The sequence below is a fragment of the Mucilaginibacter sp. HD30 genome, from assembly GCF_054061755.1.
Genome location: NZ_JBSSEO010000001.1, coordinates 1,550,828 through 1,608,498, shown reverse-complemented (window position 1 = coordinate 1,608,498; position 57,671 = coordinate 1,550,828). Strand labels below are relative to the sequence as shown.

Here is a 57,671-nt window from a genome sequence, read left to right as displayed (position 1 = left end):
TGCTGAGCACGGTAGGAGGATAGAAGGCGTTTTTGCCGTCAGGTACTTTACCGCCTAAAAGACACTTAGCGCCTTTAGCGATTGATTGTTCCACCTGCTGGTGCAACTCATCGCGCAAATCAACCCGCGCCTGCGGACCGACATCTGTTGCCCCATCCAACGGGTCGCCCATAACTTTGGCCGTCATCTTTTCTACAAACAGGCGGGTAAACTCTTTTTCAACAGATTTAACTACCACAAAGCGTTTGGCAGCAATACAGCTTTGCCCGCCGTTAATTAAGCGACTGTTAACGCAGATCTCGGCAGCCTTGTCTAGGTCAGCATCTGCTAATATAATATAGGCGTCGCTGCCACCGAGTTCTAAAACGGTTTTCTTTATCAAAGATCCGGCCTTCTCTGCTACTTTTTTACCTGCGTTGGTACTACCGGTGAGGGTTACAGCTTTTATTAATGGATTTTCTATAATGGCGCCAACGGCTTTGCTATCTACCAATAGCGTTCTAAATACGTTATCAGGGAAGTCCGCTTCCTTTATCAGATCCTCAATTGCCAATGCGCAACCCATAACGTTTGATGCATGTTTAAGCACCCCGCAATTACCAGCCGCCAGGGCAGGAGCCAGGAACCTGAAGACCTGCCAGAACGGGAAGTTCCAGGGCATTACCGCCAGCACAACCCCAATAGGGTTAAAGGTTACATAGCTTTTTGAGGCGTCGGTGTTTATTGCTTGATCTTTTAGAAAGTTGGCTGCGTTTTGCGCATAGTATTCGCAAGCGGCGGCACACTTTTCTATTTCGGCCACGCCTTGTTTTAAAGGCTTCCCCATTTCTGCAGCCATCAATTGAGCCAGTTGGCTTTTGCGGTTGAGTAACTTCTCAGACAGCGCCATTAGCAGCTTGGTTCTTTCATCGGCAGCGCTACCTTTCCAGGTTAACCACGCAGTGTGCGTTTTATGTATAATATCATTTGCCTGCTTGTTAGTGTGCGGCTTATAGGTAGCAATAGTTTTGCAATTGGAGGGATTGACAGACAGTAACATAAGCAGATAATTTGTCGGTAAATTTTGTTATTTATTTTCAACGCAGCAGAATGATTTTATCTGCCGTTTTAAAAGATGTTACGATAATATCCAAAATCGCGCCGAAAATGCTTTTTTAATGTGCTTTTATAGGTGATTTCGAGCAGTTTTAATCAAATTAAGTTTTAGTAAATTAACTAATTTGTTGCAAATTTTATAGGTAATCAGTGTTTAAACTACCATTATAAAATAGCTGTAAAATCATTGTTAAAAAATTACTAAAAGTTATGCTAACTATTGCAAAAAGTGATTGAAGATATAAATTTGTTATACCCCTAAAAACAAAAGAGATGAAACTAATCAAGCAATTGTCAATTGAACAAAAGATGCAAGTGGTAATCCTCACAATCATTTGCTTCGCCGCCCTTATTAACTATATAAGGATGTAACCCCAACAAAATCAACCATGTATCGGATGGGCCGGTACATGGTTTTATATCTTAAGCCCTTACCTGCCCGTTACCTTTTATTAACCATTTATAACTTGTAAGCTCTTGTAAAGCCATAGGGCCGCGTGCGTGTAATTTTTGCGTGCTTATGCCTATTTCGGCACCTAAACCAAACTGAGCGCCGTCTGTAAATGCAGTAGAAGTATTAACATAAACGGCAGCAGCATCAACGCGATTTAAAAACACCTCCATATTCCTCTCATCCTCAGTGATAATAGCTTCGCTATGTTTTGAACTGTATGTTGCAATATGGTTTAAAGCTTGCTGCAAATCATCAACCGTTTTTATCGACATTTTCATCGACAGAAATTCTGTCCCAAAGTGTTCTTCACCCGCCGGATGAAGCAGATCGGAAGGGTAGGTGCCTTTTAATGCAGCGAAAGCGCGGTCATCAGCAAAAATGGTGACACCAGTCTCGCCAAGTGGTTTGGCTAATTTTGGCAGATCATCCAATCGCGAGGCATGGATTATGGCACAATCTAAAGCATTACAAACGCTAACCCTTCGTGTTTTTGCGTTGAATATAATTGCAGTTCCCTTTTCAAGGTCGCCCGACTCATCAAAGTAGGTGTGAACAATGCCTGCGCCGGTTTCTATCACCGGTACTTTGCTGTTTTGGCGAACACTGTTTATCAACCCCTGGCTACCACGAGGTATTATGACATCAACAAAACCAACAGCTTGCATGAGCGCTTCGGCGGCTTCGCGTTCTTTGGGTAGCAATACAGCAACATTTACGTCAATATTATGCGCCGCCAATACTTTATGTATTACGTCAATAATAGCCTGGTTGGAGTAGGCTGCGTCACTACCGCCTTTTAATATACAGATGTTTCCTGTTTTAAAACACAAGGCAAATACATCAAAAGTTACATTAGGCCGTGCCTCATATATAACGCCCACTACACCAAGCGGTACGCTTATTTTTGATATGTTTAAGCCGTTTGGTAAAGTTTTATCAGATAAAATATGGCCAAGTGGATTTTCTAACTGAGCTACGTTAACGATATCTTTAGCTATATCACTTATGCGTGCTTCGGTAAGCTTAAGCCTGTCGTAATTTGGATTTGCCGGATCCATGCGATCCAGATCTTTTTTATTCTCCTCAAGTAAACGTGCAGTTTGTGTAACGGTTTCCGCTGCCAGCGCTTCAAGTACGCTATTAATTTGCGCGGTAGTAACGTCAAGATTGCGCGCAGCTAGTGCAGCGCTCTCCAAATATGAAGTATAGCTCATTGTAATTATGATTGAAGGTAAAGATAATCATAATGTACCAATGGCTTTTGGTTTTTAAGGCCCATGCTTTCCTTCGCCTTATCTGCGCCGTACTCAGCAATACCTAAGCCAATCAGTTCATTATTGTCATCTATCAATTTGATTATCTCTCCCTTTTTAAAGTCTAATACGATATCTGTAATGCCCACCGGTAATAAACTGGTGGCTTTATTAGATGTAAGTGCCTCCCGCGCGCCGGCGTTAACTTGCACTATGCCGGTTGCTGCTTTTTCAGAATGCGCTATCCATTTCTTTTTTTCTGAAGCATTTTTGGTGGGCAAAAAATGCGTCTGAATAGCGGTGTTTTCTAATACATCCAGCAAAATATTATCTTTTGTACCATTGGCTATATGCACGGAAATACCCAGTCTCGACGTTTTTTGCGCCATCGTGGATTTAGTGATCATACCGCCCCTGCCAAACTGAGATTTACCTGAGGTAATAAATGAAGAGAAGTCAATATCCGTTTCTTTTACTTCACTAATAACTGATGAGCCCTCCAAACTCGGATCGCCATCATAAATACCATCAACGTTTGTTAATAATATCAATGCTTGCGCATTTAACATAGATGCTATAAGCCCGGCCAACTCATCATTGTCCGTAAACATCAATTCCGTTACCGATACCACATCATTCTCGTTAACTATAGGTACAACATTATGCTGCAAAAGTATTTCAAGACAGTTCCTCATATTAAGGTAATGCTGCCTGCCCTTAAAATCCTCGGTTGTTACCAATACTTGCGAACAGAGCAAATTATGCTGTTCAAACAAATGAGCGTAAATATTGATCAGTTTAACCTGGCCAATTGAAGCCAAAAGCTGCCTAACAGCAATGGCATCGTATTTATCGGATACTGATATCAGGCTTCTGCCAGCCGCTACGGCGCCAGAAGACACCAAAATGACCTCAATGCCCTGTTGTTTTATAGCAGCTATCTGGTCAACCAACTTACCTATCCGTACCTGATCGGGCAGGCCATTGCTTTGCGTAAGCACGTTTGAACCAATTTTTATTACAATACGACGATAGCTAAAACTCATGATTTATGTTAAAAAACTGGCATAAATATCAAAAAAAATACCGGTTTTAAAGGGTTTTTGGTATAAAATGTTTTAAAAAATTACAAACCGTACATCTTAAGCTGATTACAAACATTAATTGATGCTTTTTTGGTAAAAAACATGTTAAAATGAAAATTTTTGACTTAAAATATATTTTTTTACACTTTTTTTATATGTTTTTTAACCATCGGCAACACCACATAAGTTTGGTGCTGCTGATTTCACCACAGTTATAAAACATGCTCATATTTGAAATGTTGCTTGAATATATTATCATTTTAAACAATATTCGTTTATTTGTTATCAGCCGTCAAATGAATTATATAGATATTATTTTACTGTTGGTTATTGCGTTAAGCGTGTGGTTTGATATAAGACGCGGTTTCATTATATCCTCATTATTTTTGCTCTCGTGGGTATGCAGCCTCACAGCTGGTTTTCTTCTGTATAAAAAGTTCGGTGATATAATATCGAAGTTTTTACCTGTGGTTGAATTCTGGATGTACCCGCTGAGTTTTATTCTGATACTGGTAACGGCACGTTATATATTTGATAGCATAACTACCCTCATTTTAGATAACGTTCCTGATCGGGTAGACAATCATATAATTAATAAAACAGCCGGCGTTATCCCTGGCCTTATTAACGGCCTTATATGGTCTGCACTTTTAGCTACCTTTCTAATATTAACACCCCTTACAAAAGTTTCTCGAGATACACGCGACGCCCGTTTTACAAATGGACTTACATCAAAGGTAAGCTGGCTGGAGAAAAAACTCTCGCCTATATTCGGCGAGGCATTTAACAAAACTGTCCGCAAAACTACGGTTGACGGTGAGCATGATATGGTTACCCTGCCGTTTAAAGTGGCAGACGCAGCAGTTCGCCATGACCTGGAAGCCGAGATGTTGATATTGGTTAATAAGGAGCGAGCAATAAAGGGGTTAAAGCCCGTTAAAGTGGATGAGGAATTAGCAAGAGTGGCACGTAAGCATTCTATGGATATGTTTGTGAGAGGATATTTTTCGCACTATACCCCTGAAGGCAAAGATCCATTTGACAGGATGAGAAAAGATAAGCTTGTTTTTTTAACCGCGGGAGAAAATCTTGCGTTGTCTCAAACGCTGGATATGGCGCACGACGGCCTGATGAAATCGCCCGGGCATCGTGCCAATATACTTAACCCTACATTTGGGCGGCTCGGCATCGGTATATTAGATGGAGGCATATACGGCCTTATGATCACCCAAAATTTCAGGAACTAACGTTAGGGCGCAAGTTGGACTACGGGGCCGATAATTATTAGCGCGGGGTAAGTTAGCTGTTTACTATCTGCTAAAACTGCCAGGTCCTTTACTTTACCTTTTGCAGATTTTTGTTGCGGTAACGATGCGTGTTGTATAATTGCCGCCGGCGTATCGCCTTTTCCTGCCTCAATATATGCTGCTGATATTACCGGGATCTGCTTCATTCCCATATAAATAACAACGGTGGTATTGCTTTGCATAGCCAGTTTCAGATCTGAAGAAAGCGTACCGTCTTTTTTTGTACCTGTAATTGCCCATATTCCCTCGCTTACAGCACGGTGGGTTAGGGGGATATCGCCTAAACCCGAAGCCTGCATGCTGGTTACACCGGGTATATAATGCGTTTTAATACCATGCTCACGGGCATACAATATTTCTTCAAACCCTCTTCCAAAAATAAAAGGATCGCCACCCTTAAGGCGAACTACTCTGCCGCGACTAAAGGCAAAATGCTTTATCATGGCATTAATATCTTCCTGGGGTGTGTATGCGCCATAAGGTTGCTTACCTACATAAACATGATCGCAGTCTTCGGGGGTTAGGTCAAGTAACTGCCTATTGGCCAGGTTATCATATAAAACCGCTCCGGCTGTTTGTAAAATTTTGTATGCTTTCACCGTAATAAGCTCCGGATCGCCGGGGCCGGCACCAACAACGAACAACTCTGGAGTAATTTCTTTTTGTTCCATTTTATTAAAGGAATGCTATAAACAGGCAGGCAAATATAACCGCTATTTTAATGTTGCCATCTGTACCAAAAAAAATAAACGATAAGCGGACGAATATTAATTGCCCCGGGTAGCACCTTTTTAGATAAATACCGTATAAATGTTATATTTATAAATATTTATACAACGCTCCTGCAAATGAAGCCAGTTTTTATCCCACAATACATAAGCGACTATTTAAAGAATAACAACCATGCTGCAACCACACTACAAGAAATAAGCAATGCCTATAACCGCAATCTGGTTAAAGTAGGCGTTCCTGATGTTTCTATTGTGATACCTGCTTATAATGAGGAGGAGAACATTGTGCCAACCTTAGCATCGTTGTGTAATAACATAACAACTAAAAATGTTGAAATAGTTGTTGTAAACAATAACTCGAAGGATAAAACCGAAGAACTGGTTAAGGCATGTGGAGTAAACTGCATTTTGCAAACCATACAAGGAATAACACCTGCGCGCAACTTTGGGCTACAGCACGCGCAAGGCAAGTATACCTTAAACGCCGATGCAGACACGATCTATCCAAAAAATTGGATAGAGGAAATGACCAAACCTCTTGAAAATGCAGAAGTAGCCTGTACTTACGGCATTTTTTCGTTTATACCGATTGGAACCACCGGAAGAATTACTTACTATTTTTATGAGTGGTTTGCTGAGCTAACGCGTTTTTACAACAAATTCAAAAAGACCGAAGCTGTAAATATGTACGGCTTCAACTCCGGTTTCAGGCGCGAACAGGGTTTGCAGGTTGATGGTTTTAACCATCCGCCCGGAACTAACGAAGACGGGTATCTGGCACTTAAATTAACCGCGAAGGGTTTCGGGAAAATGTATAGGGTAAACAACGCTGTAGTTTGGACAACAGACCGCCGGATACAAATTGATGGCGGCCTTTGGAAAGCCACCGCCAAACGCTTAAAAAGAGTTTTTAATATTAAGTAGTAAACAAATCCGGGTAATCTTGCCGTAACTGCCTAAAAACTTTTTCCAAACCGGCGTCAAGCAGGTTGATCAAGGCGTTAGGATCGCCGGTTTGCGTTTCAAGATCAACCACGTGCGGAACCAGGAAGGTTACCCCCATGTTGCCAAAGGTTGATTTTAACTTATGCGCAATTTGCCCTACCTCCGTCCAGTTATCTTTGCTTGCGGCATCCTTTAATTTGTCAAAGTCCTTGCCCACAAAATCAACAAACATTACTATCATTTTTTCAATAAAGGCCGGATTGCTTTTGCCAATGGCTTCTATCATTGAAATGTTATATAGTTTTTCTTCCGGTTCGATGGATGCAGGGTGCGGCTCTTCAATTGATCTGCTCTCAATTTGCTCTGAAGATTGGCCTGCTAAATTTAAAACCTCGTTTATCTTTTCGTGCAATTTTTCTTCAGCGTATGGCTTGGTGATATAGTCATTCATGCCCGCATCGCGGTATAACTTGGCATCGCCCTGTAAAGTATTAGCAGTAAAAGCTATTATGGGTATTTGTGCTTTTTCGTTATCAGGCAGTTCTCTAATGTGGCGGGTAGCTGTTATTCCGTCCATTTCGGGCATTTGAATATCCATCAATATCAAATCGTAATTATTCTCTTTAACTTTATTTACGGCTTCCTTTCCGTTGACGGCTATATCTACGTTTCCGCCCCATGATTCGAGCATAGTTTTTACTAAAAACTGATTCAACTCAATATCCTCTGCCACCAATATCTTTTTATTGATCTTAGAAAGATTTAAAACCGGAGTTTTCATTTCGCTTACCGCCTGCAACTGTCCGCGTTTAAACGGCAAGCTAAAAGTAAAGGTGCTGCCCTTATGTACTTCGCTGGAAAGCTCGATGTTACCGCCTTGCATCTCAACCAGGTTTTTGCTGATGGATAAGCCAAGCCCCGTGCCTCCAAACTTGGTAATGTTTGACGAGCCTTTAACAAAAGGATCAAAAATCGTGTTAATCCGATTTTCCTGAATCCCTATGCCGGTATCTTCAACAACAAACTCAACAATAACATCTGTTTCTGTATAATGAAGCAAGCTAAGGCTAACATCAATTGATCCTTTATTAGTGAATTTAATTGCATTGCTTAACAAATTGTTTAGTATTTGAGCCAAACGATGCTGATCTCCGATTATTACCAAATTAGAGGGGAGAGTACAATTAAAAGATAGCTCCAGCTTTTTCTGCTCGGTCTTGTATTGAAAGGAATGTACAATTGATTTAACCTTATCAACAACTTTAAATGCATGGTGCTCAAACTCAATTTTGCCCGAACTGATCTTCTCCATGTCAAGTATATCATTTATGATAGTTAACAGATTGTTAACAGAATCTGATATAAGGTGGGCGTAGTGTGTTTGTTGATTGTTTAACGTTGTTTTGGTAAGTAAATTTGTAACACCCAGTATACCGTTCATAGGCGTACGTAACTCATGACTCATGTTGGCCAGGAAAGTATCTTTTACTTTCGCCATTTTCTCTGTATTGCGCTTGGCCAACAATAACTCTTTTTCTGCCAGTATTCTTTCTGTAATATCCTGCGAAAACCCTATAATATATGGCTTGCTATCTTGCTCCTCAACCTTGTAATTTTGATAGAAAAGATATTTTGTTGCTCCGTTTTTATGACTGGCCCTGAATATGCCTTTGCTTACACCCGAAGAATTAACTTTTTGCAGATATTCTGTTTGTATTTTATCCTGATCAAAAACAGGGAGTAGTATTTTAATGTTTTTATTCACTACTTCGTTGCTGCTATAGCCTAAAACAGTTGAAATTGCCGGATTAACAGATAACATTGTGCCATCCAGATCATGCGTATATATCAGGGCAGGAGAAAAATCATATAGATCACGGTATCTTTTCTCGTTTATCTTTAATTGTTCTTCTATTTTTTTTCTGTCGGTTATATCTAAGCCATAACCAATAATAAAATCTACATTGTTTCGCTCATCCAGCACCGGACACATATTTCTCAGCATTATAACGACAGCGCCGTCGGGCGTTGTTATGTGCTCTTCCCAAGTTGTTTGCTGTTTAGTACGCATCACTTCGTTAAAGTTTTGCCGCCTTACAGCAGCTAAACTTTGCGGCCTGTTTCTGTAAGTGCAATATTCCTCATCAGTTTTACCTATAGTCCATTTTCTAAGTTTTGGATCTTTAATGGCACCTGGGTTTATAAATTGGTAAGTTTGATTAGTGTCTAACACGACAACGTCCGATGGAAGCTCATTTAATACCCGCTCAAAAAAATGTTCGTCAAAAGACATCCCCAGAGCCGGCTGGTTATTTTGAACGTCCGTATCGTTTTGGATTAAATTTGTGTCGTCTGATAAAATGTCCCCGGCAAAAAGATACTTCCCGGTTTGTTTAAGATATTCAAGGTTACCTTGTAATACAACACCCGGAGTGCCTATTACATTTATCTTCATGTTAAACCCGCCAAGCTCTGTAATATTGCGCTGATGCGCGTTTTCACCGCCGTGATCTGTAATCTTAAAAACATTATTAAAATACTGACCGGGATTATTGCCTATAATTTCACTCAAAGCCTGGCCAAAACCCTCTATACTAAAATCTTTATTGATTAAAATATAATAAGGGAACAGCCTATTAAGTTGTTCATTATCAAAAGTATATTGCACTACGGCCATTTATAAGAAGCTATATTACGTAAAATACGCAAGGAATGTTTAAAGCAGGTTTAAAAAGTGTTCGAAAAAAAATTAATTTATTAGCTAACTTAACAAAATTAATTGCGTTAAAAGGTAACAAAATACACACCGAAAAATATTGGTAAAAAAATATTCGTATACTTATTTACAATTTACCACAGCTTTGCTTAATATGAACTTTACAAACAGCAGCCAAACAAAAATACTTATTGTAGAAGATGACCTGTATATGCAGGCCATACTAAAGGAATTTTTAAGCGCTACCTACGAGATACAAATTTCGCAAGACGGTATGGAGGCGCTGGCCTTTATGCAAAGTGGAAATGTACCTGATCTGATAATTTCTGACCTAAACACACCAAAACTAAACGGGTTAGAACTTATAACACAAATAAAGGTGAGTGATTTTTTCAAATCAATACCCATAATAATACTATCGGGCGAAGACAGTTCGGAGAAACGTATTAAATGTTTAGATAGCGGTGCTGATGATTTTATTGTAAAGCCGTTTAATCCTGCAGAGCTGGAAGCACGTATAAGAGTAGTTTTAAGACGCATTGTGAACTAAGCAAAGCAGGGCCATGAGCGAAGAGAACACTGAAATAAAGAATAAAAAGCTAATTGCGCTGATAGGTTTTGATGAAACTGCGGCAGCCATATTTAATACCCTGAATTTTGGCGAGTACGAACTTGCGTACTATAAAAACGGCATGGAGATGGCTGTTGTGTGGCAAAGTGAACAATTGCCAATAGCTGCAATTGTTTGCAATAGCGAAATAATGGCGCCATCAGGCCTTGCTTTAGTTGAGGCCCTTAAAAACAAGGGTTTACCGTCGGTGCCGTTTTTTTTAATAGTTCACCATCTAAACAAAAATCTTGTCAAACTTGCCTTATCAACAGGAATAGCCGATGTGTTCAGGTTGCCCTTAAATGGAGAACACATACAGGAAAAGATAAACTTTTTGGTTGATAACTGGGCATCGCTCAAGGTTAACCTGCAAAACAGCGCACCAAAAGTTAAAAAAATTGAGCTCAGCAAAAGGGTTTTCGACCTTGTTTTTGCCGGGGGAGCTTTACTGTGTTTATCACCGTTATTTTTGATTATATATATACTTGTTAAGTTAGAATCAAAAGGACCCGCTTTTTACTACTCGTTGCGGGTAGGTACCGGATACAAGGTATTTAAGTTCTATAAATTCAGATCGATGTATGTAAATGCCGACCAGCGTATAAAAGATCTTAAGCACCTAAATCAATATAATATTGATGCTGGAAACGAGCCAAAAGAAACACAAACAGCTGCACACCAATTTTTATGCGATACCTGCCAGAGCTATGGAAAATGCCAGTATCCCTTACATGCAGATAATGTTAGCTGGTGCGAAAAGGATTTTAGATTTAGCAAACGAAATGCTGCGGGTTCTGCATTCTTCAAAATTAAAAACGACCCTCGCATAACTAAAATTGGCAATTTTATACGTAACACAAGTATTGACGAATTGCCGCAGCTTTGGAACGTTATTATAGGCAACATGAGCATTGTGGGCAACCGCCCACTGCCGCTTTATGAAGCTGAAAAACTCACTACTGATAAATATGTTTTGCGCTTTTCTGCTCCGGCCGGTATCACCGGGCTTTGGCAGGTTGAAAAGCGCGGCAAAGGCGAAATGAGCGAAGACGAAAGGTTAATGTTGGATAATACTTACGCCCAGAATCATAGTTTTAAAAACGATATAAAGCTGATATTGAAAACAATACCGGCGTTATTTCAAAAAGAGAGTGTTTAATTAAATGACAAACAAAAAGCCATGCATTATTTATGCATGGCTTTTTTTATTATGTCAAAAATTAAAAACCTAAACCGAGCGTAAAGGCTTTATAAGTTCCGGTTAAGGTAGCGCCCGCGGTTGCAGCGCCGGTAGTAAGATTGATTGTATATAACTTTGTGGTTCCACCAACGTTTAAAAGGGCGTAGGCTGTTCCGCTTTTGCTGCCTATATCAAACCCATTGGCAGCGGTTACGGTAACACCCAACGGCCCCACATCAACTAAAGTACCCGCGTTAGGCGGATCCTGTTTTACCAATTTATTGGCTTGTGTATCTATATCATACAAAACAGTTGTAGTGGCACCTGCAAAGTTATTGGTATAAGCAGCGGCAGTTATTGAAGGTGAAGTGCCTGACAGCGTAACGTCAACTGCTGCAACTAAGCCGTCATTTGGGTTTATACGCAAATTTTGGCCGGTATTGCTTACAATTCTTACCCTGTCTACAGTCGGATTAAAATCAAATCCAAAATCAGTTCCTGATAATAGGGTAGTAAATGGAGCAACCCCAACTGCCGCTGCTGCGCCGGAAGACGTATTAAGTATATATAATCTACTTGTGCTGCCTAATGCAAAAAGCTGGCCTGTAGACGGGCGGAAATCAATGCCTAACACGGTTTCGCCGGCGGCCATACCTGTAATAGGTTTGGTGATAGGAGCAGGAGTTGATGGATTAAAAATAACCAATTCGTTAGCGCTATTAATGGCATAAGCCACCGGCTCAGTAGGTATGGCCAGGCCAATAATATCTACCGCGAAGTCATTTCTTAACCTGGCAGCCTTGCCGGTAATCAAATCAATAGCATATAAACCGGTTTTACCTGAAACTTTTATGGTAGCAAGCGTAAGGCCGTTGGAGCCGATATCAAAACCACCAATTTGCTCAGCATCAAAACCAATTCCGCTGCCAATTGCAACCAAAGTGCCATTATTGGGCGGATCTTGTTTATACAGTTTGTCAGTAGCAGCGTCTAACACAAATAGTTCAGTGGTAGCTGCGCCAGACCTGTTATTAGTATATGCTGCTGCAGATACGCCGGAACTTATCGGGCCGTTTGTTACACCATCTGTAAATGCAACTGTACCGGTTTCGGGGTGAAGGCGAAGGTTTTGCCCTGTTGTGGTAACCAATCTTATTCGGTCAACAGTAGGGTTAAAGTCAAAACCAGCTGTTGAATTACTTATCGCAGGTGTAAACGCTGTAGTGCCTACTTGCTTAGCAACTCCTGTTTGTGTGTTTAAAACATAAATTCGGCTACCACTGCTGACGCCATATAACTGGCCCGTAGCCGGGCGAAAGTCAATTGCTATGATGGTTTCGCCACTTTGAAGTTCGGTTATTCCCACACTTGTAGCTGCTGATGGATTATCCGCAGTGAAAGTAAGCAGCTTATTATCCGCGCTTAACGCGTAAACAGTTGTGTTAGGTCCGGTACCCAATCCGTCAATAAGATCATCATTGTTTTTTTTACAAGATGAAATTGAAATGGTAAGTGCAAGGCATAGCACAGCCAACTTGTTAAAATTGATTCTAAATGTATTCATAAGATGTTGTTTGTTTAAAAAAATATCGGCTAAAGCCGGTAATTACACTAAAGGTAGAATGGTAAATGTATCGGGAGGAGGGATATTTATGTGAGCGAAGTTGGCAGACTGATACTGATTGGTATAGATAGTATTGTGAATAATAATATTGATACTAAAAGTTGCCTGCATGTCGCATTCATTAATAAGGGCAAACTCTTTCTCTTTTTAGGTATCAGTTTTTTCAGCTTTTTTTTCAGTGTCGTTATCGCATTCAGCAGCTAAAACTTCCTTTTTAATTATTGAAGACGTGGATCGTAATGCGGAAATGGTTTTAAAGGCGATAAAGGCCGTTAGGCCTATCAGTAATAAAAACCGGATATACGTTAAGTGTTTTTTTGAAACCGCCGACACGAAAAATAACAATAGGTAGATGTATTGTTAACTACGCATAATCTTGACATTCGGTTTGTAAAAAAACAGGCTTTACTCCATTGAGGAATAACAAATAATATTGCACATGCTACTAAGGGCTATAATTGGCCGCGCTATAAAGCAAAAAGAGTTAATGATTACTGTTCCTCTTTAAAATAAACCTTGTAATAATTCATAGCCTTACCGTCATCAAAACCCTTTTCTATCAGGTCCTTGTCGCCGTGGATATATATATGGAAGTTTTTATCCAACTTTAAAACGCTTTTATAGACCCGCGCCTGCTTTTTAACTGCATTAGCAGCTATTTCAAAAGTATCGGCAATTGGAGTATCAAACTCTGTTTCGTATTGGCTTTTAAAGTTTTTGAAAGATTCAATGGCCTTTTCGTTACCGATTACTTCGCCGGCAAATTCATCTATATCAAAGGTTTCCTTTTCCTTAAAATACTTCATAGAGCGGTTGAGCAGATCAATTTTATCAGCTTTGGTCATTTCAAAATCCTCATCAATTTTATTAGTGACAAAGTTTTTGTAAATACCCAACGTGTTACTGGTTTGGTTATAACTGTCGTTACGGATCTTTAGCTGTAAAAACTCATCTTTCCAATAAACAGCGGCCTCAGGTCCCCGGCTGTTGTTGTCAATAACTACAATTTTATAGCCGATCTCTTTTGCGGTATTGAATATCAGACAGCCTTTATCCAGTTTATTTATATTAATGGCATTCTCCTCATAATCTAAATTAAAACCGCCTTTATCAGGATAAACTTTAAGATAGGTTTCTTTATTTTCCGATTTAAAAATACCCACAGCATCCAACAACTCACCTTCAATTTGCAGCTGCTTAAAATAAGCTACATACAATTCTCCCGCTTTAATTTTTGGGTGATTGGCTACTTCATAAAGATATTTTGCAATCTGCTCAGATGTTTCGTGGAATTTATTTTCATCCTCAAAAATCTGCGTTGCAAAATGGTGTATCTCGTTAAGCGCCAGTTCGCCACTGCTGTGCATCAGATGATAAACTTCGTTTGTTTTTTCAAAAGGGGTTAAAAAGTATTGCCTTAAAAGGCTTGCTATTAACTCATCCTTTAATACAAGAGGTTGCTCAGACAGCGCATACATTTCGCTTTGTGAGCGGTTACCCACGTGGTGCACAGAAATTTTATCAAGTGCTGCTTCAAAAAAAGTTACCATAAGTACGGCCAAGTTATAATTTTTAGTTGATGGTTAAAGGTTCATAGTAAATTTGCGACCTTTGCCCTGCGTGTTCATAGTTGAGGGTTAATAGGCCATGGCCTAAAACATTTTCGGTCTTCTAATTATCAACTATGATCCATGAACTATCAACTATGAACTATACTACAGATAACATTGTTGCTCTTGCTACCCCCACCGGTGTTGGCGCTATAGGCGTTATACGTCTTTCAGGCTCCGATGCTATAATTATTGCCAATAAGGTATTTAAAGGGAAGGATCTTACACAGCAAGCATCGCATACCATCCATTTTGGCAGCATTGTAGATGGCGATATGGTACTTGACGAAGTTTTAATATCGCTGTTTGTGGGGCCACGCTCTTATACACGCGAAAACGTGGTAGAGATTTCTTGTCATGGTTCTAATTATATCATAGAATCAATAATTAAATTGCTTATAAAAAACGGCGCGCGATCCGCGAAAGCCGGAGAGTTTACATTGCGAGCCTTTTTGAACGGGCAACTTGATCTATCTCAGGCAGAAGCGGTTGCAGATCTTATTGCGTCTAACTCCAAAGCATCGCAACAAGTGGCTTTACAGCAGCTTAGGGGTGGTTTTAGCAGTCAGTTGCAAACTCTGCGCGATCAACTGGTGCAGTTTGCGTCCCTGATAGAACTGGAACTTGACTTTGCCGAAGAGGACGTTGAGTTTGCCAATCGCGATCAGCTAAAAAAACTTATTAATGATATTTTGCGTGTTATTACTGCTTTGATCCAGTCGTTCGAACTGGGCAACGCAATTAAACATGGCATTAACACCGTAATAGCCGGCCGACCGAATGCCGGTAAATCAACCCTGCTTAACGCATTGTTAAATGAGGAACGTGCCATTGTGAGCCACATACCCGGTACCACCCGCGACACCATTGAAGAAGTTTTGAATATCAACGGTATTAACTTCCGTTTGATTGATACTGCCGGTATTCGCGAAGCCACAGATGCTATTGAAAAGATAGGAGTGGAGCGCACAATGGAAAAAATCAGTTCGTCGTCGTTATTGGTTTATGTGTACGATGCCGTACAGATAACATTGGCAGAACTGAATGCGGATTTGGCGAGCCTACAAAAACCGGGCGTAACCATGCTTGTAGTAGCCAACAAGGCTGATCTGCTTACGGAAGAACAACTTCTGGCCTTACCGAACTCTGATAGTGCTATCATTATTTCGGCGAAAGAGAAACGTCAAATTGATGAGTTAAAAAACAAGATATATCATGCTGCTGTAAAAGACCAGTTAGAGGGTAACGATATTTTAGTAACTAATATACGCCACCTGGAAGCCCTGCAAAAAACAGAGGAGGCCCTGAGTAGGGTGTTGGATGGCATGGAAACCGTTACCTCTGATTTTCTGTCAATGGACATAAAACAGGCATTGCATTACCTCGGCGAAATTACAGGCGCGGTTACTACCGACGATCTGCTGGAGAATATTTTTAGTAAGTTTTGTATCGGCAAGTAGGCCAGTCAAATAACACAAAACACTGACATATACCGACAATTAAATAGCTCATTGTTAATAAGTTATGATGTTTTCTCTTGTCCAGATTCTTGGATAATTAGCAATGTATTTCTTATTTTTGTTACTATCTTGTTACTCAAAAAAGAAAAAACTTGAGGCAAGGTTATTAGGGAGAAATTAAGTCGCTTAAATACTCTTATTTACGCTTAATGCGTCTTATTTACGCTTAAATACCCTAAAGAATGGTGAAATAACAACCGATGATTGATTTTAACGTCATCGGTTGTTAACTCCCCGGTTATCTCCCCTTGGTGAGGTAATATTCTGATTATTAATGTTTTAATAGTGGCGAAATTATCGCCGTGGAAATGCTTTGCCAAAATTTTGGCAATGCTGGATTAATGACTTTGACATGAGTTCCAATTTTACAGTAAATAGGATTTGCGAGCATTGCGGAAATGTATTTGAAGCGAAAACAACCGTTACCCGGTTTTGCAGCAAACTCTGCAATAAACGCTTCTGCAAAGCAAGAGAACGGGGCAGGATAATGGCATCGATGGATCACGTCGTTCAAAAGATGCTGGAGGGTAATTCTGCCGAACAGGTCAACGTGGACTTCCTGGATGTAAAAAGTGCTGCAAAGCTGCTTCGCGCATCTGATAAGATGATTTACAGTTTGATCAATCTGGGTAAGCTGAATGCAGTGAACCTTTCTAAACGAAAAACGCTTGTCGCCAGGAAAGACATCGACAAGCTATTCGAGCTACCACAGGTGGTTCAATTGAAGGAGCTCAAACCTCCACCGGTCTCAGAATGCTATAGCATGGGCGAAGCCCAGCGCATCTTCCGTATTTCAGATAAAGCGCTGTACGAGATCATTAAACGTAATAACCTGTTCAAGTTTCAGGAAGGCTCGTATACTTATGTAGCCAAGGCAGATCTTGACAGGATTTTTAATCCCAAAGCATAGCTATGGCAAAAGTACACATCAGAAAAAAAGCGATTACAAAAGGCCGTCATTCTGTTTATCTTGATTTTTCTCCGCCTCTGCGCAATCCTAAGTCCGGAAAACCGCAGCGGTTCGAATTTCTTGATATATTCCTCTACGATAAACCATCTAATGTGTGGGAACGCAATCATAATGCAGAAACCAGTGAATTATTGGAGAACATCAGGGCAAACCGTTTGCTAGATATACAGAACCGCAAGTATGGATTTATTTCCAACCGTAACCGAAGTTCCAGTTTCGTAGATTTCTTTAAGCAGTATATCTGCACAAAAACCAATTCGGACTGTGATAACAACGCCATGTCTTACCGGTATTTTGTCGCTTTTGCCGGCCATGACCTGATTTTTAATGACCTGGATGAATATATGTGCGAAGATTACAAAAACTTTATGCTCAGCGGTCCTGGTATAAGCCGACGCGGCAGGCCAATTTCGCGGAACACTGCTGCAAGCTATTTTGCTAAATTCAGAAATGCAATTAAACGAGCCTATAAACAGGGTTTATTAACCATAGACCTTTATAGTCAGGTCGATCCAATCAAGCTTAAAGAAACACACAGAGAGCAACTCGAACTCGACGAATTCCAGCAATTGGTGGATACACCGGCAAAATCGGATCTGATTAAGCGGGCTGCGATTTTCTCAGGGCTAACAGGGCTGCGTTTTTCGGATGTGCAGACCTTATTTTGGTCAGAAGTACGCGGGACTGCCGGGAAGTACTACCTGCAGTTTACACAGGAGAAAACAGAAGGCGCAGAGATTTTGCCGATCTCGGATCAGGCAGTCGAGGTTATGGGAAAACGGGGCGAACCTAACGAACGGGTATTTGGAGGACTGGTATATTCAAGCATGCGTATTTGTTTTAAGGACTGGTTACAAAGTGCCGGGATAACTAAGAATATTACTTTCCATAGTTTCCGGCATACCTACGCTACGCTCCAACTGGAAATGGGCACAGAATTGCTTACGGTTTCCAAAATGCTTGGCCATAAAAGTTTCAAAACCACGCTGATCTACACAAAAGTAAAAGACAAGATGAAGATCGAAGCAGCCGGCAGAATCAAACTTGATCTAAAGAAAATGAATGGTAAATAAGCAGCATCGGTTTTAATCAAATACATTTTTTGCACGCTTCTTTTAAAAGCTGTTGAATCATCAATTCAATTTCCTCGTAATTACCTTCGCCAAATTTGTGGCACCGGATTTTCCCGTTTGTATCGATAAGGTACAGGGCTGGAAGTATTCATAGTGAAAATAGTTTCAAACCTCAAATTATTGTCGCAGGCCACAGGATAGCTTATCTTCATTTCTTCTATGGCTTTCTCTACATTAGCCGCATTTTTCTCAAAAGGGAATTCGGGCGTATGGATGCCAATAATTACTAAGCCCTGATTTTATATTTCGCTGCTCACTCTCGTACATACGGAAGCGTGCGTCGCCAGTTGATGCAGGTGTAGGTCCTAAAATCCACCAAAACAACTTTGCCCTTCAGATCCGTAAGCCGCAGCGCCTTCGTGTTTGCCCAACCGGTCGCACAATTTATTGAACCGCCCGGTTTTCTCATCAAGCAAGTTTTTTCCGCTTCCGATGGCTGCTAAAAGCGCGACAGATAACGCAGCTGCTGTAAATAAGACCATTACTTTTTTCATTGTTGGTTTGTTAAAATAAGGAGTCAATAGCCATCAACCTCTATAATGGCATTGGCAAACGCTTGCGGTGCTTCCTGTGGCAAATTGTGTCCACTCCTTCCGGGGATAATATAATTAGCGTACTTGGCTGAAAACTTGTTGCGGTAGGATTCCGGTTCGGGGTGTGGAGCGCCATTGCTATCGCCCTCCAGCGTGATGCTGGGCACACTAATTATCGGACTCGTAGCGAGTTTTGCTTCCAGATCATCGTATTTCGATTCCCCTTTGGCCAGACTTAGCCGCCAGCGGTAATTATGTATGACGATCGCTACATGGTCAGGATGATCAAGTGACGTGGCAGAACGCTCAAAAGTATCCTCGTTAAAATACCATTTTGGTGAAGCTATTTGCCAGATCAATCTGGCGAATTCTCTGGTGTATTTTTCATATCCCAACTTACCACGCTCCGTAGTGAAATAAAACTGGTACCACCACAAAAGCTAGGCTTTAGGTTCCAGCGGGGTCATAATCGCCGCGCGGTTGCAAATTAAATAACCGCTTACCGCCACTTTGCCCTTACAGCGCTAGGGCCAAAGTGCCGCTATAATGTTAGCGGTACGTGCCCCCAGTCACAACCACCAATAATTGGCCTTGTCAGTTTTTAGAACATTTCCCTCTTGAGTATACTAACAGGTAATTAATGCAGGCACCAAACCGTTTAAATCAAGTGATGTAAGCGGGCGCGTGATTTCGAGGGCCTATCAGTTTAAGCCCTTGAAATCGCGCGGCGTTGAAATATTTTGGACGGTCCCCCTTTAACCGTTACCAACTGATCGTAACTTTCTGGTTGCCGTGTATGGTATATTCCAAGCCTTCCTTTGTTTCCTTAACAGACTCCATTTGTTGCTGATCTTCCGCGCTCTGTAGCTTGAAATTAAATTTCGGCAAACGCTTTTTCCCGCGATTTAGTACACGCAGGACGCATGTAAGTGACGGGTCGCCTACAACATCAAAACTTATCATGTTCTTTTTCAAATCTTGATTCAATGTCGGGTAGTCGGTAAATACCATAAAGTCCTCGCCGGGTATACGAACGTATTGACGCGGTACTACACCGAAAGCCAGCCCGGCACCGTAAACCTCCTGTCCAACGCTGCCTGATGGTTCCCAGCCGTCGTGAATGTCTTCCAACGCGACCCATAATTTGGGGTCCAGCTCGCCGGTTTTTACCTCTTTCACCAGCATATCTTCGGGCAGCATAGGGGGGTAATAGTACAGCATTCTGTTGATGCCGTGTTTAACAAACTCGGCTAAAAGCAATCTTACAGCAGGCAGCAGTTCAACCCCCTGCGCATAATTAAGCAACTCATGCACGCCCGAAAAAACCTCCTGCTCCTCATATACGGCGGTATATGGCGCATCGTCTAAGGGAAATTGCTGAAAAAAGCTCGGGAAATTTTTGCCGAAGCCGTATTGGCACTCCCATAGCGATACATTTTTAAAAACATTGGCCAAAAACAGATAGCTAAGGTCGCGATACAACTCCTTCTTGGTTTCTTTATAAAGCAGTATCATTGCTTTAGCAGAGAACATGGTGTTGTTGGCTTGATAAAACACATTGAAGCCATGCTGCGGCATAGACTGCGCTGCTTTCTCAGCCTCGCGAAAGTATTTCTTGTCTTTGGTTAGCTCCCACACCTGCAGCATTACGTGGGCGTATAAACCAGCAACATCTTTTTCGCCCCCGGCGCCCTCTTTGGTCTCTGGTTTTACAACTTCTAAAGTATCCATTTTATAAAACACCGGCCAGCAGTAGTTAAAATGATGAGCCACTTTGATGGCATAATCTACAGATTTAAGCAACAGGTCTTTAGCCAGCTTATCGCCAAAGGTGGCCATGCGGGCCAGGTTAAGTAAAGGATGGTGCAGGTACCAGGCATCCATTACCATTGGCGTTTTTTGCTCTTCAGATTCATCGAGCATTTTTTCTGCAGACGGCAGCCAGCGCATAACTGTGCCCAGCTGCTCATTATAAAATGCGGGTAGGCCGTCTATTATTTCCTTTTCCATAACACAGGTTTCGCCACTCCAGCGCATGTAATCCTGTATGGGCAATAAAACCGCAAGCTGCACCATTATTTCCGGCGGAGTTGTGTAGTCGCATAAATAAGCATTCAAATAAGGACGCCCGCTATGATACGACCAGCATCCCTTGCTGGTTTGCAAATCATGCAGTGCCTTAGGCAACACTTCCATATAATCCTGATATTTCGTTTCCGGGCGAGGCAGCAATAAGTACAAGTTGCCCAGCGCCTCTAAAAAGCCTTTTGCAACGTCGAATTGGTCGGCAGGTGTTTGTTCGCTTAGCGCAACAAGGGCATCACAAATGGTGTAAGTTTTGCCCTTTTGCATGGGTTTTTCTAAAGCCGGCGGCAGGCTCAGGCCCATTTCGGGCCACTGCCCCCCTACAACGCCACCGGCTGAAGTTTGTGTATCACTATTATAATCGGCCAGAGCGGTTAGGTTCTGCAAATACAGGAATGATCCGCCTGTGGGTTTTTTAAACGATGCGTAAAGATGCCCTGAACGTGTACCTGTTTGTGATATAAGGATCTCGCCATCAGGCTGACCTTTGCCGGAAACAATAATATCTCTGGGCCAGAATGGAACAAACAGCTCTGTAGATGGCTTAAGAGAGGTTGTATAGCGAAGAATAGGTTGATCTTGTCTCGGCCAGCTTATTTCAACGTTATACTCACCTAATGCCGATGTTAATTGGGCCGAGAACTTACTGTCATCGTCTCCTGTTATCTTAAAATCCTGAAAGCCATCAGGCGAGTAAGCGGTACGAAAAGATATCTGTTTTGTTTTGCCAAAGCCGGCAATAACCCATAACGAGTCGCCAAGCAATTTAACTTCAAAATTAAAGCCGGCCACCATTTGCTTATACGAGGGTTGTTCCTCCACATCCGATAGTTGCTGAATGGCAGCGGTGGCCCATAATGATGTTCCTGTAGACATAGTAATCAATTAATGTTTGTATAACGGATAAGTATTTAACTGGTTTTATAACGCACTACTTTAAGTATTGATTTCAAATACATATAAACAGGTAGTTTTTTCGCGTTACGCAGGGTATTTATACTACGATATGAAAATATCAAGAAGATACTTTTGTATATGACTGCGGATATTCATACAGACATTGCTATTATAGGTGCCGGACCCGCCGGCTTGTTTGCGGTTTTTGAAGCCGGCTTGCTTAAAATGCGCTGTCATGTTATTGATGCCTTACCACAGGTGGGCGGGCAGCTATCAGAGATCTATCCACAAAAACCAATTTATGATATCCCCGGTTACCCTGTTATTAACGCACAGGAACTTACAGACCGGCTAATGGAGCAGATAGCTCCTTTTAAACCCGGTTTTACTTTAGGTGAGCGCGTAGACAAAATAGCCGGAAAGGCAGGCAATTGGCAGTTGCAAACGTCGGAAGCAAACGTTATAAATGCCAAGGTAGTAGTAATTGCCGGTGGCTTAGGTTGCTTTGAACCACGCAAACCCGAAATTGAACAACTAACGGAGTTTGAAGGTAGAGGAGTAAGCTATTTTATAAAAAATCCGGAGGCGTTTCGTGGGCGCAAGGTTGTGCTGTCTGGTGGTGGTGATTCCGCTTTAGACTGGACGGTATTTTTAGCCGAAATAGCCGATGTAACGCTGATTCACCGCGGCAGCAGTTTTCGTGGCGCACCGGATATGGCTGAGAAAGTGATGAAGTTGGCTGCCGCGGGTAAGATCACTTTATTGCTTCAGTCTCGCGTTGTGGCGCTGAATGGCACTGGGCATTTGGAAGAACTAACAATAAGGGATGGAAACGGTGAAACACGTGATGTTTTCGCTGAACACTTTATTCCGCTATTTGGCCTTACGCCAAAACTTGGCCCTATTGCCGACTGGGGATTACAAATGGACGAATCGGCTATCCGGGTAAATACCATTGATTTCGGCACAAATACACCAGGTGTGTATGCCATTGGCGACATTAGCACTTATCCCGGTAAACTTAAGTTGATACTTTGCGCTTTTCACGAGGCCGCGTTGATGGCGCAAAGCGCTTTCAGATATGTTTACCCGAACGAACGTTTAACCTTTAAATACACCACGGTTTACGGGGTGCCAACATTACCATAATGATCAAATTTTGGATAGAAGATAACGCCGGCAACCAACGGCTGCTGGAAACACCAGCAGGTGAAAGCTTATCACTTATGGAGATTCTGGTGGCAGTAGGATTTCCAATTGATGCCACCTGTGGTGGTATTGCGCTTTGCGCTACCTGCCTGGTTCAAGTGCTCACGGAGAGAAACACATTACCTGAACCAAACGAAAATGAATTGCTTATGCTGGATACCTTGCCAATACCCGCAGGTAATTACAGGCTAGCCTGTCAGCTTAGAATAAGCGATAGTTTTAATGGCTGTAAATTTAAGCTGGTATAGCAACACATCAACTATTTCAATATCACAACAACGCTATCTTTTACATTGCCCGGAATTTGAAGCCTTGCGTCACTTATCAGGCTGGCCCGCTTTGCTGCGGTAACGTAGCCCCTCAAGGTAACGCCACCCTGCTCCACCTCTGAAACCACCTGCGGGTACCTGGCAAGTATGCTATCTACCTGCAATTTCACCTGTGTTAAACTATCTAACGTAACCGGCGCAATTTTCACGTCGTAACTTACTGATTTAATAATATGAACGTTCCGTATAGCTTGCTTTACCTGATTAAAAGCCTTTTGCGAAGGACAACGCCCGGTAAAATTGACCACACCATTTTGCACTGTATAATCAAGCCCCGCAAAACTCAGGTCTTTACGCGCCTTACTGGCAATATCCGCGCGTACCTCTTCGTCAGATGGCCGGCACCCCGCCAATACCACTGCTATTACTCCAATTATTATCTTTTTCATCACGTCTGCATTAAGCATTTTCATTCACCTCCTCAACAGCCGTTATCCACTTATCCTTGCCGCAATTAGGGCATTTTCCATAGCCGTGCCCGTTTGGTTTCTGTGGGAAACCACACTGTACGCAGATCTGCTGTTCGGGGTGTTCTGTAAAGCAATCGCGCAGCGGATCATCCCAGGGAGGCAAAACTGACAAACCGGGTACCGGATTTGGATTGCGCACCAGCGTGAATGTTCCGTTGGCTTCCATATAAAACCTGGAGACACTGCCTAAATGCAGCAACCCCTGCGAACGTAATTGCGCTAATACCCGCTCATGAGACAGTCTGGATTTATTTAGTTCTTTCATATTGATCACTCCATCGCTTACCAGTGTGCTTACCTTGCCTTGGGAGTAATTTTCAAACCATTCGCTCTTGCAGCTTTGCGTGGCGATAGTACGCTCGGTAGCGATGAGCACGAACGCTATTATAACGGCCGGCAATACGCCACGATCCGGCGCCATCATCGGGATGCCTACAGCTGCCGCTAACGAAACCAATGCAGCCAGCTCATTGCGTCCCAACTGAGACGACATACGCTTACCCATTGCACGCATAGATGTCATTAAAATGAGGTAAACCATAAAAGCCCTTATAAATAACTCTATAAAAAAGCTAAACGGCACCTCTCCAATAAGAATGCGCATCCAGTCGTTTATGTGTATATCCTGTGGTTGCATAATTAATTCTATTATGAGGTAACTGCTTGTGTCCAGGTTTTATCGCCGCATCTTGTGCACTCCTTTAATTCTGCCTTATGCGATTCAACATTACCGCAATTTTTGCAGGCCATTTCATTGGTATGATGTAGAAGGTTAAGTACGCGACTGTCGCCAGGGGGCATCAACGGTAACCCTGCCGACGGATTGTGCATTTTAACCGTGCTGAACAATCCGCAGGCCTCCAGATAAACGCGCCGCACTTCACCAAGCGAAAAAATGCCGGTGCTGCGCAATTGTGCAAATAACTGCTGGCGCGATATACGACAGCGGCGCATTTCCTCAAGATCCAAAACGCCGTCTTTTACCAGCGTACTGATGGTACCCTGGCTTAGTTCTTCAACACGTGCACTTCTTGTACCCAACCAGCTTATACCACGTTGAAACGCCAGCGTACAAAACAGCACAAACATACTTAGTGTAATGCCGCGGTCGGGTACTTGCATTGCCACAGATACGATGGCACCCAGTGTAAGCATAACGGCCATTTCTAAAATAGTTAGCTGTCCACTCATTCGCTTGCCCAGCCAACGAAGCACAAATAGCAGGAATATGTAGATAATTATAGTCCGGATGAATACTTCCAGCAGGAATATAGGGGGCGTTTGCCCCAGTAATATACGCTGCCAGTCGGCCAGGTGAATTTCGAATTTTTTCATAGCCAATCCATTATGCTTACATTGTTAGTGCCACAAATACAGCGTTGGTCTCTTCCTTTTTTTGCGCGGTGTCAAACGCTTTGTTAATATCGTCTAACGGGAAACTGTGCGTGATCAACTTTTTTGCGTTCAACTTTCCTTTAGCGACAAGATCAAGGCTGATCTGCATCTCAGGATAAATATCCCAGTAAGAGTAGCTGGCGCTCATTATGAGTTTTATCTCGGCCATTTGTATGTGGCTCCAATCAAGCTCAACCTTCTGCTCTTTCTCAAAGCCGCCTACAACCACTACTTTTCCGCCTATGCGTACACACGAAACCGCCTGTGGCAAGGTTATGGGCATGGCGGTTCCGCCTGCGCATTCAAAAACTATATCCGCTCCGCGGCCGCCTGTAAACGTTTTAACACGTTCCACCACATTTTCTTTTTCTTTGTTTACTATCTCATCGGCGCCTAACTCTTTTGCCAATTGTAAGGATGAGTCTACCTTATCAATAATTAAAACATCGGCCCCGCTTATTTTAGCCAGTTGCAATTGCCCCAAACCAATACAGCCAGACCCAATCACCACCACTTTATCATTAAGCTTAATGCCACTTAACTGAATGGCGTGCATACACACAGAAAATGTGTCAAGCAAAGTTGCTTCCTCAAAACTTACATGATCTGGCAACTTGTAAAACTTATAGCAGGGCCCCGCCACATATTCTGCAAATGCCTGCGATAGGGTTTCCATGCGTACCGGGTAAAGGTTTGCGCATAAGTTGTATTGCTGAACATTACACCATTCGCAGGTACCATCGCCCAATACAGTTTCAATCACTACACGGTCCCCCGGTTTAACATTTTTAACGTCCGGCCCAACCTCCATAACCTCGCCGGCCATCTCGTGCCCCATTATCTTGCATTCCAATTCGGGTTCGTGCTTCTGCCAGTGGCGAAGATCCGTTCCGCAGATACCGGCTACCCTAACACGGGCTACCACCCAATTAGGCTTGGCTATTCCGGGTACTTCTACCTTTTCAACCTGAAACTCGCCTTCGCTGGTTTTCAGCGCCGCTTTCATTTCATGCGGATGCTCGTGTTTCTCGTCCATAACAATGCTATATTATCTGTAAATGTGGCCTGATCTTTAACTCTACTACATCGCAGCGGGTAGGCTGGCTGGCTACATACATCACCGCAGACGCAATATCTTCTGCCTGCAGCATCTCCATTTTTTCTACGCTTTCAGCCTTCTCTTCTGTACTTGCCGGCTGCATATCGGTATCCACCGCGCCGGGTTCAATTAATGAAACCTTGATGCCCAACTCATTCAATTCTTTGCGCAGGCTCTCAGAAAATCCCTGTATACCCGATTTGGTGGCCACATACACGGTGCTTCCCTTCTCGCGGGTATTGGCGCTCATAGATCCGATATTAATGATGTGTCCGCTTCCCGTGCTTTTCATTCGTTCCGCAGCAAAACCTGCACATGCTATATACGCGGTAAGATTTGTCTGTATTACTCTATTCCACTCGCTGTAACTCCCCTCTGTTACGCCTCCGGCAGCAAGTGCTGCGTTATTAATAAATAAATCTAATTTGCCTAATTCCCTATCAGCTTCGTCAAATAGTTGCTCTATGCCATCTTCGTTAGACAGATCCGCTAATACTCCCTTAAGTCTCCCGGCATAGTTAGCGTCTGCGCCATTTAAAGTTTCCTCCAAATGTTGCTTGTCTTGCCCTACTAATACTACATTGGCACCCGCAGCTGCCAGCTTATAAACTATTGCGCGTCCTATTCCGGTTGTTCCGCCCGTAACAATAACTGAGCGGCCGCTAAAATTCATTTGATCCATATTATTGTTGTTTGATGAAAAAATTATGCTCAGCCTATGCGGCCGGCTTTTAACTCAACAACAACTTTGGCCCCTCGTTTCAGTTACTTTCAAAACACGTACTAATCGCTCAAAATTGAGTATTTAACCCTTCATATCACAAGGTTGAAGAACTACAATTTAATGCGCGGGTATCAAAACCAGATCCACGCTTTGCGCGCTTACTGCTGGAGCAGTTTGGGGGCAGCAATGGCGAGTTAAAAGCCGCTATGCAGTATTTTACGTAGGCATTTGCCTGTAAGCAGGCCTATCCGGATAAGTATGACCTTTTAATGGATATTGGGATTGAGGAATTCAGCCATTTGGAAATTGTTGGGGCTACTATTCAGATGCTGCTAAGCGGCGTTAGTGGCGACCTTAAAGCATCGGCTGATGAATCAGAGATCATGCAGACAATGGAAGGCAAGGCAGCAAAGGAGAGCTTTATGCACGAAGCCATGATCAATCCTCAGTTTGGTGTTTTAAGCGGCGGCAGCCCGACGCTTACAGACAGTAATGGCAACCCCTGGACAGCAGCATATGTTAACGCGAACGGCGACCTGACGGTTGATATGCGATCAAACATCACAGCTGAGTCCAGGGCGAAGATAGTCTATGAGTATCTGATGTCTTTTACTGATGATCCGTATGTTAAAGAAACGCTACGCTTTTTGATGACGCGGGAAGTTGCTCACTACCAGCAGTTCGAAGCGGCGTTAAACAGTATCCAACCCAACTTCCCGCCGGGCGTATTACCAAAGCGACCCGCGGTATAGCAATGCTTATTTCAATATGTCAAACGGGGCTGAGATACGCGGACCGTGGAATGAGGGCATCAGTACACAATTGGGCGAAGAATGGAAATATGTAGATAAGCCTATTGAAACCGTGAACGAAACCAACGGCTTGCTCGAACTGGAACCCGAGGGAACTGATCGGACGGAAGAACAGGTGCAGAAACTGGACAAGTCCTTAGCAAAAGAGCGCAGCAAAGAACTTAAGCAGGCCACTCCAACTACAGAGATACAATGGTCTACTTACGATAAAAAACGCTGTTCAACAAACAAAATCAATGGGCTTTTTTCGGTCGATTATTTAGTCTAAGGTATTTTCCTAACTTTTCTTTATGTAATTAAGGTAACATTGCTGTAACAGCGGGAAGGTTGCCGGGCAGTGTGAGGTCTTACCTATATATTATATAGATCGTGAAATCACCAGTGATATATTGTCCAAATGAAATACTCATAGATTCCTTCTCCTTATTTCCGAGGTTGGCTTCCATAAATTGATGATGATTTCGTTATGCGGATGATCAGACCTCGGGGATTGATCTCATCTGGTCAAGATCAGTAGCCAGAAGGTACGGTTTACCATCAATCAGGGACTGGGCAACACGTACACTTGCTTTAGCTGCGTAAATGCCCACCGCCTCGTCAATAAAACTAATCACGACATTGTAAGTGCCCGGTGTCTCCGTCTCGCGCGTACGGCCAAAGCCCGTATCAAACCCTGCAAGCGTTTGGATTTCAAGCGCAATATGCTCTATTACATGGCCCATCCAGGTCCCCTCTTTTACTCGCTCAAAAAAGCCCCCAGGCACCCCGGGCGAGCAGCGATGAGCATATAGCGAAGGCAAGAGTGCTTGCAGTCGTTCATAGAAACCGGGAATCTGATTGGTAGGGTATTGCTCCAGCTTTTCCAGATTCAACCGCATTTGTATTAAACGCTGCCGAGTGTCACTCCATCGGTTCGGCCCGCGTATTACCTCTATATTCTCTATGACCATAATTTACGAACGCAGGAATAGGGGCGACGGTTTATGCGATAAATAACATAATGAACGTGGTAAATACGCGTTATGATTAATCAAAGCACTTAAATAGTTATTTTTATATCATGATTGTTCCCAAAGGCAAATTGGTAATTATCGGCGGTGCCGTTGATCTGGGCAGCAAACTGACAGCGCCAGAACAGCACACACATCCGGCTCGTGTCAAATTTTTTGAAAAAGGTATTCTTAAGCGCATAGTTACCGAGTCTCGGGATGCGGTTAACCCATTGGTGGAAGTTATTACAACTGCTTCACAGATACCCCACATTGTTGGGCCGGAGTATATTAAAGCTTTTAAGCAGCTCGACGTAAACCGCGTAAATGTGCTTGACATCAAAACCCGCGAGGAGGCTGCGTTACAGGAAAATCTGGAACGCATTCAAAACGCGGATATAGTAATGTTTAGCGGCGGCGATCAGCTGAAGCTAACATCCATTTTTGGCGGCACAAGCTTTTTACTTATATTGAAGAAGCGCTACCGTGACGGCGATTTGTTGATTGCCGGTACGTCGGCCGGAGCGGCCGCGGCATCAACCTGCATGATCTATAATGGTGAAAGTAATGAAGCGCTGGTAAAAGGGGAGGTGCAGATTACGGGTGGTTTGGGTTTTATTGATTCTGCTATCATTGACACTCATTTTGTACAGCGTGGCCGCATTGGCAGGTTGCTTTATGCGGTAGCCAGCAATCCAGGCATGATGGGCATAGGGCTTGGTGAAGACGCAGGACTTTTAATTACCGACGGCCACATGATGGAAGCCATAGGCTCAGGGCTTATTATGCTGGTTGATGGTAAAAAAATCGTCAAGACAAATATTTATGAAGTTGAAGTGGGTGGGCATGTGTCTATAGAGAATATGAAGGTGCATGTTATTTCCATGGGTGACCGGTATGACCTGTCTGAACACCGCATGTTTATTAAACCCGTGCCAATTGGAAAGCAACAGATCATTTATAATAGTGATACCGATGGATAACTACACTTATAACTCCTACGCTATATATTGTATGTCCATACTTTTTCCATTCAGGTATCACTTGCTAAGCGACTTAAGGTAGTTTTAAAAAGCCTATAATACATTTAACGATAAATAGCCACACCCAGCTCGCCATCGGCATTTATCCAAGCCCGGTGCATGCGTTCGCAATTAAAGGCCATCGCAATTTCGCCGTTTGGGCTCACACCGATCACGCCCATTTCGCCCGGTGTGTTTTCATTTCTTTCCATTAAAACGTAATTACAGGCGTTTTCCAAACTCGCACCGGTAAGTTCCATGTATAACGCAATGGTACTGGCTATGGTACCTGTGATAATGTATTCGCCATCTCCTGTGGCAGATACGGCGCATGTTTGGTTGTTGGCGTAACAGCCGGCGCCAATTATACAGCTGTCACCTACACGGCCCGGCAGTGAATTGGGTGTTCCGCCGGTAGAGGTGGCAGCGGCTATGTTTCCCGATCCATCCAGAGCTACTGCGCCTACCGTTCCGTGGGTTTGCTTCTTCAGCAACGCATCGTCAGCCTCAGAAGAGTTTGCTTTCTTAAACTCATTCAGTTGATGGTCGGTAATAAAGTAATTGTCGTCCTGAATTGCCAAACCGTTGTCGCAGGCCAATTTCAAAGCCCCATAACCGCAAATCAAAACGTGGCTTGTTTTCTCCATTACTTTTCTTGCCACGGATATGGGATTCTTTGCCCCCGTAACCATAGCAATGGCCCCGGCTTTTAAAGTTTTGCCGTCCATCACAGCGGCGTCCATTTCTACCTTTCCCTCGTTGTTTAATGCTGAGCCTCGCCCCGCATTAAAAAGCGGGTTATCTTCCAGGCATCTAACCGCCTGTTCTACTGCGTCTATAGCAGTGCCGCCGGCCTTTAATACCTCGTAGCCGGCTTTTATCGCGGTTTTCAGTCCGTCTTCATAACCAGCGATATTGTTTCGGATAAATTCTGAGTCGGAAGATGCGCCGCCATGTATGGCTATTGCTATTTTTTTCATACAGCTATGTTGTGTTTAAGATGTAGATGGTCTTGGTGCAGGTGTTTTACAAAAGCAAGAGAGCCAGGTACATCATCAGTGTTTACAAATATCCAGGCGTCTTTTTGCGCCCGTCTGATCGCATAATCTATCGCCTCCATTTCGTCGGAGATGACGGTTATCTGCATTTCGGGCTTAACCAACGTTATGCCTTCCTTTAACAAGCTGGTTATCTGATCATTGGTGCGCCCACGCCTGTCTTTATCATGCCTGATGATTAATTCGTCAAATATTTCGGCGGCAAGACTACCCATGTTGCGGATGTCCTCATCCCGACGATCGCCGGTGGCGGCAATAATGGCCGTTTTTATGCCGGCTTTTACTTTGCTGGCGTAGCTTTTAAGTTCTTTATACCCACCTTCGTTGTGTGCATAGTCTATCATCAGTCGGAAATGGTCAAAATCGAACTCATTCATTCTTCCGGGCGTATTTTCAGGGGATGGAATGAACGATAGCAATCCGGCTTTTATCTGCTCTATCGGCATTTCGTAAATGCAGGTTGCAAGGATGGCGGGCAAAACGTTCTTAATCATACAATCCGCTGTTCCGCGGAATGTTAGCGGGACATCAGCTACCGGCACGATGTTCTGCCTGCGTCCGGCTGTGTACAGCACAAACCAGTTATCTTGTATACAGGCGGCCATTCCACCGTCACTGATGTGGTTTTGCAGGTAAGGGTTTTCTGGGTTGATGCTAAACAGTGCTACCTTACTTGTTAATTGCTTCTTCATACTATAAACCAATTCGTCATCAGCGTTAAGAATAGCAAATCCATCTTGGTTTACGCTTTTTGGCACAATAGATTTAACCCTTGCAAGCTGCTCCAAAGTTTCGACACCATCAAGGCCAAGATGATCGGCAGAGACGTTGGTTACAATAGCTACGCCGCATTCATCAAAGCCCAAACCTGAGCGCAGCATGCCTCCGCGGGCGCATTCTAATACAGCAAAATCAACGAGAGGGTCACGCAGCACTACGCGGGCACTTTGGGGGCCACTGCAATCGCCCGATAAGATCATCCGGTTTTTTATATAGATTCCGTCTGTGGTGGTATAGCCGGTGTTATAACCCGCTTGTTGCGCCAAGTGGGCTATTGTGCGTGTTACTGTGGTTTTGCCATTTGTACCCGTTACCGCAACCAACGGTATCCGTGAGGGCCGCCCTTGTGGAAAGAGCATGTTAACAATTGGCCCACCTACATCCCGAGACGTTCCTTTAGATGGCGCCAGGTGCATGCGTAGTCCTGGCCCGGCGTTTACTTCTAAAACGGCACCGTTGGCGTCCGTAATAGGTACTGTAACAGTGTCCGTAATAATATCGATTCCACAGATATCTAACCCCATTAGGCGCGCAATGCGTTCGGCAAGCGCCTTGTTGTCTGGATGCACTAGGTCAGTCACATCTTCAGCGGTACCGCCGGTTGATAAATTAGCGGTGCTTTTCAGGTACACCGTTCTGTCTTTGGTTAAAATATTTTCCGGGGTTAACTGCTGGCTGGCCAGGATGACTAAGGAATCTTCATCAAGTTCAATAGCCGTTAAAACCTGTTCGTGACCTGATCCGCGACGAGGGTCTTTATTGGTCTGCTCAACTAATTGCGCAATGGTTGACTTGCCATCGCCCGTCACCATTGCAGGTGTACGTTTGGCAGCTGCTACTAATTTATAGTTGATTACCAGGAAGCGGAAGTCGTGTCCATGGATGTGTGTTTCGACGATAACATCGTCTGAAATTTGAGCGGCTAACTGAAACGCTTTAACGGCCTCTGCCTGCGTTTGTATGTTTGTTGTGATTCCCCGTCCGTGGTTCCCGTCGGTTGGCTTTATTACCAACGGAAAGCCAAGTTCCTCTATGGCGCTAACGAGCTCTTCCAGGTCACTGATAACAACACCACGCGGTATAGGTACATAATTGTCGCCCAGGATCCTTTTTGTTAGCTCTTTGTCCTGCGCAGCTTCAACGGCGATAGCGCTTGTAGAACTGGCTACCGCCGTGCGGATGAGTCGCTGGTTAACGCCATGGCCCAGCATAACTAAGGAACTATCGTCTAAACGTGTAACCGGTATGTGGCGTATTTTTGCAGCATCAACAATAGACTTTGTGCTTGGTCCCAACCGCTCCCCGCCGTTTAGGCGTTTAAGCTGTATAATGTCCTCCATAATTTGAGGTATAATACCGTTCAGTAAATCGTTGATGATTTTTATGGCTGCCTTACCGGCATATATACCAGCCGTTTCAACCTCGTATATGAAGATAACGCGAGGGCCTTCATCAACTATTACCGTCATATCCGTTGCAGACGGATGCTCCATACCGGCGATCTGCTGTAAAGCTATAGCTAAGTGCCCGGCAAGCGCAGGTAAACCTGTATCCGGCGTAACGGCTGCCAACGGCAAGTTCATCGCTTTTAACCGGTTTGTTAAATCAGTAGTTACTTCCTGCAGGTGGGCAGTATTATCTTGTTTTAATTTTAAAACAATTAGCTGGTGATGGACTGACGACCACAGGTTTGGGCCACGCATCACATTTATTTTTTCTATTTCCATTTTCACGATGCTATAAGTGCGGCGGATTGCGCCGCGGTATTTCATATTTATTTCCTTTTGATAGCAGGCTCACTTTCAGATCATGTATATAAATACATTCCTGCGCGCCAAAGCTCAGTATGTTGGTATCTGTTATGTTGGACCCGTCAATTACAATTACCACGCCGCTGCCTATAACTTCGGCTTCACGTCCATTACGTATTATAATAGCAGTATCTTCCTCGATACCAATACCTATTGAGGTTGGGTTCGTAGCAACAACCTGCGCCATCCGTACAAAGCGCCCCCGATCAACAAAATGCGTATCTATACACACGTCTTTAAGAAATTCCATGCCGGTGGTAATGCGTACTTCGCCAGCAATTTGCTGTACCTCCTGGTTACCCGCAAATATCATCGGAGTAGAAAATGCCATTGCTCCGGCACTCGTGCCGCCTAAAACAAGCCCGTCGTTTATGTACCGTTCCTTTAATTTTAATAACAGTTGTGTGCCGCCATAAATAGATGTTAGCTTAAGTTGGTCGCCACCAGAAAAATAGACCGCATCGGCTTTAGTTAAACGATCATTAAGGCTGCTGCCCAGTGCCGGCGCACGCTGATCATGATGAATGTGTCCTACTTTTTTTACCCCCAAACTTGTAAAGGCTTTGTCGTAGTCTTTGAATGATTCATCACCTTCGGAACTGGCGGTGGTTATCACTTCAATGACCGGATCTTTTTTGCCGGTTAATTGCACAAAGGCTGTCAAAACTTCCTTTGAACGGTGAGCCTCCTGAACTTTCTTTTCGGGTTTTTCGCCCTTATTCTCATGCCCGCCCACAATCACAAGTACACCGTTAGGTACAACGCATTTATCTGTTTTGTCTTTCTCCATCGTAAAACTATAGTTAGTGGGTCGACATCTGTCGTTTATGTCGGCCCAATCTGCATTGTTTACTAAAATGACCTACCTTCCCGTCGCTGCAATGCGTAACGCAGCCAGAAAGGGGCCCAATAACAGCGGCTGGTAAAATGGTTTTTTCATTGCTCATAGCTTATTGTTAGTGCTACGCCGGTTTATTAACGTTAGCAATTTAGTTTAAAGTTATACACCATCAACAGCAGCACGGCGGCGGCTGTTTCAGCGATAACTACTGTATTTTAATGCGGTTTATACCAAACGCTTGTTAATTCTACGTGTTTTGCAAGCTGATAAATCTGTACGATAATATCAAATCAACCTTCATGGAATGGATTGGATATTCGGAAGATCAGAGATGATTTTCAATGACCAAAGCAGAGGTAAACGGTAAACCACTTATTTATATGCTACCAGTAAAAGCGATATGTCGGCTGGCTGCTACAAAAGGGATCCCGGTTTTGCTTGACGGCACCCAGGCGGCCCCGCATATGCCGGTTGATATGCAAGATGTAGGTTGCGTTTTTATGTGTTTTCTGCACATAAAATGAGAGGGACCGCAGGGGTGGGGGTGCTCTATGGTAAACCATCCGGATAATAAGCGGCTATCTCATCAAGATAGCAAAAATCGCTGTTGTGGTAACTAAATAACCTTCAGCTTGAAGTACATAAGATATGATATTACATATGTCCGGATCGTTCTCGATCACAAGGATAGTCTTGGGGCATCATTAGCGCATTATGGTTTGCAAAGATAAAATTTTGAAGAAAAGAATGATCGACCTCTAATCATGCCCTTTTAGATATCACTCGTACAGTTGTGCATCAAATCATTAGATTTTAAATTAAAAACAGGCAGCTTAATTTCTTGTTAATTTAGTATTTTAATTATTTATTAAAACGTGGAGCGAATCGACAACCAATCGTTTTTTCTTAGTAAAGAATTCCAGGCATTTTTCAAGAATTCTCCCCGCTCGCTGGTGCTTAAAGCTGACGCCCCTCGCTTCAGTATTCTTGCGGTAAGTGAAGCCTATCTGAAACAGGTACACAAACGGCGGGAGGAACTTCTAGGAAAAGGTCTTTTTGAAGTTTTTCCCGGAAGCCAGGCTGATCCATCGGAAATGGGTAGTGTTGCACAGGCATTTATGGAAGTCATCTGTACCAAAGCCATCGTTTTGCAACCGGTATTTAAGTACGAGATCTATATCACTGAAATCAATAGTTACGAGACGCATTACTGGCACAATCATCATGAACCTGTATTTGATAATGAAGGAAATGTAGCTTTTATAATCAATACAACGACTAATATCACTGACCGTGTCCGGCTGGAACAAGCAGTCGAAGAAGGCCAAAGGCGTGAACAAGCTTTGAGTAACGACCTTGCCTTAAGTAATCAGGAACTTTCGGCAATTAACGAAGAACTCGCTGCGATCAATGAAGAATTGCAGGTAAGCATTCAGGAGCTGAGCGAAAGCAACAGTGCTTTGCAAACAGCCATCGAGCAGCTTAGCGCTGCAAGAGAAGCAGCCCAATTAGGCCTGTTCGACTGGGATCTGGTCAACCACACTTATGCCTGGGACGCACGTTTCAAACGAATGTTTGGCTTACCCGCGGAACATAATCCCGACCATTATTCTATTATGGTCAGCCGCCTGCACCCTGATGACCGGGAGAGAGTGAAAAAGGCGGTTTTGGAGGCCCGCAATTTTAAACTGACTGGCGGCAAGTATGATGTTGAGTACCGGATCGTGCGCGCAGGTGATGTTCCTATGCGCTGGGCAAGAGCGTTGGGAAAAGCCATTCTCCATAAAGATGGTACCCCGGTAAGGTTTATCGGCACCTTAATGGATATCACCGATCAGGTGTTGATCCGGCAGCAATTGCAGGCCAGTAAAGATCTGCTGGACTTAGCGATAGAATCGGCCGACCTGGGCACCTGGTTCATCAATATAGAAACTCGGGAGATCAATCCATCAGCCCGGCTAAAAGAAATGTTCGGTTTCCTTGCTGATGAAGAAATGCCCTTGTCTGCGGCTATCGGTCAAATTCAAGAGGAATACCGCGGCAAAGTGGTTGAAGCAATCAATAGTGCCATTGAAAACGGCGAAAGTTATGACATGGAATACCCTGTCGTTGGTTTTCATGATCAAAAACTCAGATGGGTAAGAGCTACCGGTAAACGCTATCCTGGCGTAGACAACGAAACGCCGATATTCTCCGGGACCATAGCGGACATCACAGAACAAAAGCAAAATGAGCAGCGCAAGAATGACTTTATCAGTATGGTTAGTCACGAACTGAAGACGCCGCTCACTTCAACGATTAGCTACGTGCAGGTTGCACAAAAGAAAATAACGGCAATCGGTGATCTGGTCACAGCAGGCATGCTAGAACGAGCGGGAATACAACTCCGTAAAATGACCACCCTGATCAATGGATTCTTGAACGTAGCGAGGTTAGAGGCCGGAAAGAGATTCACATCGACAAAAATCAGGTTGACATAGCCCTACTGGTTAAAGAAGTAGAGCATAGTGTTGTAGCAGAAGTGACTTCACACCGAATTATTTTTGAACTGGTAGAGGAAACATGGGTCAGCGTCGACAAAGACAAGATCGAGCAGGTCATCAATAACTTGATCAGTAATGCCATTAAGTATTCGCCGCTTAAAAGTAATATTCAGATAGCCTGTGTCAAAAAAGGTAACTATGCACATTTGAGCGTTAGGGACGAAGGAATAGGTATAAGGCAGCAAGATCGGCAAAAGCTATTTGATCGTTTTTACCGGGTCGAAGGCCAGGAGAATAAGTCGATCTCCGGGTTTGGGATCGGATTGTATATCTGTAAAGAGATTATTGAACGACATGAAGGAAAGATAGGCGTGGAAAGTGAACTGGGGAAAGGCAGTACATTTTGGTTTACTTTGCCGATTATTGAACGAGATAAGTAAGAAGAAAAAACGCGCAGGCGCAGGGAAATCCGTCTCAGGACGTGTGCCATTTGTAGTTGCCGTTTGTATACAGAAGGCTAAAGCTAAAAATCTAAAGTCAAACATTTCAGGGAGTGTATCAGTTATTAAATTTTGCTGTTACTAGAATTTTCTCCGACCGGTCACTAATCAATCTTTTATTTTAAAAACCGTTATGATGGAAGTCACTCATCCGATCATTGTTATAGGCTCTTCGGCGGGTGGCTGGGAGACTTTGCCTTTGGTACTGCAGAATTTGCCGGAAGCAATGCCGGCATCCGTATTTGTTGTACAACATTTTTCAAGTGACACGATTGGCCAGTCCTTTCTGAGTCACCTGTCCAGCTATAGCGTATTACCCTGTTCATTTGCCATAGATGAAGAGCCTATAAAGCCAGGCCGGGTTTATATTGCCCCACCTGACCATCATCTGATCATCAATAAAGATGCAATACATGTGACCAAAGGTCCGAGAGAAAACAGCTTTCGGCCTTCCGTCGATACTTTATTCCGTTCCGCGGCTGCTCATTTTGGATCCGGCGTAATTGGCGTTATTCTGTCAGGCATGAGGGATGACGGTATTCAGGGTCTCAATTCAATTGGACGCAGTGGCGGGATCACCGTAGTGCAGGACCCATCTAACGCACCCTTTCCAGATATGCCGCAAAATGCGTTGGACCGAATGTCCGTAAACTATGTCGTACGTTCAGTCGAGATCGGACTCGTACTTTCTGATCTCATTTATCGTCCCGTTGAACCAAACACCGTAATACCGGAAGACGTATCGAATGAGGCTTACCTTGCTGAAAGAGTACTTACATCTATCGATGATACAGAGGAACGAACGGAATCAGCAACCGGCTATACCTGCCCGTCCTGTGGCGGAGTGTTGTGGGATGTAAAGCATACGGATGAAGTTCATAGCTTCCGTTGCATTTCCGGGCATGCCTTTACGCAGGATACACTTCTTCACCTGAAATCTAATGAGGCGGAGGAAACCATGTGGGCAGCCCTACGCATGATGGAAGAGCAGAAGCGAATGCTCCAACGGTTCTCACCGCTTTCAAGTGAAATCACATCAATTGATCGCCGGTTGGAAGAAAATCAAAAGTACATTGATACTTTGCGAAACATGTTGCTTTCTAATGGAAATAAACAAATGAGTAAATGACCACGCCGTAATCTTTCAGCTGACACTTATCGTTGGGTAATTAGGCTAAACTGAAACAATTGTTTACGAAGTACGAAGACACCGAGGCCCCAATAGTGACCGACCACAAAAAACAAAAAAGCCGCACTACTTCGTAAAGCGGCTTGTAGCCGTAAGTGGCTTAATATCAAGTCGTTTCGTGAGGGATTTGAAACGATTGGCGAGCTTTTGAGGTTTCAGACCTTAAATTATTAGTCGCTCAAATAGAATAACTTATAAACTATCGGCTTGTGCACTGGTTTTCCTTCTATGAATACTCGGCTTTCTCTACTTAACATAATAAAAATGCGACAATTATGGAGTTTGTAATTAATTTATATTCTTGTCTATAAAAACTATTTGTTGATATAGATTTACTGCGTTTAAGTAGTTTTTAGCTTCCCGTTAATAATACCGCCATCGAGATTTTTTTTAACTTCGGAAACGAATAGAGTATGCTCACATCTAATAAAAACATTCCGGTTAAAGATAAGCTCAATACAGGCCAACTGATAAAAGTGAGCCTGATGAAAGAAGTTATTAAGCCCACGCGTTTGCATCGTCATGCAGATTATCACGAATTGATTCTTCTCAGTCAGGGCTCCGGTTTTCACGAGGTTGACGGGCAACATTTTGAAGTTGAAGCACCTGTGGCTTACTATTTGCGACCCGGACAAACCCACTCCTGGAATTTTACCGCGCTGCCTAAAGGATACGTTATTCTTTTCAGGGAAGAAATGCTGTTAAAGCAAGACATTACTTTCCTTTTCAACATTTCCACTCAGATACTTCTACAGCCGGGCGATTATTTATTTGTCATAGCGGAACTTTTGCGAAAGGAATTTGAAAATGCTCACGCTAGCGAAGATTCTTATGCTGCTTACGTTCACCTGCTTATAACAAAATTAAGCGTGCTTGCTAGTACAGAGAAGCCTAACTTCGTTAAACACACGCATGTTTTTCAACAATTTAAACGCCTTGTAGATGCTTTCTTTGCTGAGGGTAAAGCCCTTAGTTTTTATGCCGGGGAATTAAATATAACAATTGCTGTACTCAATCAAACATGCAAAAAAGTTGTTGGTAAAACGCCCACAACAATCATTAATGAGCGAATCTTGCTGGAAGCTAAGCTGCTATTATCGGCTACGAGTAAATCCGTAAATGAGATTGGCGATCATCTTGGTTTTGCCGACTCCCCGCATTTTATTAAGTTTTTCAGGAAAAGTACCAACCTTACACCCGGAGCGTACCGCGAGCTGGCAATAAAGCAACAGTAATGTACAATAATTACAATGCTTTGTACAATACTTGTCCAGGTACAATAGCCTAATTTTGCCTCACCAAAACTAATTCTTAAATGAACTATTTCAGGCTCACGCTTTTCGCTTTTATATTATCTATTCAGTTTTTGTTTGCGCAAACAGGTGTTGTTAAAGGCATAATTACCGATAATGAAACCAAGCAACCCATTGGCTATGCAAGTGTGGCTTTACTAAAAAGTGCCGACTCGTCTTTGATTACAGGGGTAGTGACTACTGATAACGGCACTTTTGAGTTTAACAAAGTTGCGCCGGGCAGCTACATAGTAAGGGCTGCTTTTATTGGCTATAACACTTCGGTAACGCCTGGCTTTCCTGTTAGAAATTCAGAAACTTATAACATCGGCACACTTATCCTTTCGCCCGGGCAGAAGCTGTTGAATGAAGTAAAGGTTAGTGGTCAAACCATTAATTCGTTTAATAAGATAGATAAGCAAACCTATCGTGCCGACCAGTTTGAAAGTGCCCGTGGCGGAACGGCGGTTGATGTATTGAAAAATTTACCCTCTGTTGCTGTTAACGGCGAGGGGCAGATCAGTGTACGTGGTTCAACCGGATTTTTAGTTTTGGTGAATGGCAAACCTGTATTAACTGATGCGCAAACTGTGCTGAGTCAGTTGCCAGCCAACAGCTTACAGAATATAGAATTGATTACGTCTCCGTCTGCTAAATATGATCCGGATGGCAAAGGGGGTATTATTAACATTGTGACTAAAAAAGGCGCGAATGACGGCTTTACCCTCTCAGCAAACGCGCAAGGCGGCTTGCCCAGTACCGATGACCATAATAACAAACAAAAGCCTCAGCGCTTTGGTGGCGATGCAACTATTAATTATCGGGCCGGTAAATGGGATGTTTCTGTAAGCGGCAATTACCTGCGCGCCGATGTGGCAGGTTACCGCGAAGGGGATGTTTTCACCAAAAACTTCGCTAATAATACCATCACCCGCTTTCCATCAAACGGCGAGCGTAGTTTTGATAAATACAACTATACGGGGCGGGCTTCGGTAAATTACGCGGCCGATCAAAACAATTCATTTTCAGCAGCCCTACTTATGGGCTATCGGTTTCAGTCGCGCCGGGCCGACCTTTTTTACAATAACAGCACTGCGGACCTGAATACAGGGGCAATATTAAAAAGCACAACGTATTATAACTCTAACCTGCAGATTAAAGAGGGCACGTTCTCTTTAGCCAACTTAGATTACACGCATACCTTTGCCGATAAATCTACTGTAACGGTGTCGGCACTTTATGAACACGCCAACCTTTATGGGGGTACTTCAAATCTTAATGTTAAATATCCTAATATGGCTGACACCATTCAGTTTGTTTATAACCCCTATAAAAACCCTATTAACGGCTACCGGTTAAAGCTTGATTATGCAATTGCTATAGGGAAAGGCAAACTGGAAACCGGCTATCAATTTAGGCAGGACACGCAGGATGGCCAGTTTGATTACTTTGTTACGCCTGCACTGTCGCAGCCGGATGCAGCTCGGTTCAGGGGCAATGCCAAAGCAAAAAATACAATCAATTCGTTATACACTCAGTATTCAGGCAAACAGAGTAAACTGGAATATACGGCAGGTTTGCGTTACGAGTATGCAGCCCGCACCGTTAACCTATCCTACGACCCGATGCCGCATAAGCTTAATTTGTCTAACCTTTTCCCCTCGGCCAATTTGCTTTACACGTTTGCAACCGGCTGGCAGGCTAAAGCGGGTTATAGCAAACGTGTGCAACGAACAACCAATTTTGAGTTAAACCCTATTCCGGAAAGAGAACACTCTGAAACGTTGGAACAAGGCGACCCGGATCTGTTACCGGAGTTTGTTGATCTTGCTGAGCTTGGCCTGATCCGCACCTTTGATAAAGGATCTTTATTTGCCACTTTATACTATCAAAATATAAAAAACCCTATTCAGCGTGTTAACAGTTTTTATGCGGACACCATTCTGAACCGGGTATTTACTAATGCTAGTAACGCCCGTTCTATAGGTTTAGAAATGGGTACCAATTTGCAACTATTTAAGTGGTGGAACCTTTATTTAGGCGGCAACCTTTATAATTATGAAATTAATGGTAAATTGAATATTCTTGGTGCTACGTCTACGGTATCAAACAATAGCTGGGTTTATTCTTTAAATATGAATACCGGTTTTATCCTGAGTAAAACTTTGAGCTTACAGGCTAACGTAAATTACCTCTCCCGCAGGCCTACGGCCCAGGGCGAAGATTCGCGCTTTTTGGTGCCGAACACTTCTGTAAAGAAAACTTTTATGAATGGCCGCATGGCGGCTACCCTGCAATGGCAGAATATGGATCTGGGATGGAACCAATCTAATAAGCAGCGTATTACCACACGGGGGAAAGATTTTTATACCACCACAAATTATATCTACGAAACTAACGTGTTAATGTTAAACCTAAGCTTTAATCTGAATAAGCTGACCGGCAAGGCGAAACTGCCTAATAGTGAATTTGGCGATAAAGAGTTTTAAGACTTGATGAGGAAGGAACAGACGGTTTTTTCGTTCCCTACTCAAATATTTGAAATTATGAAATGGATCACAAGAGAAAGACCGAAGATTGACAGGATCGCCTGCCCTTGGCTGATCGAACGCTTTGTAGATCTGGAAGCAGAGTTTATTTTTGCTCCGTACACCGAGGTTTTAAGCAAAGCGAAAGAATTAGGCGCTATACCGTTTGATCTGCCAGACGTGGAGTACTCGCATTATCAAGATCAGTGTACATTTGATTATATTATTAAAAAGCATGGACTGAAAGACCCGGCCTTGCACCGCATTGCAACAATAGTTAGAGGTGCCGATACCGACCGGCATGATTTTGCGCCGCAGGCGGCGGGTTTGGAAGCCATTTTTTCCGGACTGGCGTACAACATAAAAGACGACCAGGAACTGTTGGCCTTAGGCATGACCATTTACGATGGCATATTTAGTTGGGCTACCCATTTGTTTAAGAATAAACATACACAAGACGGGCCGGTAGAGCAACTACTTTTGCAAGTCTATCATCAGTATCTTAAAAAAAGCAAAGGTCAAAAAACGCCGGAGTGGGCCCGCGCGCTTAAAGAAATGATCCAGGACCAGTTGGATACGACGATGACATTAAGCCTGCAGCAGGCATCTGAAGAATTGGAGATCAATCCCGCTTACTTGTCGAGAGAATTTTCTAAATACTTTGACAACCTGAGTTTCGGGGACTATATGCGTAATCTCCGCATCGACAAAGCAAAGCAACTGATTGAGACGACTGATCACAGCCTGACAGAAATAGCTTATCTGACCGGCTTTTCTGACCAAAGTCACTTCAACCGCATTTTTAAAAAACAGGTCGGTCAAAGCCCTTCTGTTTATAAAAAATCAAAGAAAAAGTAAAATTTAGACGAATGGTTAAATTCATTCTATTTTGTAAGATAAGTCATGGATAACATTGCAACATCAAACAATTGTTATTATGAACGTTATCCGTCTGCTCCCTTTTTTGCTTATCGGGCTGCTTCCGATGAGTAGCTTCTCACAAACGGCACCAGTACAAACGTATCCTAAAATAGCGGGTTATGTTGGTATCCTGCATCCGCTTGTAACATTTAGCAGCGTTGGTACAGACCTTAATTTTGACGATCATTATGTTGTAGGAATGCCTACCGGTATAAATATCTGGAAAAGTGCCAAGATAGGTTTTTCGGCAGAATTTGTGCCTACCATACGGGCAGAGAGCGGCACAAGCAAAATGAGCAACTTCCTATTCCATCCGGGCATACTGGTAGCACTCGGGAAAGGTTGGACGTTCGCAGGTCGGGCGGCATTTGAAACCTCGGGGCGATATGGTGTTACACCGGTAATAAACAAAACAGTGATAAAAGGTAAGAACAGTACCTTATTTGCGGCAGTACCAATGCCGGTGCGTTTTGGAAATGACCGCCCCACTACATTTACCGTCGGCTTTCAGTTCGGTATAGCTTTTTAAATGGCAGGTATGGAAAATGTAAAATACTCATTGAGAGAGCTTATCTTTTATTTCCTTAAACTGGGCACCTGGGGCTTTGGTGGCCCCGTCGCGTTGGTAGGCTATATGCACCGCGATCTGGTTGAGCAAAAGGCGTGGCTTACCGAGGAAGAGTATAAAGAAGGGCTGGCACTTGCGCAACTTGCGCCCGGACCATTAGCTGCACAATTAGGGATTTATATAGGCTTTGTACATTATGGTATGTTGGGCGCTACGCTGATGGGGCTGGCCTTTGTACTGCCCTCTTTTATTATGGTGGTTTTATTGGGCATGGTTTATCAGGCATATAGCGGCCTTAACTGGATGCGCGATGTTTTTTATGGTGTAGGTGCTGCCGTTATAGGCATTATTGCCTTAAGTGCATATAAGTTAACCCTAAAATCTGTAGGTAAGCTTAATTTAACAGCTATAAAAGCTAATTGGCTGCTTTGGCTGTTTTACCTTATCGCCGTTATTATCACCATTGTTACTCAGCAAGAACAAATACTACTGTTTATAAGCTGCGGATTGATCTACATGATGGTAAAAGCGCCGCCTGTCTGGATGAAGAAACCAAATCCATTACCAGTTTTGCTGATTGCTAACATCAGCTTCTGGAACTACTCAAAAGATACTTTGGTGGAAATCGGTTTATTCTTTCTTAAAGCAGGTACCTTTGTATTTGGTAGCGGCCTGGCTATCGTGCCATTTCTACATGCAGGGGTAGTGACAGAACATCACTGGCTTAACGAAAACCAATTCGTGGATGCAGTTGCCGTAGCCATGATAACGCCGGGGCCAGTTGTTATTACTGTGGGTTTTATCGGTTATTTGGTGAATGGTTTTCCGGGAGCATCCGTGGCAGCATTGGCTACTTTTCTTCCCTGTTTTTTCTTCACCGTTATTCTTGCGCCATCCTTTAAAAAAATAGCTAAGAACACCAGCATCAAAGCCTTTGTTGACGGCATTACAGCGGCCGTTATCGGCGCCTTGGTTGGCTCGGTTGTCATTATTGCTACACGTTCTATCATAGATTTGCCTACAGCAATCATTGCATTGGCAAGCTGGCTGGTACTCATTTATATTAAGAAATTACAGGAACCACATTTAATAGTCATCGCGGCTGTTTTAGGCATCGTCATTAAAAGTTTTGTATAAAGAGGGTTCGAGATTGGCATCGCTACCACAAGGAGGATAAAGTTTGTGGGTGCTATAGATGTAATTCTTTATGCGGTAGATAGGTTACTGTATGTAAGCATTAATTTCTTTTCAGTCAGGAAATGGGTTAGAGCATTGGCCAAAGCACGAAAGCGACAAGTTCTGAAGGCTGATCGCATCAATGCGTAACCTCAAGTAAATATTTAATGTCTATTTAATCTATAGAATTTATATATTTTTAGTATAATTGCAGCCGTAATGCTCAAATCGTTATAGCCGGGTGACCGAGTGGCGAGGTAATGGTCTGCAAAACCTTTAACAGTGGTTCGAATCCACTCCCGGCGTCGTTTAATTTTTGCTACAAGCGGAATAGTTAGTTCTTAATATGAATAAAATCGAAATAGCACCAATCAAGAAATCCGGTCCTGTAGCCGGTGCCGGAAAATACACCTGGAGAAATATTGCCTATTTTACGCTTGGTTTGTTCTTTTTAGCTGTTCTTATCTTAATTATTGCACAATTTATTACGCTAGATCAGGTGTTATCTTTTGCCGCTCGCACCGTAGATGAACAATTCCTGTTTATGTTGCTTGTCGGATTCTTAGCACAGATGGTGGATGGGGCTTTGGGAATGGGCTATGGTGTTATTTCCACTACGCTACTGCTATCCGGCGGACTTAATCCAGCCGTTATATCAGGAAGTATCCACACAGCCGAAATGTTTTCCAGTGCAGCTTCCGGATTTAGCCATTATCGCTTTGGGAACATCAATAAAAAACTATTTAAAACACTTTTAATACCTGGCATAATCGGTTCTGTTGCAGGGGCGGTACTGTTGGGCTTAGCTGGAGAATCGTATTCACAATGGCTTCGCCCTATTATTGCTGTTTATACTTTTCTATTAGGTATCAGGATAATAAGCAATGCGTTTAAAACTGATGTAAAGCCCAAAAAAATAAAACGAGCCGGGTGGCTGGCAGGTGCCGGTGGATTTCTGGATTCTTTTGGCGGTGGCGGCTGGGGGCCTTTGGTTACAAGCACGCTAATTTCTAAAGGAAAAAGTCCGAAGTACGTAATTGGCTCTGTTAGCTTAACTGAGTTTTTTGTAACACTCGCCAGCGCTCTTACTTTTTTTATTATTTTGGGTGTAAGCCATCTGGGTGCCATTTTTGGCCTTATCTGTGGCGGACTTATTGCTGCTCCATTAGCGGCAAAACTGGCAGGAAGGCTTCCTGTAAAGAAAATGTTTATTGCAGTGGGGATATTAGTGTTAATTTCCAGCACCAAGACGATTTGGTCGGCATTGCAACATCTTTTATGACTTTAAAGTAAAAACGCAGCGCATTTTATAGGCAGTGAAAAGAATCTTTACCGTCGCATTTCTTCTATTCATGTACCACACCGTTTGTGCGCAAAGAAATTCGCACAACTTATTTTGGGGCAGATTGGCGCTGGCAGACACGCTCAATTCAAAGATTAAATGGGAAGTCTTTTTGCAAAAGCGCACCCAGAACAATTACGCCGGCGACCCGAATATTTTCAATTCAGACCAGTTTAAAAGTTACTGGTTTTGGTTTCATTACACGTTGAACAAGAATGTAAAGCTATCAGTATCGCCTTTCGGCTATTTTGAGAGCTTTGTATTAAATAATAGTAAACCCGATGCAGCAATACCTCCAATAAAGGAATTTAGATGGGCCGGAAGGATTGAACATGAAACAAAGGGTAAGCTTTTTAATTATAGCAACCGCTATAATCTGGAGTACAGGCTGCGGGATCTTAAAAACAACGGCGAGTACTTATCTAACTGGCGAGTGCGGTACATGATCCGTTTGGATAAACCTGTATTAAACGTATTATCTAAAACCAAGCCAGTAACCTTTACAGTTTACGATGAGGTATTTCTTCAGTTTGGAGACGCCGTGAAAAACAACCCTAATGTGTTTGATCAAAACAGAATTTACGCAGGCGCATCATACGAAGTGGTGAGGAACATTAAATTCAGTTTAGGTTATATTTATGGTTTTCAGGCAAGAAACTCTGGAAAAGAGTTTGACGATATCAATACATATTGGGCAATATTGACTTTCGATAATCTGATCAGTCAATTTAAAAGGAGATAAACTTCCTCCCGCTAAGCCGGCTAACTTTCCTAGTAAGAACAGGTAAAACACTTGGACTACGAATTTTCTTTCAAGTTTGTAGTACAAGACCGTATAGCCCACCCCAAGCGGAGTAGACGAAACAGCTATTTACTTTTGCTAAGTTCTGGTAAAAGAGCTTATTAACACATAGAAAAAAGGGAATAATTTATTTTCAATAAAAATCTTCTAAGTCTATGGATTTAGTAGATATTATTTATATTTGCAGCACAGTAACGTATTTAAACCCATAGATGGAGATGTGCATTATGAATTTGAAGTATTACTTAGGCTGCATGTGTTAAGGCTAATCAGCCATACGTCCATTATTTCCACCCATTTCTTACATTAAAATTTATTGCTTATGACATAAGGAGACGCAAACAATTGTAGCTATCAGGTTAGGCCTGAAAATTTATTAAGGATGGCCGGGCAGCAGTAAGTCCAATCACCAACTGCCCCCCATCCGCGGTTTATCAACACAAGTATTGACAAAAACATTCTAAAGATATGGATTTATATTTCCATGCCAAGTATTTTGCAAAGCGCCATTTTTTTCGAACGCTCGCACTAATCCTCTTATTTTATCCGTACGCAGTTTCAGCACAAAATAACCCAACCATCAATTCAAGGTTAAACGGAAAAATTATCGATTCACAGACAAAGGAGACGCTGCCTGGAGCTACCATTTCCATTAAGGGTGTAACCAACAGCACTACAACTGATGCCAAAGGTGAATTTATACTCGTTTCGGGTCAGTCCTTTCCCTATACAGTGGTCGTGTCTTACGTTGGCTACCTGCCTAAAGAACTGGTAATTGACGGAAGTCCTGTTACAATTGGTTTGGATATAGATGCCAAACAACTGAACGATGTGGTTGTGGTAGGCTATGGCACGCAAAAACGTGCAGATGTAACGGGCTCTGTTTCCTCTATCGGCAAAACAGCGCTGCAACAACCCGTTACCTCATTTGATCAGGCTTTAAAAGGAGCAGCACCGGGTGTGCAGGTTACGCAAACCACGGGCCAGCCTGGGGGCGGTGTAAGCATTCGCATACGTGGTGGCAGTTCTATACAAGGCGGTAACGAACCCCTGTATGTAATAGACGGTTTTCCAATCTATAACGCAGGATCTACCGCAGGGACGCTGAGCGGAACGCCGGTTAATCCGCTAAGCAGTATCAATCCCGGCGATATTGAAAGCATTGACATTTTGAAGGATGCTTCCGCAACAGCTATTTATGGCTCGCGTGGTGCAAATGGTGTGGTTATTGTAACCACCAAAAAAGGAAAAGCCGACAGAAATTCTGTTACTTATGAAGGTAACTATGGCGTTCAGACCCTAAGAAAAAAGGTTGATGTGCTGAACGCAAAAGATTTTGCCATTCTGCGCAACGATGCGCTTTATGATGCAACACCGGCTAAAGGCAGGTTTCAATACCTCACTCAACAACAGATCGATCAGCTGGGCGATGGTACAGACTGGCAGGGGTCGGCTTTCCGCAACGCGCCAATGCAAAATCACCAGCTAACCATTAGCGGCGGGAGCGCGAAGGTTCGTTATCTTATTTCGGGGAATTACCAGGATCAAAAGGGTATTATTAGAAATACCGATTTTAAAAGATATGGGCTAAGAACAAATGTTGACGCTCAGCCTTTTGAAAGGCTGAAAATAAGCACTGCGCTTACTTTGAGTAAAGCGGATGCCAATATAGCTCCCAATGGCATTGTTAATAGCTTATTGATCATGCCGCCGACCGCGACCATTTATGATCCTAACGGTGGTTACACGCTTCGTAACCCGTTTGAGAATGTATTTGCAAATCCAATCGCGACTATTAATGAGCAAATCAACAAATCAACCACCAACCGCGTTCTGGGAACCACGTTTGCAGAATACAAGATTATTGAAGGGCTAAATCTTAAGGTTTTGTTTGGTACCGATGTAAACACGATCTCAGAGAAAAAGTACATTCCAAATAGTATTTATGAAGGTAGCCTTACACGCGGCCAGGCCGGCAGAGGGTCGTTAGAGAGCTATTCCTGGTTGAACGAAAACACTTTGACGTATGATAGAAACTGGGGCGATCATACCATAAATGTATTGGGTGGTTTTACACAGCAGAGCTTCTCACGCGAGAATTTTACCGCTTCGTCGCAGAACTTTGTGACGGATGAATTGGGCTATAACTCACTGCAAGGTGGGTCTACGCTGATCGCGCCAACATCTGATGCCACTCGTTGGGATCTGCAATCTTACCTGGGCAGGGTAAATTATAATTACAATCGCCGCTATTATCTAACCGCAAGTTTACGTGCCGACGGTTCCTCCCGTTTTGGTAAAGGCAACAAGTGGGGTTATTTCCCATCAGCCGCCGCATCCTGGAACATCGGAAATGAACCATTTTTCGAGAACATCAGCAAAACGGTTAGCGATCTAAAATTCAGGTTGAGTTATGGCAAGACCGGTAATCTGGAAATCGGTGAGTATCAATCATTGGCAACGCTGGCAACCTATAGCTACCTGTTCGGCGGTAATATGATCACCGGCTTTGCGCCCAACCGGATAGGTAACGACAGACTTAGCTGGGAAAAAACCGATCAATACAATGCAGGATTGGATCTCGGCTTCTTTGATAACCGTCTTCAACTAAATATTGATGCTTATTACAAAAAAACCACTAACCTGCTGTTGAACGTTCAATTGCCATGGACGTCAGGTTTTGATTCCTCTTTACAAAACTTTGGTTCTGTTGAAAATAAAGGTTTGGAACTGGCAGTCAGTTCACAAAACTTCACAGGCGCGTTTAAGTGGAATACCCAATTCAATATTTCCTTCAACCGCAACAAAGTGTTGGCACTTGGCAACGGTGCAAATACTTATATAGCGGGCAATTACATCATTCAGGTGGGTCAACCTTTAGGTAACTTCTTTGGTAGCGTCACCAACGGTATCTTACAAACAGGAGAAGAAGCCAGCAAAGGCAAATATACCGGCAGCGCAACGCCCAAACCCGGCGACAGGCTTTACAAAGACGTCAACGGCGACGGGACATTTACCACCGCTGCTGATAAAGCCATCATTGGCAACGCGCAACCAGATTTTCTGGCGGGTTTAACCAATACATTTTCTTACAAAGGATTCGATCTGTTGGTATTTGTTCAAGGGGCTTATGGCAACCAGATTTTGAATACAAATCGCCAAAACCTGGAATTATTTACCGGACAGCAGAATGCAGCATCATTCGCACTTGACAGATGGACACCTACTAACCCGAGCCAAACCATACCCCGTGCCAAGCTTGACCCCGCTCCGGTGTTCTCTGATCGTTTTATTGAAAACGGCTCATTCTTAAGATTAAAGAATGTAAATCTTACGTACAGCCTGCCAAGAACCTTTGCAGCAAAACTAGGCCTGAGCAGCGCTTCTATTTATGTGTCAGGGCAAAATTTGATTACCTGGACCAAGTATACAGGCTTTGATCCGGAGGTTACCTCGGGCAGCAATGTTTCGCCCGGAACAGACGCGGGAATATACCCGGTGGCTAAAAGTTATTTCGTTGGCGTAAGGGTTGGTTTCTAATTATTAAAAGTTAATTATTATGAAAAAATTAATATATACCATTGGTTTGGGTGTTGTTCTGGTTGCATCATCGTCATGCAGAAAACTGGACGAAAAGCCCGACGCACTATTGGTTTCAGACGAGTTTTATAAAGATCAGGCACAGGCTACTGCGGCTGTTACTGCCGCTTACAGAAAACTTTATGACAGCGGACAATCGCTCTACAATAGTTTAATGCAAATCGGGATGGAAATGGCTACCGATGATTATGAGGCCGGCCCACGCGCAAGGAACGCCCATGTTAGAGCACTATCAGGATTAACGCACGATTCATCCAACGATAGGATGGAACAACTTTGGAAACAAAGTTATGACGGTATTAACGTAGCCAACATAGCTATTGATCAAATAGCGTTGATAGATGCTGATAAAATTGATGCAACTGTTCGGGTCCGTTTGATCAATGAAGCCAAATTCCTGCGGGCCTTACATTACTTTAACCTGGTAAGGTGGTTCGGCGGCGTTCCACTCGTGTTACATCAACCAAAGGATCTTTCACCGGAAAGTTTATATATCAGTAAATCAAGCGAAGATGAAGTTTATGCGCAGATTATTAAAGATCTGAAAGATGCGGAGGCATTGCCTTTAACCTATGGCGCATCAGATGTTGGGCGTGCCACAGGAGGAGCCGCAAAAAGCCTGCTTTCAAAAGTTTATCTAACGCACAAAGACTGGGAACTGGCTGCCCTGAAGAGTAAAGAGGTCATAGATGGTAAGCAATACAAGTTGTTTACTGATTATGCCGATGTGTTCAACGTAGCCACCAAAAATGGTATTGAACATATTTTTTCTGCCCAATTCAAAGGTAATGTGGGTTATCAGGGCAATAGCCTAGCCAGCCGTTCCGCACCTGCGGATGTGCCGGGCATCAACGGCGACTATGCCGATGCATTGCATGTGCAGGGAGGTTTGTATGAGTCGTTTGATAACAACGATAAGCGTAAAGCAGTGACTTTCGTTACCCAGATCGTAAGCCCGGTAAACAATAACTTGTACACCTTGGCAACTCCTCAGTTCAACAAATATTATGATCCTGCTGTGGTAGGTAACCAGGGGCAGTCGTCAAAAAATACACCCATTATCCGCTACGCTGAAGTACTGCTTATTTATGCAGAAGCATTGAATGAGTGGAAGGGCTTGCCAACCCCTGAAGCTTATGCAGCAGTTGATGAGGTACGTGTACGCGCCGGAATCAGCAAACTACAGGATATTGCGCCGTCTCTTTCGCAAAGTGATTTCAGGGATGCGGTTTTTCAGGAACGTCGCAAGGAACTGGTATTTGAATACCAGCGCTGGTTTGATCTGGCGCGCCGTGGTGCTGAATATTATGTAAAAGTATTAAAGGCTGCCGGAAAGACAGCCGCGGCACCTCGCCATGCGCATTTTCCAACGCCATTGCGCGAGATCAACCTCAATCCAAAACTTAAACAACATCCGGATTGGGTAGGCTATTGAGATTATAAATCACTTAAATCAAAAAAACAATGAAAATACATGGTATTATAAAAAAGTTGCCGCTTTTAACAGCATTGCTGCTCGGCACAACATTGGCACAAGCACAAAAGGCACAGAAACCTAATATTGTATTGATATTGGTGGATGACCTTGGTTTTTCAGACATTAGCCCCTACGGAGCCTCAGAACTACAAACACCCAACCTCGACCGTTTGGCAGCAGAGGGTTTGAGGTTAAAAGAGTTTTACAACAATTCCATTTGCGCCCCTACGCGCGCCTCGTTGTTAACAGGGCAATATCAACATAAGGCTGGTGTGGGTTATTTTAACGTAAATTTAGGTTTGCCGGCCTATCAGGGCTTCCTTAACCGCGAGTCACTTACATTGGCTGAAGTTTTAAAAAGCGGGGGTTACTCTACCTTAATGTCGGGCAAATGGCATGTTGGCGATGACAAAAACCAGTGGCCAAATCAGCGTGGCTTTGATAAATTCTTTGGCTTTATCGCCGGGGCCAGTAATTACTATGAGATAGGTAAAGAAGAGAACCCTACTGCACCGCTGGTTAAAAACAATCAGCCCTACTATCTGCAACCAGGAAAATATCTTACTGACGAGATAACTAACAACGCTTTGGAATTTATTGGTGAGCAGGATAAAGAGAAAAAACCTTTCTTTTTATACCTGGCCTTTAACGCGCCACACTGGCCTTTGCAGGCGCTTCCGGAGGATATTGCAAAATACAAAGGGAAGTACAGCATGGGGTGGGATTCATTAAAGCAACTACGGTATCAGAATGCTATTAAGAAAGGACTGATCAGCCCGACGCAAAAAATCAGCAAAAACGATGATCAGGTTAAACCCTGGAATACGTTGACCTATGATGAACAACAATACTGGCAGTTAAGGCAAGAAGTATTTGCAGCCATGATTGACCATGTGGATCAAAGCATTGGCCGGTTAACTACCAAACTAAAAGAATTGGGTAAAGATGATAACACGCTAATTATATTCATTTCGGACAACGGTGCTCAAGGTGGCAACAACCTGCGGCTTTATACCCAGCGAACTACCGGCCCGGTAGGCACCGCAGGGTCTTACGAAACGCAGAACAGCAATTGGTCTCAAACAGGTAACTCGCCGCATCGGGCTTATAAAGATTCGCCTTATGAAGGAGGGATTAGCGCGCCATTTATTGCCTGGTATCCTAAATTGATAAAACCTAATACAATAAGGCAAGGGACAGCGCATTTGATTGATCTGGCACCAACTTTTTATGAGCTGGCGGGGGTAAGCTATCCGAAGCAATATCAGGGCATAAAAAGTAATGCGTTGGCAGGTAAAAGCCTGGTGCCCCTTCTTACCGGTAAAACAGACCATGTAGAACGTGGAGAGCCCCTATTCTGGGAACGGAGCGGTAAACAGGCAGTGCGCGACGGGAAATGGAAACTGGTGCTTCCCGCCGGAACGAACCCCAAGTATGAACTTTACGATGTGGAGGCTGATCGGGGTGAGAACGACAATGTAGCAGCAGCTCATCCTGACATTGTAGACCGGCTAAAAGCCGCCTATAAGGATTGGGCAACTAAAAATGAAGTAGCGGATTACAACATCCTAAGACAACAGCCCGCTGCGCCTGCTGCCGACGCAAGAACCTCAAGACGCAATAACAAGTGATCCTAAGCCATTAAAAATTATGAAAAAAGCAATTATCATTATAAGCTTATTGTTTGGAGGAAACGTGTTTGCTCAAAACAATACCAAACCCAACATCATTCTCATACTTGCTGACGATCTGGGTTATTCCGATATCGGGGCATACGGATCAGAGATAAAGACACCCAACTTGGACAGGCTTGCCGCAGAAGGCCTTCGTTTAAAAGAGTTTTATAACAATTCTATATGTGCTCCAACGCGCGCATCCTTAATTACCGGCCAATATCAGCATAAGGCGGGAGTAGGATACTTTTCAAACGACCTTGGACTTCCTTCCTATCAGGGTTATATAAATCAGCAGTCGCTCACTTTTGCAGAGGTACTTAAAGGCGCGGGTTATACAACGCTCATGGCGGGTAAATGGCACGTGAGCGGTAAAGAGCCAAGTTACCCATGGCAGCGTGGTTTTGACCATTCGCTGTTGTCAGAAAACGGAAGTTACTTTGACCAGGGCGATTATAACAGCGGCAAAAAATCACCATATTTTGAAGATGGCAAACCGTACAGCCTTGAACCAGGTAAATTTTACCAGACAGATGTTATTACGGAACACGCCGTTAAATACATCGGCGATCAGCAAACCCTGAAAAAGCCGTTCTTTTTATACCTCTCTTATACTGCGCCTCATTGGCCTTTACATGCCTTGCCGGAAGATATAGCTAAATACAAAGGAAAGTACAATCAGGGCTGGGACGAGTTACGCAAACAACGATTTGCCAAACAAAAGGAACTAGGCATAGTAGCTAAGGATGCTGTGCTCTCTACAAAAAATGCGGATATCTACGATTGGAGCAGGTTATCCTATGATCAAAGACAACAATGGTCGGCGAAAATGGAAGTATTTGCAGCTATGGTTGACAGAATGGATCAGGGCATCGGCAAAGTACTGGAAGAACTAAAGCGTACCGGTCAGGACAAAAACACACTTATCGTATTTATATCTGACAACGGTGCTCCAGCAGAGGATTGGGTAAAGTGGCACAACGGTGCTACACGTAATACCGGCCCGGTTGGCACCATAGGTTCTTACGAATCGCAAGGTAAAAACTGGTCGTATGCTTCAAACACCCCTTTCCTTGCCTTTAAGGACTACGTATATGAAGGGGGTATAAGCTCGCCTTTTATTGCCTGGTATCCGGGTAAGATAAAAGCCGGAGGTATTAGCAAGGGGACCGGGCATCTGATAGACCTTGCCCCAACTTTTTATGAGTTGGCGGGTGCAAAGTATCCGGCAAAATATAATAACGTAACAACGTTTTCTCTGCCGGGTAAAAGTCTCACCCCCGTATTATTCGGGCAGGAAACTGAGATGAAACGCGGCGAGCCTTTGTTTTGGGAACGCGCAGGTAACCGTGCTGTAAGGGATGGAAAATGGAAACTGGTATCGCACTACCCCTCTTACACATGGGAGTTGTATGACTTGGAAGCCGACCGTGGCGAAACAACAGATGTTGCCCGAACGCACCACGAAGAGGTGAGCCGTCTGTCAACAGCGTATTTTGAGTGGACAAAACGGGTAGGTGCAGTTGACTTTAGCACACTGGAGAGCCGCGAGCCTCAAACGATGAAGGACTATAGAAAAAGTAAAGTTCAGGACCCTGTCTCTGGAGGCGGGGGATTACAATAATTAGAATATGAAAAGAGTTTATTTTTTATCTGGCTGCGCGCTGTCGCTCATAATTGTTAGCTCGTTAATATCGGCGCGGAAACCTACAGGGCTCCCTGTTGTTGAAAAAACATCATTGATAAGTGACGAAAAACAAAGAGTTGCCATTTGCTGCTCGTCCGGCATCCCGAACCGCTTTCCATCTTTGGAAACACCTGTAAATAGCAATCTTAATGCGATACCACCATCACATAAGGGCATGGTGCTTATAAAGGGCGCAACCTATAGCATGGGCGCTGACAATAAAGAGGCTGCCGATGATGAGTATCCAAAACATAAGGTTGCAGTTAAAAGCTTTTGGATGGATGCTACCGAGGTTACTAATGATGAATTTGCCAGATTTGTGAAAGCCACCGGTTATGTTACAATAGCTGAACGCAAGCCAGATTGGAATGAACTTAAAAAGCAGGTGCCACCCGGCACGCCGAAACCGGATGATAATTTACTAGTAGCGGCATCATTAGTATTTAAAAAACCGGCTGGAGATGTGCCTTTAAACGACTACAGTCAGTGGTGGAACTGGACTAATGGTGCAAATTGGAAACACCCACACGGACCCGGCAGCAATATAGCCGGGAAAGGTAATTATCCCGTTGTGCATATAGCATGGCTGGATGCTATTGCTTACTGCAAATGGGCTGGCAAGCGCCTGCCTACCGAAGCGGAATGGGAGTGGGCCGCACGAGGTGGATTTAGTAATAAGGTATATCCATGGGGTGATGAGCCCGTTGATGCGGGTAGCGTAAAAGCCAATACATGGCAAGGCAGCTTCCCGGGCAAAAACACCCTGCGTGATAAGTTTTTTTATGCTGCACCTGTAAGATCTTTTAAACCTAACGGTTATGGCCTTTATGATATGGCCGGAAATGTTTGGGAGTGGTGTGCAGATTATTATACCAACGATTACTATAAAACTACAACAAGCATTGCCACGCTTATAAACCCTCAGGGACCTTCCAAAAGCTACGATCCCCAGGAGCCATATGCAAAAAAAAGGGTTATACGCGGCGGCTCGTTTTTATGTAACGATAGTTATTGCTCAGGCTACCGGGTTTCCCGACGCATGAAAAGCACAGAAGATAGCGGTATGGAGCATTTAGGATTTAGGTGTGTTAAGGATATTTAAGTTAACACCATCGCCGGATTTGCAAAGCTCATGTCGTTCAACAAAAGCTAATGTGATTAGCTAGAGCACATTTGTTTTTAATTAGTTCAAATCTCTCAGAATAGAGCTGAAGAGGCCGTATCAAAATACAAATGACGCGGCCTCTTTTCTATTTTATTGCCGTATCGGGTAATTAGTAAAACACATAGAGACCGGGGCGGGAAAATGTAAAAGCAGATATCTTTCTACATAGGTCGTTTGGTTATTCAGAAAATGTATGGCGCTGGGGTATGCTCCAGATATGAATAAAAATTTAATATCGCGTAATGTATGCTATAGTTTCTTCAGTGGAAATTATTACGCATTCCTGGTTTCTACTAAATCTGCCCCCTTTTGTAAATAATGGATACCACCTGCCCCCACTTTCTTTTTATGAAATCAGCCTATTTATATGTCCGCGTCAGTACGGACGAGCAAAAACGAAAAGGGTATTCATTACCTGAGCAAGAAGAATGCCTGTTGAGATATTGTGAGTTAAACAATATAGAAGTTAAGGGGATTTATCGCGAAGATTATTCGGCGAAAACTTTTAAGCGCCCGGAGTGGAAATTGCTTTTTGCAAAACTTAAACAAAATCAAGGTAGAAACTCCGAAAATGTCCTGTTTTTGAAATGGGACAGGTTCAGTCGCAACATAGAAAATGCCTATAATATGCTAGGAGTGCTGCGGGAAATCAATGTACAAGCTATGGCCATTGACCAACCAATTGACTTTAGTGTACCCGAAAGTACAGTTACATTGGCTATCTACCTGTCAATACCCGAAGCCGAAAATCGTAGGCGCGCCTTGAATACATCTGCGGGGTTAAAGCGTGCTAAAATCTCAGGAAGGCATTTAGGCAAAGCACCATTGGGATATGTAAATAGGACTGGCTTGGATGGAAGAAAATACATTACTCCTAAATACCCGGAAGCTAATTTGATCGTATGGTGCTTCAAAGAGATTGCTAAAGGAATATATGCTGCTGAACAAGTCAGAAAGATGGCTTACAATAAAGGCCTTCGA

General features: G+C 43.3%; 47 protein-coding genes, 1 tRNA gene and 1 pseudogene (2 of these 49 running past the window's edge). 30 read left to right on the top strand and 19 right to left on the bottom strand.

Annotated features, from left to right (window positions below):
* The 3 genes from ACVW2L_RS07865 to proB form a co-directional block, all read right to left on the bottom strand.
* Positions 1–1,039 carry the 5' portion of an NAD-dependent succinate-semialdehyde dehydrogenase gene (locus ACVW2L_RS07865; RefSeq protein ID WP_457127414.1) on the bottom strand. 326 nt of this gene lie to the left of the window's left edge, so the window shows 1,039 of its 1,365 coding nt (coding positions 1–1,039); the start codon lies at positions 1,037–1,039; the stop codon falls past the left edge of the window.
* Between the two features lie 479 nt (positions 1,040–1,518).
* On the bottom strand, positions 1,519–2,763 hold the full coding sequence (locus ACVW2L_RS07860) for a glutamate-5-semialdehyde dehydrogenase (protein WP_457127413.1): 1,245 nt from the start codon (positions 2,761–2,763) through the stop codon (positions 1,519–1,521).
* Between the two features lie 5 nt (positions 2,764–2,768).
* Entirely contained in the window at positions 2,769–3,848 is a 1,080-nt protein-coding gene (gene proB, locus ACVW2L_RS07855) for a glutamate 5-kinase (RefSeq protein ID WP_457127412.1), read from the bottom strand.
* A gap of 260 nt (positions 3,849–4,108) precedes the next feature.
* Here proB and ACVW2L_RS07850 point away from each other — a divergent pair, with 260 nt between their 5' ends.
* Complete coding sequence (locus ACVW2L_RS07850; RefSeq protein WP_457127411.1) at positions 4,109–5,134, top strand: CvpA family protein; 1,026 nt, start codon at positions 4,109–4,111, stop codon at positions 5,132–5,134.
* A 2-nt stretch (positions 5,135–5,136) separates the two neighbouring features.
* Here ACVW2L_RS07850 and cobA read toward each other — a convergent pair whose 3' ends face one another.
* Positions 5,137–5,865, bottom strand: a complete 729-nt coding sequence (gene cobA, locus ACVW2L_RS07845; RefSeq protein ID WP_457127410.1) for a uroporphyrinogen-III C-methyltransferase — start codon at positions 5,863–5,865, stop codon at positions 5,137–5,139.
* A gap of 177 nt (positions 5,866–6,042) precedes the next feature.
* On the opposite strand from cobA, the gene ACVW2L_RS07840 reads away from it, so the two are divergent.
* On the top strand, positions 6,043–6,849 hold the full coding sequence (locus ACVW2L_RS07840; protein WP_457127409.1) for a glycosyltransferase: 807 nt from the start codon (positions 6,043–6,045) through the stop codon (positions 6,847–6,849).
* On the opposite strand, the gene ACVW2L_RS07835 is transcribed toward ACVW2L_RS07840, so the two are convergent.
* Positions 6,842–9,547, bottom strand: coding sequence for an ATP-binding protein (locus ACVW2L_RS07835; protein ID WP_457127408.1), 2,706 nt, complete (start codon positions 9,545–9,547; stop codon positions 6,842–6,844). The genes ACVW2L_RS07840 and ACVW2L_RS07835 overlap by 8 nt on opposite strands.
* A 193-nt stretch (positions 9,548–9,740) precedes the next feature.
* On the opposite strand from ACVW2L_RS07835, the gene ACVW2L_RS07830 reads away from it, so the two are divergent.
* Together ACVW2L_RS07830 and ACVW2L_RS07825 are read left to right on the top strand one after the other, a co-directional pair.
* Complete coding sequence (locus ACVW2L_RS07830; protein ID WP_457127407.1) at positions 9,741–10,136, top strand: response regulator transcription factor; 396 nt, start codon at positions 9,741–9,743, stop codon at positions 10,134–10,136.
* A 13-nt stretch (positions 10,137–10,149) separates the two neighbouring features.
* Positions 10,150–11,355, top strand: a complete 1,206-nt coding sequence (locus ACVW2L_RS07825; RefSeq protein ID WP_457127406.1) for a sugar transferase — start codon at positions 10,150–10,152, stop codon at positions 11,353–11,355.
* A 61-nt stretch (positions 11,356–11,416) separates the two neighbouring features.
* Here the strand turns inward: ACVW2L_RS07825 and ACVW2L_RS07820 are convergent, their stop codons facing one another.
* Positions 11,417–12,940 (bottom strand): DUF4394 domain-containing protein, encoded by a 1,524-nt coding sequence (locus tag ACVW2L_RS07820; protein WP_457127405.1) that lies wholly within the window; start codon positions 12,938–12,940, stop codon positions 11,417–11,419.
* A 551-nt stretch (positions 12,941–13,491) separates the two neighbouring features.
* Entirely contained in the window at positions 13,492–14,550 is a 1,059-nt protein-coding gene (locus ACVW2L_RS07815) for a nucleoid-associated protein (protein WP_457127404.1), read from the bottom strand.
* A 155-nt stretch (positions 14,551–14,705) separates the two neighbouring features.
* On the opposite strand from ACVW2L_RS07815, the gene mnmE reads away from it, so the two are divergent.
* The 3 genes from mnmE to ACVW2L_RS07800 all read left to right on the top strand — a co-directional run bounded on the left by mnmE (position 14,706) and on the right by ACVW2L_RS07800 (position 18,173).
* The gene (gene mnmE / locus ACVW2L_RS07810) at positions 14,706–16,070 is read left to right on the top strand and encodes a tRNA uridine-5-carboxymethylaminomethyl(34) synthesis GTPase MnmE (protein WP_457127403.1); all 1,365 of its coding nucleotides are present in this window, start codon (positions 14,706–14,708) and stop codon (positions 16,068–16,070) included.
* A gap of 412 nt (positions 16,071–16,482) precedes the next feature.
* A complete protein-coding gene (locus ACVW2L_RS07805; RefSeq protein ID WP_457127402.1) occupies positions 16,483–17,040 on the top strand; it encodes a helix-turn-helix domain-containing protein in 558 nt (185 codons plus the stop codon).
* A gap of 2 nt (positions 17,041–17,042) precedes the next feature.
* A complete protein-coding gene (locus tag ACVW2L_RS07800) occupies positions 17,043–18,173 on the top strand; it encodes a tyrosine-type recombinase/integrase (RefSeq protein ID WP_457127401.1) in 1,131 nt (376 codons plus the stop codon).
* Positions 18,174–18,538: 365 nt separating this feature from the next.
* Here ACVW2L_RS07800 and ACVW2L_RS07795 read toward each other — a convergent pair whose 3' ends face one another.
* The 3 genes from ACVW2L_RS07795 to ACVW2L_RS07785 form a co-directional block, all read right to left on the bottom strand.
* Positions 18,539–18,727 carry a hypothetical protein gene (locus ACVW2L_RS07795; protein WP_457127400.1) on the bottom strand — a complete coding sequence of 63 codons (189 nt, stop codon included), beginning with the start codon at positions 18,725–18,727 and terminating at the stop codon, positions 18,539–18,541.
* Positions 18,728–18,750: 23 nt separating this feature from the next.
* Positions 18,751–19,203 (bottom strand): hypothetical protein, encoded by a 453-nt coding sequence (locus ACVW2L_RS07790; RefSeq protein WP_457127399.1) that lies wholly within the window; start codon positions 19,201–19,203, stop codon positions 18,751–18,753.
* Between the two features lie 325 nt (positions 19,204–19,528).
* Entirely contained in the window at positions 19,529–21,727 is a 2,199-nt protein-coding gene (locus ACVW2L_RS07785; RefSeq protein WP_457127398.1) for a hypothetical protein, read from the bottom strand.
* A 159-nt stretch (positions 21,728–21,886) separates the two neighbouring features.
* Between ACVW2L_RS07785 and ACVW2L_RS07780 the strand changes: the two genes are divergently transcribed.
* Both ACVW2L_RS07780 and ACVW2L_RS07775 read left to right on the top strand, forming a co-directional pair.
* Entirely contained in the window at positions 21,887–22,897 is a 1,011-nt protein-coding gene (locus tag ACVW2L_RS07780) for an NAD(P)/FAD-dependent oxidoreductase (protein WP_457127397.1), read from the top strand.
* Positions 22,897–23,205: a 2Fe-2S iron-sulfur cluster-binding protein gene (locus tag ACVW2L_RS07775; protein WP_457127396.1), complete on the top strand. Its 309-nt coding sequence runs from the start codon at positions 22,897–22,899 to the stop codon at positions 23,203–23,205. The genes ACVW2L_RS07780 and ACVW2L_RS07775 overlap by 1 nt, the downstream gene beginning before the upstream one ends.
* A gap of 11 nt (positions 23,206–23,216) precedes the next feature.
* On the opposite strand, the gene ACVW2L_RS07770 is transcribed toward ACVW2L_RS07775, so the two are convergent.
* From ACVW2L_RS07770 to ACVW2L_RS07750, 5 genes are read right to left on the bottom strand one after another with little or no spacing between them, the layout of a single operon-like run.
* Complete coding sequence (locus tag ACVW2L_RS07770; protein WP_457127395.1) at positions 23,217–23,675, bottom strand: BON domain-containing protein; 459 nt, start codon at positions 23,673–23,675, stop codon at positions 23,217–23,219.
* 10 nt (positions 23,676–23,685) lie between these two features.
* Positions 23,686–24,393: a DUF421 domain-containing protein gene (locus tag ACVW2L_RS07765; protein ID WP_457127394.1), complete on the bottom strand. Its 708-nt coding sequence runs from the start codon at positions 24,391–24,393 to the stop codon at positions 23,686–23,688.
* An 11-nt stretch (positions 24,394–24,404) separates the two neighbouring features.
* Complete coding sequence (locus tag ACVW2L_RS07760; RefSeq protein ID WP_457127393.1) at positions 24,405–25,091, bottom strand: DUF421 domain-containing protein; 687 nt, start codon at positions 25,089–25,091, stop codon at positions 24,405–24,407.
* A gap of 16 nt (positions 25,092–25,107) precedes the next feature.
* Positions 25,108–26,187, bottom strand: coding sequence for a zinc-dependent alcohol dehydrogenase (locus ACVW2L_RS07755; RefSeq protein WP_457127392.1), 1,080 nt, complete (start codon positions 26,185–26,187; stop codon positions 25,108–25,110).
* 7 nt (positions 26,188–26,194) lie between these two features.
* Positions 26,195–26,932, bottom strand: a complete 738-nt coding sequence (locus tag ACVW2L_RS07750) for an SDR family oxidoreductase (protein WP_457127391.1) — start codon at positions 26,930–26,932, stop codon at positions 26,195–26,197.
* Between the two features lie 200 nt (positions 26,933–27,132).
* On the opposite strand from ACVW2L_RS07750, the pseudogene ACVW2L_RS07745 reads away from it, so the two are divergent.
* Positions 27,133–27,726 (top strand): annotated as a pseudogene (locus tag ACVW2L_RS07745) (manganese catalase family protein); the annotation flags it as partial.
* 16 nt (positions 27,727–27,742) lie between these two features.
* Positions 27,743–28,054, top strand: coding sequence for a hypothetical protein (locus ACVW2L_RS07740; RefSeq protein ID WP_457127390.1), 312 nt, complete (start codon positions 27,743–27,745; stop codon positions 28,052–28,054).
* Between the two features lie 208 nt (positions 28,055–28,262).
* Here ACVW2L_RS07740 and ACVW2L_RS07735 read toward each other — a convergent pair whose 3' ends face one another.
* A complete protein-coding gene (locus ACVW2L_RS07735; RefSeq protein ID WP_457127389.1) occupies positions 28,263–28,736 on the bottom strand; it encodes a cyanophycin synthetase family protein in 474 nt (157 codons plus the stop codon).
* 110 nt (positions 28,737–28,846) lie between these two features.
* On the opposite strand from ACVW2L_RS07735, the gene ACVW2L_RS07730 reads away from it, so the two are divergent.
* Entirely contained in the window at positions 28,847–29,758 is a 912-nt protein-coding gene (locus ACVW2L_RS07730) for a cyanophycinase (protein ID WP_457127388.1), read from the top strand.
* A gap of 104 nt (positions 29,759–29,862) precedes the next feature.
* Here ACVW2L_RS07730 and ACVW2L_RS07725 read toward each other — a convergent pair whose 3' ends face one another.
* From ACVW2L_RS07725 to ACVW2L_RS07715, 3 genes are read right to left on the bottom strand one after another with little or no spacing between them, the layout of a single operon-like run.
* Positions 29,863–30,777 (bottom strand): isoaspartyl peptidase/L-asparaginase family protein, encoded by a 915-nt coding sequence (locus tag ACVW2L_RS07725; protein WP_457127387.1) that lies wholly within the window; start codon positions 30,775–30,777, stop codon positions 29,863–29,865.
* Entirely contained in the window at positions 30,774–33,362 is a 2,589-nt protein-coding gene (cphA, locus tag ACVW2L_RS07720) for a cyanophycin synthetase (RefSeq protein ID WP_457127386.1), read from the bottom strand. The genes ACVW2L_RS07725 and cphA overlap by 4 nt, the downstream gene beginning before the upstream one ends.
* Positions 33,363–33,372: 10 nt before the next feature.
* Positions 33,373–34,236, bottom strand: coding sequence for a cyanophycinase (locus ACVW2L_RS07715; protein ID WP_457127385.1), 864 nt, complete (start codon positions 34,234–34,236; stop codon positions 33,373–33,375).
* A gap of 392 nt (positions 34,237–34,628) precedes the next feature.
* Here ACVW2L_RS07715 and ACVW2L_RS07710 point away from each other — a divergent pair, with 392 nt between their 5' ends.
* From ACVW2L_RS07710 to ACVW2L_RS07625, 18 genes are all read left to right on the top strand, one after another.
* The gene (locus tag ACVW2L_RS07710) at positions 34,629–34,811 is read left to right on the top strand and encodes an aminotransferase class V-fold PLP-dependent enzyme (RefSeq protein WP_457127384.1); all 183 of its coding nucleotides are present in this window, start codon (positions 34,629–34,631) and stop codon (positions 34,809–34,811) included.
* Positions 34,812–35,162: 351 nt separating this feature from the next.
* Positions 35,163–36,767: a PAS domain-containing protein gene (locus ACVW2L_RS07705; protein ID WP_457127383.1), complete on the top strand. Its 1,605-nt coding sequence runs from the start codon at positions 35,163–35,165 to the stop codon at positions 36,765–36,767.
* Positions 36,768–36,808: 41 nt separating this feature from the next.
* Positions 36,809–37,210, top strand: a complete 402-nt coding sequence (locus ACVW2L_RS07700; protein ID WP_457127382.1) for a sensor histidine kinase — start codon at positions 36,809–36,811, stop codon at positions 37,208–37,210.
* A 193-nt stretch (positions 37,211–37,403) separates the two neighbouring features.
* Complete coding sequence (locus ACVW2L_RS07695) at positions 37,404–38,399, top strand: chemotaxis protein CheB (RefSeq protein ID WP_457127381.1); 996 nt, start codon at positions 37,404–37,406, stop codon at positions 38,397–38,399.
* Between the two features lie 473 nt (positions 38,400–38,872).
* Positions 38,873–39,694 (top strand): AraC family transcriptional regulator, encoded by an 822-nt coding sequence (locus tag ACVW2L_RS07690; RefSeq protein WP_457127380.1) that lies wholly within the window; start codon positions 38,873–38,875, stop codon positions 39,692–39,694.
* 80 nt (positions 39,695–39,774) lie between these two features.
* Positions 39,775–42,240 (top strand): TonB-dependent receptor domain-containing protein, encoded by a 2,466-nt coding sequence (locus ACVW2L_RS07685; RefSeq protein ID WP_457127379.1) that lies wholly within the window; start codon positions 39,775–39,777, stop codon positions 42,238–42,240.
* 57 nt (positions 42,241–42,297) lie between these two features.
* Positions 42,298–43,137: a chromate resistance protein ChrB domain-containing protein gene (locus ACVW2L_RS07680; protein WP_457127378.1), complete on the top strand. Its 840-nt coding sequence runs from the start codon at positions 42,298–42,300 to the stop codon at positions 43,135–43,137.
* A gap of 79 nt (positions 43,138–43,216) precedes the next feature.
* On the top strand, positions 43,217–43,729 hold the full coding sequence (locus tag ACVW2L_RS07675) for a hypothetical protein (protein WP_457127377.1): 513 nt from the start codon (positions 43,217–43,219) through the stop codon (positions 43,727–43,729).
* A 9-nt stretch (positions 43,730–43,738) separates the two neighbouring features.
* Positions 43,739–44,905 (top strand): chromate transporter, encoded by a 1,167-nt coding sequence (locus tag ACVW2L_RS07670; RefSeq protein ID WP_457127376.1) that lies wholly within the window; start codon positions 43,739–43,741, stop codon positions 44,903–44,905.
* Positions 44,906–45,179: 274 nt separating this feature from the next.
* Positions 45,180–45,250: transfer RNA gene (locus tag ACVW2L_RS07665), tRNA-Cys, on the top strand.
* A gap of 40 nt (positions 45,251–45,290) precedes the next feature.
* Positions 45,291–46,226: a sulfite exporter TauE/SafE family protein gene (locus ACVW2L_RS07660; RefSeq protein WP_457127375.1), complete on the top strand. Its 936-nt coding sequence runs from the start codon at positions 45,291–45,293 to the stop codon at positions 46,224–46,226.
* A 34-nt stretch (positions 46,227–46,260) separates the two neighbouring features.
* The gene (locus ACVW2L_RS07655) at positions 46,261–47,028 is read left to right on the top strand and encodes a DUF2490 domain-containing protein (RefSeq protein ID WP_457127374.1); all 768 of its coding nucleotides are present in this window, start codon (positions 46,261–46,263) and stop codon (positions 47,026–47,028) included.
* A 528-nt stretch (positions 47,029–47,556) separates the two neighbouring features.
* On the top strand, positions 47,557–50,628 hold the full coding sequence (locus ACVW2L_RS07650; RefSeq protein WP_457127373.1) for a SusC/RagA family TonB-linked outer membrane protein: 3,072 nt from the start codon (positions 47,557–47,559) through the stop codon (positions 50,626–50,628).
* Positions 50,629–50,647: 19 nt separating this feature from the next.
* Positions 50,648–52,123: a RagB/SusD family nutrient uptake outer membrane protein gene (locus tag ACVW2L_RS07645; protein ID WP_457127372.1), complete on the top strand. Its 1,476-nt coding sequence runs from the start codon at positions 50,648–50,650 to the stop codon at positions 52,121–52,123.
* Positions 52,124–52,152: 29 nt separating this feature from the next.
* The gene (locus tag ACVW2L_RS07640; RefSeq protein WP_457127371.1) at positions 52,153–53,796 is read left to right on the top strand and encodes an arylsulfatase; all 1,644 of its coding nucleotides are present in this window, start codon (positions 52,153–52,155) and stop codon (positions 53,794–53,796) included.
* Positions 53,797–53,815: 19 nt separating this feature from the next.
* Positions 53,816–55,462, top strand: coding sequence for an arylsulfatase (locus ACVW2L_RS07635; protein ID WP_457127370.1), 1,647 nt, complete (start codon positions 53,816–53,818; stop codon positions 55,460–55,462).
* Positions 55,463–55,469: 7 nt separating this feature from the next.
* On the top strand, positions 55,470–56,627 hold the full coding sequence (locus ACVW2L_RS07630; RefSeq protein WP_457127369.1) for a formylglycine-generating enzyme family protein: 1,158 nt from the start codon (positions 55,470–55,472) through the stop codon (positions 56,625–56,627).
* 411 nt (positions 56,628–57,038) lie between these two features.
* Positions 57,039–57,671, top strand: partial view of a recombinase family protein gene (locus tag ACVW2L_RS07625; protein ID WP_457127368.1) — the 5' end (the start) only. Its footprint extends 834 nt past the window's final position; the window shows 633 of its 1,467 coding nt (coding positions 1–633); it begins with the start codon at positions 57,039–57,041; its stop codon lies off the right edge, out of view.

Bases quoted from the DNA above. Each gene is read 5' to 3' on its own strand.
- ACVW2L_RS07860 (WP_457127413.1), bottom strand. From the start codon at position 2,763: ATGAGCTATACTTCATATTTGGAGAGCGCTGCACTAGCTGCGCGCAAT.
- proB (WP_457127412.1), bottom strand. From the start codon at position 3,848: ATGAGTTTTAGCTATCGTCGTATTGTAATAAAAATTGGTTCAAACGTG.
- ACVW2L_RS07850 (WP_457127411.1), top strand. From the start codon at position 4,109: ATGCTCATATTTGAAATGTTGCTTGAATATATTATCATTTTAAACAAT.
- cobA (WP_457127410.1), bottom strand. From the start codon at position 5,865: ATGGAACAAAAAGAAATTACTCCAGAGTTGTTCGTTGTTGGTGCCGGC.
- ACVW2L_RS07840 (WP_457127409.1), top strand. From the start codon at position 6,043: ATGAAGCCAGTTTTTATCCCACAATACATAAGCGACTATTTAAAGAAT.
- ACVW2L_RS07835 (WP_457127408.1), bottom strand. From the start codon at position 9,547: ATGGCCGTAGTGCAATATACTTTTGATAATGAACAACTTAATAGGCTG.
- ACVW2L_RS07830 (WP_457127407.1), top strand. From the start codon at position 9,741: ATGAACTTTACAAACAGCAGCCAAACAAAAATACTTATTGTAGAAGAT.
- ACVW2L_RS07825 (WP_457127406.1), top strand. From the start codon at position 10,150: ATGAGCGAAGAGAACACTGAAATAAAGAATAAAAAGCTAATTGCGCTG.
- ACVW2L_RS07820 (WP_457127405.1), bottom strand. From the start codon at position 12,940: ATGAATACATTTAGAATCAATTTTAACAAGTTGGCTGTGCTATGCCTT.
- ACVW2L_RS07815 (WP_457127404.1), bottom strand. From the start codon at position 14,550: ATGGTAACTTTTTTTGAAGCAGCACTTGATAAAATTTCTGTGCACCAC.
- mnmE (WP_457127403.1), top strand. From the start codon at position 14,706: ATGAACTATACTACAGATAACATTGTTGCTCTTGCTACCCCCACCGGT.
- ACVW2L_RS07805 (WP_457127402.1), top strand. From the start codon at position 16,483: ATGAGTTCCAATTTTACAGTAAATAGGATTTGCGAGCATTGCGGAAAT.
- ACVW2L_RS07800 (WP_457127401.1), top strand. From the start codon at position 17,043: ATGGCAAAAGTACACATCAGAAAAAAAGCGATTACAAAAGGCCGTCAT.
- ACVW2L_RS07795 (WP_457127400.1), bottom strand. From the start codon at position 18,727: ATGAAAAAAGTAATGGTCTTATTTACAGCAGCTGCGTTATCTGTCGCG.
- ACVW2L_RS07785 (WP_457127398.1), bottom strand. From the start codon at position 21,727: ATGTCTACAGGAACATCATTATGGGCCACCGCTGCCATTCAGCAACTA.
- ACVW2L_RS07780 (WP_457127397.1), top strand. From the start codon at position 21,887: ATGACTGCGGATATTCATACAGACATTGCTATTATAGGTGCCGGACCC.
- ACVW2L_RS07775 (WP_457127396.1), top strand. From the start codon at position 22,897: ATGATCAAATTTTGGATAGAAGATAACGCCGGCAACCAACGGCTGCTG.
- ACVW2L_RS07770 (WP_457127395.1), bottom strand. From the start codon at position 23,675: ATGAAAAAGATAATAATTGGAGTAATAGCAGTGGTATTGGCGGGGTGC.
- ACVW2L_RS07765 (WP_457127394.1), bottom strand. From the start codon at position 24,393: ATGCAACCACAGGATATACACATAAACGACTGGATGCGCATTCTTATT.
- ACVW2L_RS07760 (WP_457127393.1), bottom strand. From the start codon at position 25,091: ATGAAAAAATTCGAAATTCACCTGGCCGACTGGCAGCGTATATTACTG.
- ACVW2L_RS07755 (WP_457127392.1), bottom strand. From the start codon at position 26,187: ATGGACGAGAAACACGAGCATCCGCATGAAATGAAAGCGGCGCTGAAA.
- ACVW2L_RS07750 (WP_457127391.1), bottom strand. From the start codon at position 26,932: ATGGATCAAATGAATTTTAGCGGCCGCTCAGTTATTGTTACGGGCGGA.
- ACVW2L_RS07740 (WP_457127390.1), top strand. From the start codon at position 27,743: ATGTCAAACGGGGCTGAGATACGCGGACCGTGGAATGAGGGCATCAGT.
- ACVW2L_RS07735 (WP_457127389.1), bottom strand. From the start codon at position 28,736: ATGGTCATAGAGAATATAGAGGTAATACGCGGGCCGAACCGATGGAGT.
- ACVW2L_RS07730 (WP_457127388.1), top strand. From the start codon at position 28,847: ATGATTGTTCCCAAAGGCAAATTGGTAATTATCGGCGGTGCCGTTGAT.
- ACVW2L_RS07725 (WP_457127387.1), bottom strand. From the start codon at position 30,777: ATGAAAAAAATAGCAATAGCCATACATGGCGGCGCATCTTCCGACTCA.
- cphA (WP_457127386.1), bottom strand. From the start codon at position 33,362: ATGGAAATAGAAAAAATAAATGTGATGCGTGGCCCAAACCTGTGGTCG.
- ACVW2L_RS07715 (WP_457127385.1), bottom strand. From the start codon at position 34,236: ATGGAGAAAGACAAAACAGATAAATGCGTTGTACCTAACGGTGTACTT.
- ACVW2L_RS07710 (WP_457127384.1), top strand. From the start codon at position 34,629: ATGACCAAAGCAGAGGTAAACGGTAAACCACTTATTTATATGCTACCA.
- ACVW2L_RS07695 (WP_457127381.1), top strand. From the start codon at position 37,404: ATGATGGAAGTCACTCATCCGATCATTGTTATAGGCTCTTCGGCGGGT.
- ACVW2L_RS07690 (WP_457127380.1), top strand. From the start codon at position 38,873: ATGCTCACATCTAATAAAAACATTCCGGTTAAAGATAAGCTCAATACA.
- ACVW2L_RS07685 (WP_457127379.1), top strand. From the start codon at position 39,775: ATGAACTATTTCAGGCTCACGCTTTTCGCTTTTATATTATCTATTCAG.
- ACVW2L_RS07680 (WP_457127378.1), top strand. From the start codon at position 42,298: ATGAAATGGATCACAAGAGAAAGACCGAAGATTGACAGGATCGCCTGC.
- ACVW2L_RS07675 (WP_457127377.1), top strand. From the start codon at position 43,217: ATGAACGTTATCCGTCTGCTCCCTTTTTTGCTTATCGGGCTGCTTCCG.
- ACVW2L_RS07670 (WP_457127376.1), top strand. From the start codon at position 43,739: ATGGAAAATGTAAAATACTCATTGAGAGAGCTTATCTTTTATTTCCTT.
- ACVW2L_RS07660 (WP_457127375.1), top strand. From the start codon at position 45,291: ATGAATAAAATCGAAATAGCACCAATCAAGAAATCCGGTCCTGTAGCC.
- ACVW2L_RS07650 (WP_457127373.1), top strand. From the start codon at position 47,557: ATGGATTTATATTTCCATGCCAAGTATTTTGCAAAGCGCCATTTTTTT.
- ACVW2L_RS07645 (WP_457127372.1), top strand. From the start codon at position 50,648: ATGAAAAAATTAATATATACCATTGGTTTGGGTGTTGTTCTGGTTGCA.
- ACVW2L_RS07640 (WP_457127371.1), top strand. From the start codon at position 52,153: ATGAAAATACATGGTATTATAAAAAAGTTGCCGCTTTTAACAGCATTG.
- ACVW2L_RS07635 (WP_457127370.1), top strand. From the start codon at position 53,816: ATGAAAAAAGCAATTATCATTATAAGCTTATTGTTTGGAGGAAACGTG.
- ACVW2L_RS07630 (WP_457127369.1), top strand. From the start codon at position 55,470: ATGAAAAGAGTTTATTTTTTATCTGGCTGCGCGCTGTCGCTCATAATT.